Origin of the sequence: Priestia sp. JV24 (assembly GCF_025910025.1) — a bacterium.
In the GTDB taxonomy this organism is placed as follows: domain Bacteria; phylum Bacillota; class Bacilli; order Bacillales; family Bacillaceae_H; genus Priestia; species Priestia megaterium.
This window is the reverse complement of the sequence record NZ_JAPCIN010000011.1, coordinates 1-57,671: the sequence shown is the minus strand read 5'-3', so window position 1 is coordinate 57,671 and position 57,671 is coordinate 1. Positions and strand designations below refer to the sequence as shown.

The window sequence follows — 57,671 nt, the reverse complement described above, 5'->3', positions numbered from 1 at the left end:
ACTAGGCTTACGCCCGGATAGTAAAAGCTTAGTATATCCGTATATGATTTTCCTTGAGCAGCCATGGCATTTGCTCCGAATTGACTTAAGCCGACTCCATGTCCGTTTCCTTTTCCTTCAATGGTGATGATTTGAGCACTTGGATCTTGATATTGTTTAGTAACCATAAGGCTTTTAAAACGAGTTCCGTCAAGCATAAATCGAATGTTATCTGCTTTGTATCCGACTTTACTCCATGTTTTAACCGCGAGCTTATTGTCTTGGTCTACTTCACCTCTCATCACATAGGTTAGACTAATATCTCCTTTACTCATGCGCTGACCTGACGTTGGTTGATAAAGATTTACTTTAGAGATGCCTACAATTTTAATGTCTTTTCCTTTAAATTGGGGCTCCGTTTGCATTTGTGCTTTAATTTTGCCTGCGATTTTTTCATCTACTTCTTTTGTTTGACTCCACCAAGCGTCTGGGTTTTTCAAATCTTTTGCAGATAGGTCAATTTGCTGTTTGTGAATTGTTAATGACCACTTTGTTTGAGGGTCATACGGATCAGTTTTCACTTGAAAGTAAGAATGAGAAGCTTGTTGCCATGCATTATAGTCGGATTCAATGATCCCACCATTACTTGAAGAAAACACAGCGTTAATCAACGCACCGTTGTACTTTAATACTTTTCCGAACGTTTCATCGACCGCGCTGTTGGTGCTGTTATACCATTCATATCCTCCATATACTTGATACTTCGTCGTATCATCAATGGTGCTACTTGCATAGCTTAATGCGTATGTTCTCGCCGCAACAGCCTGAGATTTTAATGCGTTACTATGCCAAGACGTATACACTTCTTTTGGAACAACGCCTTTTAAATAGTCTTCCATTGGAATTGTATTGATGGGTCTGACGTATTTACTGCTTTCATTGGTAAACTGTACGTTCCCTAAGTAGTTTCGGTTATTAATAGAAAGGAAGGCTTCATATGTAGAAGGTTTAGCAGTGAAACTATCGAATTCACCAAGCACTTCTTGGTTATGCAGTAAGTTGACTTTGCTCCCCGCTACTTTTACTTCATACTCTGTATTAGCTTGAAGCGTTACTTTGCTGTCTGCAATCGTATAGGATTGCGATGGTTTAATTTTAATACTAGATTGATTGCCTAAATAATTTTTTAATTTCACCGATACCGTTGGCTCTGTTTCGGCTGCCTGTACAGACACTACTGCAGCACTATATAACACGATCAGTAAACTTAGCATCAGTAAAACAGGTAAAATCTTTTTCATTCTGTCTACTTGTCTCCTTGTCTAATTTTCTGTTTTCCTTCGTTATATCGGCAGACTTTCGACAATTTCCAATCTTTTTAGCAAATTTCGTTTAAAATATTTCTTTGAGCAGGACTAAATGAAAAAAGCATTGATATGTATCAATGCTTTTTTGTATTAAGCTATATCTCTTTCACTGTATTCATAACACTTGTTTTCACTTCTTTCAACCGCTCTTCGCTCTCCGGATACATTCCTTTCTTCACCCCAAAATAAAACTTCACTTTTGGCTCTGTGCCGGACGGACGAATGGCAAACCAAGAGCCGTCTTGCAGCCAAAATTTCAGTACGTTGGATGAAGGCAAGTTCATCCTTTCTTGCTGAGCGGTAAGCAAGTTAGTTCTTTTTCCGCTTTGATAGTCTTCTATTTTCTCGACTGCTACATCTGCTATTTCTGTCAGAGGGTGCTCACGGAATCTGTTCATAATATGGCTGATTTGTTCAGCTCCGTCTTTTCCTTTTAAAGTGAAAGACGTGAGAGACTCTTTGTAGTAGCCGTATTTTTCGTAAAGCTCTATTAGTCCATCATAAAGAGTCATTCTTTTCTGCTTGTAATAAGCAGCTGCTTCAGCAATCATCACCGCTGCCTGCACGGCATCTTTATCGCGAACAAAGTCACCGATTAAATAACCGTAGCTTTCTTCGTAGCCAAATTGAAATGTTTTTGTTCCTTTCTTTTTATACTCATCAATTTTTTCAGCAATGTATTTAAAACCAGTGAGCGTATCGACTGTTTGTACACCGTAATCTTCTGCGATTGCACGTCCTAATTCTGATGTCACAATTGTTTTAAGCATCACACTGTTATCTGGAAGTATCCCTTTTTCTTGTTTCTGTGACAGCATATAATACAGCAATAAAGCACCCGTTTGATTTCCTGTCAGCAAAATGTATTGACCATCGTTATTTCTTACAGCCACTCCTAACCGGTCAGCGTCTGAATCTGTAGCAAGCAGTAAATCCGCACCTGTTTCTTTTCCATATTTAATTGCCAGCTGAAAAGCCTGAGCTTCTTCCGGGTTAGGAGATGCAACGGTTGAAAAGTGAGGATCTGGGTTTCTTTGCTCGTCCACAATTGTGATGTGCTGAAACCCGGTGTTTTGAAGTGCTTGCGGCATTAGCGTTTGTCCCGTACCATGAAGCGGCGTATAAACAATATGTAGGTTAGCCACATCTTTGTTTAGCTGAAGACCTTTTACATAATCCAAATACACTTGATCCAAATTTTCTCCGATATAGCTTACTAGATTTTGACTCAAAAGTTCACGTTCATCTTTTATTTCCAGCAGCAGTTCGTTTTCAATTTCATTCATATGCGTGACGATCACATCAGCCGCTGCAGGAGGAAGCTGTGATCCGTCTTCTCCGTATACTTTATAGCCGTTGTATTCTAAAGGGTTATGGCTCGCTGTAATCATAATTCCAGCGTAAGCGCGAAGATAACGGACAGCAAATGATAATTCTGGCGTTGGCCGCAGCTCTTGAAATACATAGCTTTTAATTCCGTGCGCTCCCAGCATTTTGGCTGCTTCTAAAGCAAATTCTGCCGAGCCATGGCGGGAATCATAAGCAATCACGACTCCTCGTTTTTTGGCTTCTGTACCGTTTTCTTCGATGTATTTAGCAAGTCCAGCCGTGACTTTTCGAACGGTGTAGATATTCATACGATTGAGTCCCGCACCGAGCTCGACTCTCGTTCCGCATGTGCCAAATTCGAGCTGTTTATAAAAGGCATCTTCTCGTTCACTTTCGATCATTCATTCATTTGTTTTTTTAATTTACTTGATAACTCGCTGTGCATACTCCATTTCGTCCATTCAGTTTTCCATGTCATGTTCATCTCTCCCGTCTTATGTTTTTCTTACTTTTATTGTAAATGGTTTATATGAACTCTCTATGAATTTAGTTATATACTATATAGCGAAACGGTTATTTTATGTTTGTTTATAGTTCTTTATAAAGAACATAATTTAAAATTAAACCTACACAAAGAAGTTTATTATACGTTATAATGAACAAAACGATGAGAAGAGGATGAACTGAAGTGATAGGAGAAAAAATTAAGAATTTGCGGTTACAAAAAGGATATTCAATGACTCGCTTGGCTGAAAAAGCTCATATTTCAAAATCATATTTATGTCATTTAGAAAAAGGCCTTAACAGTAATCCTTCCTTAAAAATGCTTGATAAAATTGCTTCTTCTCTGCATACAACCATTGATTATTTAATTGAGCCAGAGATTAGCATTGAAACAGTGCCTCTAAAGCCAAATCTTAACAAAGAATGGCTTCAATTAATTGAACAAGCAATCCAAGATGGCATGACACGAGAAGATTTTATTGAATTTCAGTGTTATTTGAAGTTCCGTAAAAAGAACTAGCATCCTTAATTAACTAATTTTTCGATTTTTTTGTGACAACCGACTCATTTCGACATACTAGACAACTATTTTCTTGTAAAATAACTTTGAAATATATAATGAAATGAATATTACAAATTATCCAGATAAGGGCAAAACTATTGAAAAATAGTGACGCAAAGCTTCAGGTCTAAGGCCGCTTTCGGCTATGATGGCTGGGTTCCCTGGCAAAGGGCGGATGAATCGTAATGAAAAAAGAAAATGTACTGTCAATCGATCAAGAGTGGGTAAGTCTTATGGAAGTAGCTCGCACACTCGGACTTACCGCAGAAGAAGTCCGGAAATTTTTATCGGAGTTTAAGCGGAAGTGAATTTTAAAAGCACACTCTTGTTTGAGCGTGCTTTTTCCAGTTATCCTTATTCTTCTAACATTTTCTCATAGAAATGGGCGTTGTTATCGAGCTGCTCAAAAAACGCTTGAAGAGAGTCTGAGATACGTGTATCCATGAAGTACACTGGCGAAGCAGCCTCTGTGCCCCACCTCACTTCAAAATACAATCCTTCTACGACTTCAAAGAAAATAAAGCCTTCTCTTTCATCATACATATCTAAATCAGGATCATGCTCGTAAAAGTCTTCATGTAAATGCAAGTCTACTGCGCTGTCTGGATCTATAATTCGCTGAAAAGCAGTTGTTTCATTCCTATTTGCAAAGCCATATCCTATTTCCAAATAAAATTGACGGAGCTCTGCTGGGAATTTTGTTCCTAACCTTTGCTCCGCGGCTTCTATCTCTTTTGCTTCTAACGGATAAAATTTATGCTTTTCGTTATGAAGAAAGTGAAATACGCTCATATTAAATGCGAATTCCTTTTGCCTTACGCTGATCAAACGTATAAATCTCCTTAAACCCGCACTGTTTTGCCATTTCAACCGCTTCTTTCATATGTGCTCCTACCGTTTCGGCGAAGTGTGAATCAGAGCCAATCGTTAAGATTTCTCCGCCTAAATCACGGTACAGTCCAACAACTTCCAGTGCCGGCAGCGCTTCGCCCAGCTTCCCTCTCATACCTGAAGTGTTAATTTCAATTCCGATATTACGCTCAATTGCTTTTTTTAAGATTTCCCCAAGAATATCTTTGAATTGATGAAAGTCGTAAATGCCGTATTGTTCAAACGCATAACGCTTCATTAAATCTAAATGAGCCAAGACATCAATATCCGCTTCGCTTACTAGCTTATACATTTCGTTAAAATAAGCGCGGTAAATCGCTTCTTTGTCATTCAGCTCCAAATGTTTACGAAGCTTGATATTATTAATGTTATGAACAGACCCTAAAATAAAATCAAAGCTCTCTTGCTTCATCGTTTCTTGATACTTCTCTTTTAAATAGTGCGGCTCACAAATTTCAATTCCTTTTTTAATCACTAGCTGATTTTGAAACTGATCTCTGCATTCCGCTAGTTCTCGTTCATATTTATCAAAATCCATATGACCATACGTTGGCGCTAATGGATTTAATGAAAAGTGCTCGGTAAAACAAATTTCGTTTATGCCGTTTTTCAAAGCCTGCTCGCACACTTCTTTCATGACTGCCTGTGAGTCAAATGAATTGTTTGTGTGATGATGGTAGTCTACTAGATACATAATTTAGTCACCTCTAGGTTTATTATACATCTCTCTTACTCTTACTGCACATAGAGACACTTCTACCGCTTATCCCACCTTTTTTTGTTCATAAAAAGTATTTCCAATAAAAAAAGACATTTTTCCTCTTCCAGTAATCCTTGTTTTCTTATAAACTAACTTAATATAGCAGATGTTCTGACATACAACTTGACAAACAACTTTTACTTACAAAAGAGAAAGGAAAGAAGAAATGCAAATTGAAAAAAGTTTCTCTCAAACAAAAAGCCCCTTTCTGTCTTACTTAAGCTCTTATGCGAAAAAGATGAAAGGAGAACTAAAAGAAGAACCAAAAATCAATTATAGAGATGCAGTTGTTTCTTCTATCGGAGGCTTAATTGCGATTATTATCAGCAGCGCGATTGCACTAGCGCTTGGTTATCCAATGGCGCTTGCTCCGATTGGCGCAAGCTGCGTGCTTGTCTTTGGTGCTCATAAAGGTCCTTTATCACAGCCGCGTCACGTGCTTGGAGGGCACTTGCTCGCAACGGTTTCCGCACTTATTATCTGGAGTTTATTTCATCGAAGTCTAATCACTATCGCGATTGTGCTTGCCTTTGTTCTTATTTTAATGATTCTTACCAAAACCGTTCATCCTCCCGCTGCAGCTAGCGCGATTGTTGCAATTAATACTCAAGCCGGATGGGGTTATTTAGGTATTATTATGATTTGTGCATGTGTGGTTGTACTGATTTCTACCGTGTATAATAATTTATTTCAAGACCGGCAGTATCCCAGGTATTGGGTTTAGAAAAAGCTTTGGAATATAAAATTCCAAAGCTTTTTTCTTTTTCACTTATTTCACTAATCAAACTATTTTATGCCTTAAATATCTTGTTTTAATTTTCAGAATTGTTTATACTCAAGACGTCTTTGTTTTTTTAGAAAAGCAATGGAGGTGAATTTGCAGCACGATTTATACATACTGGAGGGGGATTTTTTTATGTTGAAATTAATTGGGGTTTTGCTAGTGGCAGTGGGCTTTTTATTTCGTTTAAACACGCTGCTTGTGGTTACTGTTGCAGGCATCGTAACGGGCCTTGTATCAGGCTTGTCACTGCATGAAGTAATCACGATGTTCGGCCAGTTTTTTGTAGATAACCGCTATATGTCTATGGCTATTTTACTTACTCTTCCTATCTTCGGCGTATTAGAAAAATACGGGTTAAAGGAACAAGCGGAAGTATTAATTAAAAAAGCCAAAAACGCTTCTTCTGGAAATGTTTTACTTATATATCTTTTTATCCGTGAAATCTCAGCCGCAGTCGGCTTAAATATCGGAGGGCATGCTCAATCCGTGCGTCCGTTAGTGGCACCTATGTCTGAAGGCGCAGCTCGCGCCAAGTACGGAGAGCTTCCTCCTAAAGTTAAAGAAGATATACGCGCCCACGCAGCCGCAGCTGAAAATACGGGCTGGTTTTTTGGAGAAGATATCTTTATCGCAACGGGTGGAATTCTTTTAATGAAAGGATTCTTTGACTCCGTAGGCATTCACGTTGACGTCTGGGATATGGCGCTTTGGGGTATTCCAACGGCCATCGCAGCGCTGCTGATCAGCGCCATTCGCTTTCGTCAGTTAGACCGAAGAATTCACAAAAAAATGACGAAGCACAAACCAACATCATCTTCAAAGACGGAGGCGAGTTAAATGAAAAGCATCCTGACGCTTGATACGATTTACTACTTACTCGGTATTATTGTTGCCTTTATCGCGCTTCGAATCGCACGCGATCACAACCATCCTAACCGTTTAGGATCTTCTCTATTCTGGGCGCTGTTTTCTATTACGTTTTTATTTGGCAAGGTCATTCCGCCTTTTTATGTAGGGTGTTTAGTCATTATTATGGTGCTGCTTGCTTCATTTAACCGTGTAACTAAATCGAATGAAGCCGAAACACCGGCTGAAGAACGTGTGGCTCACGCGCAGCGATTAAAAAACAAAATCTTTTTACCTGCTTTATTTATTCCTATTTTTACGATTATCGGTACCCTTCTTTTTGGCAAAATTAAATTTGGAAACTGGGCATTAATTGATCCAGAAAAAGTCACGTTAATTTCACTAGCAATCGCAGCTGTCATTGCGTTTATCGCTTCAATGGGCGTCACCAAAGCAAAAATGGACGTACCTGTTAAAGAAGGAAGCCGCTTGCTTCAAGCAGTTGGCTGGGCAGTTATTTTACCGCAAATGCTCGCAGCGCTTGGCGGTATTTTTTCAAAGTCAGGCGTTGGAACAGTTGTTTCAGATATTGTAAGTGACGTGCTTCCGACTAACTATGCATTTGTTGCTGTGCTTGCTTACTGCTTGGGGATGCTGCTATTTACAATCGTCATGGGAAATGCCTTTGCAGCGTTTGCCGTTATTACAGGAGGTATTGGACTTCCACTGATTGTACATATGCACGGCGGAAATCCGGCGATTATGGCAGCGCTCGGCATGTTTGCTGGGTATTGCGGCACGCTTCTTACGCCAATGGCAGCCAACTTTAACATCGTTCCTGCCATGCTGCTTGAATTGAAAGACAAAAACGCCGTGATTAAAGCTCAAGTACCGATTGCGCTATCTGTTTTTGTTGTTAATACGTTATTAATGTACTACCTTGTATATCACTTTTAAAGGAGACTAGTAGAATGACAACTGTATTACTAACTGGCTTTGAACCGTTTGAAGGTGAAAGTGTTAATCCGTCGTTAGAAGCTGTAAAAACTTTAGACGGTGTTGCTGTTGAAGACTACCGAATTATTGCTAAGCCTCTCCCTACTGTTTTTGGTGAATCACTCTCAAAGCTTCATACTTATATAGAAGAAATAAGCCCTTCCATCGTCATTTGCGTTGGACAAGCAGGCGGCCGAGAAGGAATTACGGTCGAACGCGTTGCGATTAACGTAGACGACGCGCGAATTCCTGACAACATCGGACAGCAGCCTATTGACCGCTCTATTATCGAAAACGGTCCTGCCGCATACTTTTCGACACTGCCCATCAAAGCAGCTGTCGAAAATCTGCGCCAAGCAGGCATTCCAGGCAGCGTTTCTCAAACCGCTGGAACGTTTGTCTGTAACCATGTATTTTACGGACTTATGAACATGATTCAAAACTGTTGTATTAAAGGCGGATTTGTTCATATTCCTTACCTTCCTGAACAGGCTGTGAATCATCCTGGGAAAGCGAGTATGTCGTTAGATTTGATTGTGCAAGGATTGCTTTCTATTGTAAAAACTACAATTGTAACAGAAGGTGACATTTTAGTTTCAGGTGGAGCTAATCATTAATACTAAAAACCAGTTCGTGTAGAGAACTGGTTTTTCTTTTTATACACGCACAAATTTTTTATTTAATAAATTAATGGAAAGTATAAACAACCTCTCTTCTCAGTCGATATATAGTATGAACATATTTACCAAAGACGTTCAATTAATTTTATCCCGTTTCAAAGCGGGACACTTCTTGCATACAAGGATGTAAATCAAGAAGTAAAACCATTATACGGAGGTAAGGGAAATGAGAATTAATCACAACATTACAGCTTTAAACACGTACCGCCAATACAACACAGCTAACAATGCTCAAGCAAAATCTATGGAGAAATTATCTTCAGGTCAACGTATTAACAATGCGGCTGATGACGCAGCAGGTCTTGCAATTTCTGAGAAAATGCGTGGACAGATTCGTGGATTAGACCAAGCTTCTCGTAATGCTCAAGACGGCGTGTCGTTAATTCAGACTGCTGAAGGCGCCCTAAATGAAACAACTGATATTCTTCAGCGTATGCGTGAATTATCTGTACAAGCATCAAGTGAAACAAATCAAACAGAAGATTTAACTGCAATACAAGATGAAATGAATCAACTAAAAACTGAAGTAACACGTATTGGTACTGCCACTGAATTTAATGGAAAAAAATTATTGGATGGTACTTTAGGAAGTAATACATCTTTAGGGGCTAACCTTACTGTCAACAATGGTATCAATAAAGTAACAACTAGTGGTACAAAAGCTGATACCTACACTTTAAATTTTGCTGCCAACGCCGGAAACACTGATATTACTATTACAAATAGCAGTGGAGTATCTCAAACAATTACTGGTGTAGCAGACCCAGCAGCCGGAGCTTCATCTAATGTTAACTTTGATGCTTTCGGTATAACATTAGAGGTAAACAGTGGATTGAATGCTGGCATTGCTAACACTGATGGAGAAAACCTTACTGTTGCTGCTGGTGGGGTTGATATTCAAATTGGAGCAAACAATAAGGGTGAACAAAAATTAAATATTGATATTGATAATATGAAAGCAGACGCTCTGGGAATTGGCGGTTCTGGTGCTCATGCAACCTGGTCATTGAATGACGTCAATGTGACTGGAGGTGCAGCTGATGCTAGAGCTTCAATCGATGTAATTGACAAAGCGATCAATCAAGTATCTGCACAACGTTCATCATTGGGTTCTAAACAGAACCGTTTAGAACATACTGTAAATAACTTAAGCACATCATCTGAAAACCTAACAGCTGCGGAATCACGTATCCGTGACGTAGATTATGCTTTAGCTGCCTAGGCAGTAACAAGCACAGTCGTCCTAGCTGGTAACGGCTAGCGAGTATAATTGGGTGAATTGCTGGAAACCCCTGAGAGCTTTTCTTACCACAGCGTAGTTGGAAACAACAGGCGTAACGGTTTGAAAAAAGAAAAGATTGGGCAATCAGCAGCTAAGCTCCTGTGAGGAAACTCTGGAGAAAGTTCAACGACTAGGATAGACCGTCTAAGGCAGTGTGCTAAGACGATGAAATCCGTAGGTAATTAATATGCTGTTCCGCATATCAATATCCGAAGTGCCCAACCCCTATTTTTTTAAGAGGGTGAAGATATAGTCTAGTCATTTGTGAAAGCAAATGTTCGCACGATGGCGAAAGAAATGATGGAACAAACAAAGAATTCAATTCTATCTCAAGCATCTCAAGCTATGTTAGGTCAAGCTAATCAGCAACCACAAAACGTACTTCAATTATTACGTTAATTGTTATTTTAAAAGAGTCTCCGTAACGGAGACTCTTTTTTGTCATGTAATTTCATTTATTTGTTCCTAACATATTAATGCGGTTAATTGCTTAGATATGCTCTTCTTAACAAAAACTTTCCTTCTCAGCAAATTCCCAAAACTTTTTCTGATAGTTTATAACGTTATCTATCGCTTCGAATAAAACAGGTGGTGTATTTCTTTGCGGCAAAACGTGCGGATCTTTCCAGTTTACATCTATACCGGTAAGTCCTTCAATAACTCCCATGGTGGCGATAGGAAGATATGCTAGGTTATATCCTCCTTCTTGTGCTACAATAAGCCTTCCTTTGCAATATGATTCTGCTAGTTCCCGCATTTTGTTTGCCATATATTTAAATCCTTCTCTTGTCACCATTAAACGAGAGATAGGATCCAAAGCATTTGCATCTTGACCCGCTGATATTATGATAAGCTCGGGCTGAAATTGTTTAATAACCGGTGCAATGATAGATTCAAATACATATTGATAGCCTTCATCTCCAGTCAGGGGAGGCACAGGTATATTTATATTATACCCTTTTCCTTTTCCTTGTCCGATTTCATGTACCTTTCCGGATTCTAATGGAAAATAATCTTCTTCATGAATCGAAATAACGAGTACGTCGTCACGTTCATAAAAGATGTCTTGCGTTCCGTTTCCGTGATGAACATCCCAATCCAAGATGACGACTCTTTTTAACCCGTAATGTTCAATTGCATAAGCAGCGCCTACAGCCACATTGTTATAAAAACAAAAGCCCATTGCTTGATCTGAAGACGCGTGATGCCCTGGCGGACGTATTTGAGCATAGACTTTTTTTGTCGTTTCACTTTCCATTACGGTATCTACTGCTTTCATGACAGCACCTGCGGATAGCCTCGCGATATGTTCTGTTTCAGCAGATGCATATGCCTCAGGTCCAATTTCCCTTATTCCTGCTTTACATGCTTTTTGAACACGCCCGATATGGTTTTTAGTATGAACCCGAAGTAAATCTTCATCCGATGCTTCATAAGGTGATTGTCTAACTAAGTGATGTGCTAAACCGCTTTTTTCAATCATTTCTTTGATTACGGTCATTCGATGCTTGTTTTCAAACTCGGCACAAGGCTCTACTGTTTCTCCACCTTCAAATACATACTGAATCTTGCCCGTGTCATGGCGTAAAAATCGTTCATCCCAAATCCAGCTTGTTTTATGTATCATTCTGTTTGGCTCCTTTCTTTTTATACTAGAAATTAGAAATCAAGCTTATACATTTGAAGGTGTGCGGAATGCTTCTTTTTTTAATAATAATTCGTACGTATCTGGTCTTCTGTCACGCATAAACTGAAGCAAATTACGTGTTGAATCAATTTCTTTTAAGTCAACTTCTTGAATCAAAATTCCTTCTTCATCCGTTAAAGATTGTAGAATTTCTCCCATTGGATTGCTTACAAAGCTTCCTCCGTAAAAGGTCATCTCTTTTTCAGTTCCTACCCGGTTCACTGCAGCAACAAAAACGCCATTTGAAATACCATGTGCTGAAATAGCTTTCTCCCATGCAGGACGAGTTGAAAGTTCAGGATGATCAGGCTCTGAACCAATCGCAGAAGGATAAAATAGGATATCCGCTCCTTGCAGCGATAAAATTCGTGCTACTTCTGGGAACCACTCATCCCAGCAAATTCCTACTCCGATTGTTCCATATTGCGTTTCATATACCGGATATCCCGTATTTCCTGGAACAAAATAATATTTCTCGTGATAGTTCGGCCCGTCAGGAATGTGGTTCTTTCTTGTAATTCCTAAGCAAGTTCCGTCTGCGTCGAATATGGCTGCACTATTAAAATAAACGCCTCTAGCTGCCTTTTCATAAAAAGGTACAATTAATACAACTTGCAAGTCTGCTGCAAGGTCTGCCATTTCTTTTAATACGGAGCTCTCTGCTGGTATAGCCAGCTCATATCCTGCCGGTGAAACACTTTGAGGAAAATACTGAGCATTAAATAGTTCTTGCAGACAAATAATTTGAGCTCCATTTGCTGCGGCTTCTTTAATTTTTGTGAATGTGTAGTTAATATTAGCTTCAACGCTTTCTTCACACTTAACTTGAATAAGACCAACTTTTACTGTTTCTTTCATTTTAACCTCTCCTCTTATATTAGAAATTTCAGATAATTATTAACGTACTTTATCAAGATATATGTTCGGTTTTGAGCTGGTTTGGCTCTGTTTTTTCATCAAAAGTAAATTGGGGCGGTGCTTTTGTAAAAAATGACGTCTTGTATACTAGATAAATAAAGCCTATAACAACCCAAACACTCCCTAACGAAATAGATTTTATATCTAAGCTTGTCCATAGCCAAATTGTAAAGCCTGCTCCAATAATGGGACTGATTAAATAACGGCATGTGCCTTTAACATCTCTTTGTTTTCCGCGGAGATAATAGTGAAAGATAACAGAGATATTTACAAATGTAAATGCAATTAGCGCTCCAAAATTGATAAAGGAAGCAGCTGTAACGACGTCCATTGCAAGTGCACTTAATGAAAGTACTCCAATAAAAATAACGTTTCGCGATGGTGTTTTATATTTGGGATGTATATATGCAAACAGTCTTTTAGGCAGCATTGATTCTCTGCCCATTGCATAAAGCAGCCGCGAAGCACTGGCGTGTGAAGAAATTCCTGATGCAATCGTTGAAGTAATAATTCCGGCAAGAAAGACGGATGAGAAGAGTGTTCCTCCAATATAAGCTGCTATTTCAAACGAAGCTGAATCTACAACTTTAAATGAATGGTAGTTTGGGTAAACAAGCTGGGTAATGTACGAAACGAGTATAAAAAGTATTCCTCCTATAAATGCTACAAGAAAAATAGCCTTTGGTACATTTTTCTTTGGATCAACTGTTTCTTCAGAAAGTGTAGTCACAGCATCAAACCCAAGGAAAGATAAACAAAGAATTGAAGCTCCTGCAAGAACAAAAGAAAAAGAATCCTCTGAGCCGAAAAGCTGTAAAGAAGAAAAGAACAAAAGATCACTTTCTCCTTCTATCATTTTCTTAATCGATAAGATAACAAATAGAGCTGTTACAAGAAATTGAAAAAGAACAAGTATTCCGTTCACTTTTGCTGTCATTTGAATACCAAACACGTTTATACAAGTGATGATAACAATAAAAAGTAGAATCCAAAGAGACGATGGAATAGATGGAAACGCAGCTGATAAAAAAGTTCCCGCCAACAAAAAATTAATCATTGGTAAAAAAAGATAATCTAAAAGCACAGACCAGCCGACAAGAAATCCTAGGTGAGGACTTATAGTTTTTTGAGTATACGTATAGGCAGAGCCTGATAAAGGATATTCTTTAGCCATATGTCCGTAGCTGTATGCGGTAAATAGCATCGCTACAAGAGCAAGGACATATGCCATAGAAACCATGCCATGTGTAGTTTGAGCTACAACTCCATATGTAGTAAAAACCGTCATTGGAGCCATATATGCAAGACCTAAAATGACGAGTGATCGAAGCGTTAGCGTACGAACAAATGTAGCACTTGGCTTACTTTCCATCCTGTTTCCTCCATTCAACTAATATAATTCTCGTACACGCCCCCTTCTATTTTGATGCACATAAATGAATGACTATCATTCATTTATGTTTAATGTAATAAAAATTCATAAACAGCAACAAGAATAATGAATGACTATCATTCATTATTCTTCTATTATAATCGATAACTTTTTCTTTGTCTTCACTTTTGTCAGAATTTTTAACATATTACACTTAACTATATATTCCGTTTTATAACCTCCAAAGGCTATCATTTATCACCAATCACCCTCACACCACGTCTATTAACAATTCTATAGAGCTAATAGCTTAGCATCAATTACGGCCTTCCGCTTTGCCACTCTAATGAACATAAATAAAACTGTGTACATCATTAACAGCTTTCCTATTTTACTTTTATCGAATTTTGTCGAATCTTTTTTAGGGTAATTCAACCTATTTTTATGGTAAAATTTAAAAAAGATATTCGTTATATAGTATCATTATGTGTATTTTGTTCTTTAAAAGGAACGAAGATAGTAAACTTAACTTGTTCAGTTAAAGGCAAACCAGTCGAAAGGCTGGGACGCAAAACTTCAGGTCTAAGGTCTTTAGGACTAGGATAGCTGGGTTTCCTGATATATCAGGGGGTAAAGGAAAACATGAACAATCAGCGTGTCGTTACTGGAAGTATTGGAGCTTCGTATATGAGGCCGCGCATTGTGGCATTCATTCCGGCGCACAATGAAGAGAAATCAATTCGCGACTGCTTGGCGGGGTTAGGCGATCAGCTTCTTCCGAATAACGTGGAGCTCGATGTATTTGTGATTGCAGATAACTGTACGGACCGTACAAAAGAAAAAGCGGAGCTGGCCGGAGATGAATTTGATTTAAATGTAAAAGTACTGGTCACTGAAGGCAATAAACAACGAAAAGTCGGCGCATTAAATACGGCTTGGAAAAAGATATATGGAGATACGCTGGATTTATATAATACGACGCTGACGAAATATCAGCAGCTGTATAAAGAGTCGATTAAAGCGATTTTAGGGATGGATGCAGACAGCCGCTTGGCTCCAAAAGCACTCATTAATTTATGGGAAGATTTGATGACGTCGCGAAACATCGGCGGCGTGATGGCAAAATATACGATGAGAATGCCTAAAAAGAAAAGCTCGCTTTCAAAAGATGATGTGCACTATGAGGAAAAGCTCGCAAGCGGCGAGTACGGCGGACCGATAGCCCGGTGGTGGACGCATCAACAGAAACAGGATATGGCAAGCTGGCTGCTGGATCTTCAGTATCACGGCGGAAGCACGTACGTACTCGGCGGTCAGGCTACGCTGTTTCGCCCTGAAGCGCTTCAAAATATAGTGGAAGAAAATAAACTTGACGGTCCTTGGCAAAATGACAGCGACGTTGAAGATATGCTGCTGACGTGGCAGCTGCAAAAATCCAATTGGAAAACGTTAATCAGTCCAGGCGCTCGCTGCTTTGTGGACTCGATGAGAAGCTATCACACGTATCGTGAACAGCGTAATAAATGGAAGTCCGGGACCGTTGATTTACTGACAAACGGAAACTTGGACGTCAGAACCAAGCATAAAGGAAAGCTTTGGCGTTCACAGATTAAAACGCTGTGTGATTTACTTATTCGCCTGCTGTTTATTTTATTGTTATCTGCTGCGCTTGCGACCGATCAATTTTACTGGTCGTGGCTTTGGGTCATTCCAATCGCGTTAGCTTCTGTGTTAAATATTATGCTCGCTGTCAAAACGCCGATGCACAGGCCGATTGATGTAATACTGGCCGGTCTTTTGATTAGTCCGGAGATTTATTTATGGGTGAATTTAATTACGTTTGGTCAAGTATGGATGGAAAGGCTTGCCGCTAATAAAAAAGACGGCTGGGCGAATCAATACAACGCAGAAAACGGGAAAACGCGGAGTAAATTAGGGCAAGGGATTTTAACAGGCTTTGCGTTTACAGGCATGATTGTTGTCCTGTGTATTTATTTCCGTGACTACTTAACGAGTCCTTCTGTACAGCAAGCCATTTATCCGTACTTAATGAACGGGTGGATCTTGCTGACGTATTTAACAATCTATCAGTCTCTTTATATGTTTTACCAAATTTGGACGCTTCGAAAACCTATTCAAGCGTAAAAAAAAGTGATGTCTCCGTGGAGACATCACTTTTTTTATAGAAATCGTTTCTTTAAATAGTCGGCGATTTTTTGAGGCGCAGCCGGCTTACTGACAATATAGCCTTGGATAAAGGAACATTCATGCTTTTGTAAAAAGGCTAGCTGTTCTTTTGTTTCAACGCCTTCTGCGATCACTTTCATGTTAAGAGCATGAGCTAAGTACAAAATGCTTTTTGTAATCGCCTGCTGCTTTCCTTTATCGGTCGCGTGTTGAATAAACGTTTTATCGATTTTAAGCGTATTAAATTCGAAGTCTTTTAAATGTGATAACGAAGAAAAGCCGGTGCCAAAATCATCTAAAGCAAACGTTACGCCGATTTTCTTTAATTCGTCCATGACTTTTTTTACGTGTTCTTCATACTGAATAATAGAGCTTTCCGTTACTTCAAATTCTATAAATGAAGGGTCGATATTGTAATGAGCTAACGTTTGTTGAACGTGCTCTACAAATCCTCGTTTCAGCAAATGTTTAGACGAGACGTTAATTGAAACGGGCACGGTTTGTAATCCTTTATTCTTCCACTGCTGCAGCTGCTTGCACACATGATCAATTACCCAGTCGCCGAGTTCAATAATTAAATGAGTTTCTTCCGCTAATGGAATAAAGTCTTCAGGTGATACGCGTCCCCACTCCGGATGATTCCAGCGAATTAATGCTTCGATACTATCAATCTCTCTGCTGTTTGTATGAACCTTTGGCTGATATTCAATAAAAAATTCATTTTGAAGAAGTGCGTTGCGCAGTCCTTTTTCCAGATGATAGCTTTTATACGTCTCGCTGTCCATTAACGGCGAATACAGCTGCCAGTCGCTTCGCCCGATTTCTTTTGCACGGCGCATAGCAAGGTTGGCATTCGTTAATAAGGTTTTCACATCTTCACCGTCATGCGGGTAGATGCTGATTCCTATACTGGCCGTGACGTACAGTGAAAAGTCATCAATGGTAATTTCTTTTTCGATTTCTTGAAAAAGTGCTGCAGCTAGCTTTTGACATTCATTGATATGTGCAAGAGATAAAAAACAAATCGCAAGCTCGTCTTCTCCTACTCTAGCTAGCATTACATCTGGCGTTACGAACTTTTTTAACCGACTGGCAATATGCTGCAGCAGGCGATCGCCTATGTCGTAGCCTAATGTGTCGTTAATATGTTTGAAGCGATTCAGTCCTAGATAAAAGACCGCTAATGAATTTTTCTCTTTTTTCATTTGTCGAATGAAATTTTTTAATTCTTTTTCAAACTTTCTTCGATTCGGTAAGTTTGTTACATGATCATGAGTCGCAAGATATTCAACTTGATCCATGTACTTTTTTTCTGCGGTGATATCTTCAATAATGCCGTCTATGCGTACTAGCTTACCGTTCTCATCAAGTGTTGGAATGCATCGATCTTTTACCCACTTCATCTCTCCTGTTTTTGTATAAATCCGATACTGCTGGCGAATCGTTTTTCCTTTTTGCAGCTGATGCTGCGCTTTTTCCACAGCTGGTTTATCGTCAGGGTGAATAAAGCTTTCCCATAGATCTCTATCTTCTAAAAATTTAATCGCATCTTCTCCGTAAATGTTGCTAACACCGTTTGAACATACAATCATTTTATTGCGCTGCACATCAACGGACCATATTCCTGCATCCAGATTATTATAAATCGTTTGAAACTGCTGTTCTTTTTGCTTTAATTCATTCGTAATCACTTTCGATTCGGTAATATCATGAACTACGCCAATCAGCTGTATGACGTTTCCTTGCTCATCTACTAGTGCATCCGCTTGCTCAAACACCGTACGTTCTTCACCGCTCGGCCGCATTAGCGCGTATTCAATTTTATAGCTTTCTCCCGTTGAAAGTGCCTCTGCAACTGCTTTTTCTAACCTTTTTTGATCACACTCGTTGATAAATTGAAGAACGTCTTTAAAAGAAGGAGTAAAGAGCTGATGAGGTTTTAGTCCGTAAATATTATGCAGCTGAGGCGACCAATAGCTTTTATCTTCCATCACGTCATAATACCAGCTTCCTACATTCGCAAGCTTTTGTTCCATTTTCAAATGCGTTTCTAATTGAGAAATGTGATTGGAGCGCTCCTGTTCTTTTGAATCATCTCGGCATACGGCATAAACACCCGCTACTTGCTCATTTACGATAATAGGAATAAGCGTAATATATAAATGAAGTTCTTTTTTTGTTTTGTGATTGATTGTCGTTGAAAAATGAACTTTTTCCCCTTTTAAAGCACGTTGAAAAAGCTCTTGTGCCTGCTGTTGTTTCGACTTATGTATAACAGCTGTCAGCTGCTGGCTTTTTTGTTTGTGCTCGTTTCCTGTTAGCTTGAAGGCTGCTTCGTTGCTAAACATGATATCCCCTTCACAGTTGATAAAAAAAATACCTTCACTGTATTCTTTTAAAAGCTGTGTATTCAAACGATCAAGATGTTTCATGATTATGATCGACTGCTCCTTCTCCGTATTTTTATCTAGCAAGGTCTCATGCTGCCTCCTTTTATCTATTTCTTCTATACTAGTAGAATAAGTTACATTTGACATATATTTTACCCTACTTTCCCCAAATGAGGAACATCTCAGGTAAAGATAGCCGAAAAGGTTTTTAAAGTCTTTTTCATTTGGTAAAATAAAACATATAAAGGAGGGATAACGTGACTCAAAGTGTTAAAAAACATGATTTATTTTCTAGAGGTTCCTTTCAAACCGCTACTTTTCTGCTTCTTTTCTCGCCTCTTTTTACTCATTTGTTTCAGCAGAACGTCTGGGCGTATATAACGTTCGCTACTATCATCGTTCTTTTTAATTTCATTACCGAGTGTATTTTAGTAAAAAGAATCAGCGCCGCTCCGAAAAACTACACTGCTTTTTTCCAAACGATTTGTCTGCCTGTGAACGTACTTCTGCTATGTTTCTTTTACTATGTTACGTAAAAAAGCATCTATCAATTTGATAGATGCTTTTTGATATTATCACTTTTTCAAAAGGCTCGATAACTGTTTAGCTACAATCGCTCCTTGACCGGCCGAAGAGCTGATACTAGAAAACAAGGGAGTCGTGCACGCGTCTCCAATAGCATAAATAGCTGGATTGCTGCTTTGATGCACTTCATTGATGACGATGAGCCCGCTTTGCGTAGTGGTGACTTTTTCTTTAATAAGTTCAACATTGGGCGCTATGCCTAGTCTAATCAGCACTGCGTCTACTGATAAATTCTCGCATTCACTGTTTTTACTTTTTAAATCGATCGATGTGACGTGATTTTCCCCGTGGATAGCCGTCACTTCGGTATCTGTCATCACTTTAACACCGGGGTCGGAAAGAACTTTTTCAACGTATTGCTCTCTTGCTTTAAAATGCGTAGAACGATGAATCAGATATACTTCTTTTGCTTTTGATGCTAAAAGATGTGCTCCTTCAAACGCCCGGTCTCCCCCGCCAATGAGAGCAACCCTTTTACCTTTTAGCCGTTCTCCGTCTGCTGAAGCTGAATACACTTCTCCTCGGTCAATCATTTGCTGCTCACCCGGCACTCCGAGCTTTCGCTGACTAGAGCCCGTTGCTAAAATAAGATACGTATAGCCAATTTCTTTTTCTGTTTCTTGCTGCTTTACTTTTACTGTTTTAGAACGTTCATCAATGGAAAGTACTTTTGTATTCGCTTCATATAAGCAGTCCATATCGATAAAATGCTGAACCATTTTACGTTGCATTTCGATTCCATTTTCCGCTTGTATTCCGGGATAATCAATAATTTCATTATAAATCTTAAATAGCTGTCCGCCTAACTGTGCCTGTTCTTCAAGAAGCAAGCACTCAACGCCTAGCCTTTTACACCACACGGCAGCAGAGATGCCAGCGGGCCCTCCGCCAATAATCAGTACGTCAACGTGTTGCATACAGCTCACCTCGCTTCTGCTTCTCAGCTTATATGGCTTTTTGTTTCTTTACATTTGTCGCTGTAAAAGAGATAAAAATTCTCCTCGAACCTCTGGTTTTTCCATAAATGTTCCTCGAACAGATGAAGTGGCTGTAGAAGCTGAAGATTTTTTAATTCCTCTTCCGCACATGCACATATGCTTTGCTTCAATAATCACCATGACTCCTTTTGGCTCTAACACTTCTTCGATTGCATCTGCAATTTCATTTGTTAGACGTTCTTGAACTTGAAATCTTTTTGCATATCCTTCTACCGTACGAGCAATTTTAGATAGACCTGTAATTTTTTTATCCGGTATATACCCAACGTGCGCAACGCCAAAGAACGGCGCAAAGTGATGTTCACACATTGAATGAAACTCAATGTCTCGTATTAACACCAGTTCGTTGTGATTTACATCGAATGTTTTTTCCAAATGAGCTTTCGGGTCTTCCCGGTAGCCTTCCGTGTATTCTAAAAACGCCTTTAACACGCGGTACGGCGTCTCTTCAAGGCCGTCTCTTTCCGGATTATCTCCGCATAAATCAATCAGTTCTTTCACCGCATTCATAAATGTGTCAGCTTGACCGATTTTTTTATCTATTTCAGTTGAATTTGTTCCTAGTGTTTCTAAAAATTTTTGAGCAATTAAATTTTGTGTACTAAGTGCCATCTCTTTATGTCCTCTTCCCTTTTCTTAGTAAGTATATTTTCAAATGATGGTTTTGTTTCAGCTATTTAAAAACGCTGCTTCAAAATCTTTTGCAGCAAGAGGCTTGCTAAACAAGTATCCCTGCATATGATCACAGCCATTTTCCATTAAAAACGCTTTTTGATATTCTTCTTCCACACCTTCTGCGATTACCTGCAGCTTTAAGCTTTGAGATAAGCTGATAATCGCCTGCGCAATTTCACTATTGCTGTAATCTTCTTGAATATCCTGGATAAAAGACCGGTCGATTTTCAAACAATCGATTGGTAATTTTTTTAAATAGCTCAATGAAGAATATCCGGTTCCAAAATCATCGATAGAAATTGATATACCACATTTCTTTAGCAGATGTAAAGCTTTAATCGTTTCTTCCGCGTTCATCAGCAATGTACTTTCCGTAATTTCCATTTCAAACCATGTGGAATCAAATCTATGGAGCGAAAGAAAGTGCTGTATTTCATTAACCAATACAATCGGATCTTGAAATTGCCGCGGAGAAAAGTTAACCGCTAGCGTCATTTTTTCGTTTCGGTCCTTGTTCCATTTGCTGACTTGAGAACAAGCTTTTCTCATGACCACTTCCCATAGAGACTGAATCAAACCAGTTTCTTCTGCTATAGGGATAAATACTTCCGGAGAAACAAATCCAAGCTCTGCGTCATTCCAGCGAACTAATGCTTCTACGCCGGTGATTACATTGCGATGCGCTTCTATTTTCGGCTGATAGTAAACGTCAATGTCACCTTTTTGAATTGCTTTTCGCAAGCGCGTTTCGATGTGAACTTTTTCAGCTTGTTTTTGATTTAATGAATCATGATAAATACTTACTTTGCTGCCGCCTTGTCTTTTTGAAGCATACATGGCGACATCTGCATACGTAATAAGCGTGTCCAAATTCGCAGAGTGCTCCGGATAAAAGCTTAATCCGCTGCTGATACTGACGAACACTTCATCACTGTCAATATAGCAGGGCTGTTGAACATACGCAATGATCTTCTCGGTGATACCTTTAACTTCTTCCGGTGTAAAATCACTGAATAAAATAACAAACTCGTCTCCTCCTTGCCTTGTAAGAAAGCTGTTAGCAGGAGGCAGACATTCTTTAATACGGTTGGCTATCAGCTGTATAAGCTGATCTCCTTTTGAATGCCCTAGCGTGTCATTAATATCTTTAAACCGGTCTATATCCATAAATAACACGGCTACGTGACGAATGGACTTTTCCTTCGACTCAACTAAGCGCCTGTTTAATTCTTCTTTAAAATATCTTCTGTTTGGCAACCCTGTCAAAAAGTCGTGGTAGGCATGGTACTCACTTTCTTCCTGACTTTTCTTTAAATCGTCCACATATGTTTTTAAAAAGTGAGAAAGGTGGTTGATGTTTGCTACAAGTCCTCCCAGCTCATCTTTTCTTCTTACATTCAGCACCTTGCCAAAATTGCCTTTGGCGATTTGATTTACGTGTTCCATAATATGTTTAATCGGCCGTGTAATGGATGTAGAGAAGACAAAGCTGATAATAAGGACAATAAAGATAAACGGAAGAGACAGCAGTAAATGTTTGATTAATTCTTGCTTCAGCTCTTTTTCAATAAGCCCGTAGTCATACACTACGCCTATCACGTAAGCTGGAGAGTTTTTTTCTTTAATCGGTACCAATGTTTTTAATACTTTTTTATGGTTGATTTCAGCAGTATAGCTTTGTGATTTCCCCGTTTTTAAGGCCTTTTGAATAGACTTTTTATCACGTTCGGTATTTCGATACGTGTAGGTACCGTACCAAATTGGCTGATCTTTTATTCTAATATATTTATTGCCGTTTAAATATACGTTTTGATTTCTTTTTCCGAAATTTTTCGGGTTAAAAGCCGTTAGTTCAAGAACGCCTTCAAGATTTTCCGTAAAACGGTCCATCACGTTCGTAGGGCCAAACCTTTTTTCAAAATCGAGGACGTGCTGATCCCGGAAATAAGGATCAATAATATAATTAGTAGACCCATCGTAATAATAACCCCATTTATCAATGTGATTAGGATTACTAGAAGCTACCTCAATCGGCCCGCTCCAATAGTGAGGTAAAGTCAATCCTTTTGTTGTCGTGACCGGCTGCTGAGAAAGCAGCTGCTGAAAAGATGTATACCAATAGCCCCACTCTTTTGTAGACATATTGATTTCTTTAGGGTCAGAAGATTTTACCCCTATAATATCACCTGCTACGGGTGCTAATAATGTAATATGAGATACCATCAGTTTTTTAGCCAGTTGTTTTAACTGGTCGTTGCTGATGTCATGATAATCAGCAGGCAAAGACTGTTGAATCGCAATTGAAGCCGTTCGTAATTCTTGTCCCATTCGATCTTCCATATAGGAAGCACTATTTTTGGAATTTTCGACTTCGTACGCAATTTCTTCTGTGACCAGCGTGATTTCCCTTTGGTTAAACTCTGTTAGTCTATTTTTTGATCGAATGTAGTGCAAGGTGTTATTCGCTAGTAGAATACACAATACCAGCAAAGTAAAGAATACGGACAACTTTTTCTTTATCGACACTAGTGATGGCCTCCTGTTTAAAGAACTGATCCGACAGTTTTAAAACTCGCCTGTATGCTCTAGCTTTACATCGGATACTATTCTTCAATTTCCACAAAAAGAGAATGAACTCATACAAAAAACCAACCGCTTTGGTTGGCTCTATTCATAGCTAGTATAAAACATATTAAATAAATACTTTTATTTACATGGATAGGGCAAATTTGTATTACTATAATATTTTAACTTCTTTTGTCAAAATATCAATGCCTGATACTCCACACGGCTGAAGCCGAGGGGTTCTAACTCTCTTACCTTCTTCTTTGCCCGGCAGCCACAGTTCATACAAGGGTATGCTCGGCATTTAGGGTACAAGGCACTGGGTAGGCTTTCGTTAGAACATTTACAGCCAAAGCAACCTCTGTTGCCATTGACGACTGTATCTTTAGCTTTCACAAGCTCGGTGGTATCACACCGCCATCTGTACTATTTTTTATTACGTAGAATAAACGATTCCCGAATTTAGAATGAGCTTTTTCTGACTTAAAATCGTTTTAATAAATTGATCGTGCTGTGTCTTAAACTGTTCAAAAGTTATATTACATCTTTCTCGATTGGCTTGTTGCCCTGCATCATCTGCATTCATCAATAAAAAAGCAGAATATAAATCTCGTTGAACCTTTATCTCTTCACCGGCAATATGCCAACGTTGAGAGAGAGGTTTTTTTATATATTCATTCCGAATATGACAGTATTGACTTGCTTTAAACGTATAGGTATTTACTTTACGGAAACATCCGTTATAACGCTTTACTTTCTCTTCTAAAATGTTTAAAAACATCGATGGAGCACGATGCCCTAATGTTTTACCAAATCGCTTTTTTCGTTTGAATTTACCGGTCTTTTCGGATATTTCCGTTTCCTTTTTCCGTTTTTGAAGTGCTTTAAAATTCATTGTTTCGCAATAAAAGGTATCACCTATTTCAAGCAAGGAGTTAGCTAAGGTGCGATGTGACCATTTACGAATATCCGATTGTTTACGATGAAGCTCTGTAAGCTTCGCCTTTAGTCGCTGATATCGTTTGGAATACGTCCACGTTTTCTTGCCTTTTTTAATCGTGCCATTCTCTAGAAAATGAGCAGGATTCGTTGAACGTTTGGAACGGTCCATTTTCCGTTGAAGAAGACGAATTTCTCTAGCTAAATGTTTAACAGGTTCAGCTAAATTAAAGAGAGCTACTTTCTTTAAAGAAGAAACGGCTACAGTAGATGTACCAATATCTAATCCCACGTCCCCTTTTCCTATTTTTCGTTCTTTGAAAGGGGGATATCCTGCAATGACAATGTTTACAAAATAACGGGATTTCCCACGAATGGTTTTCTTCACAATCCGCACATATTTCACGTGACATGTACCTTTAACTACAGTCGTTTTACCTTTGATAGTGACTGAATAAGAAAACTCTGTTTTCTGTTGAATATTTCTTAAGACTTCGTTCGCATAGGTATCTTTTTTCTTTGTTTTTAAACGTGTGTATACATTTTTATAAACAATAAACCCATCTACGAAACGCCATCCTGTTTTGTTCGTTTTGCCCTCAAAGCTGGAGAACTCCCCTTTACGCACGAAGAAAACATGTTTAGCTTGGCCAAACAACTTCTTTTCAAAAGCCCCCCACGCACGGGAAGCTACTTTTTGCGCAACGGCAGAATTAACTTGATTACCGAAGTGTTTCCGAATGGCTTTTACCCAGTGATGTGAAGCATATTCGTTCAATTCATACTGATCACGAAGTGATTTAAATGCTTGTTGCAATGCTCTCTTTTCCTCTGTCAATTGCTTATTTTTCGTATCTTTTTCTAACTTCTTCTGCACACCTTTGTACTGACGCATTAGCCTTTTGAATTGTTTTTCACGTTTCATTTGTTTTTCTAACTTTAAATAGTTGCCTAAAACGGCATTGTACATAACTCGACAAATCTCTAACTCTTTTTCAATGACAGAAAACAATAGTGGATGCTCTTTTAACTCTTGCGTTAATACAAATGTAGGGGACTGCTTTTTAGCCATTCATTGCACCCCCAAACCGAACATACGTTTCTATTATTATACATTCCTGGAAACAAAAAAAGCAAGAGAATTTTCTCTTACCGTTTCCAATACTTAAGATACTATCACCCTTTGGTTATAAAACGACACAATGTATTTGACCTCACTTTTATCCCACATCTAAAGGAGTGGGCATTCTTGTTCGAAAAATCTGTAAGTGTTCCATGCTAAGTCTTGACCTGAAACGCGTTTCATACTTTATGCTGTATTTATTCCCATCAGCCGGCGTGACACGAACGGTGGCGTTACGGCTGATACGTTATCCAAAAAAAATCCGGTATGTTCACCGGATTTTTTGTATGCTTACATATTCATTTCTTTTTTATACGCCAAGTATGAATACAGATAAGGAATCGCCACGCACAGAACGATACTACCCCACATAATAACTGACTTGTATCCATCAGGTAAAAAAGCGCTAATAAGAATCAGCAGTCCGCCGATAAAAAAGAGCTTTCCAGATAAACGATGCGTCTTTTTCCATACGGTTTCATTGCTCAATGTCCACGGTGTACGAATGCCCATAAAATAGTTCGAGCGCACGCGCTGCAAGTAGTTTCCAATAATGATAAAAACGAGTCCAGCCATAATCGGAGCAATGTACGCCATCGGCACGTTATAGCCCAGCCCCTGTAAAATAGTACTCATATTTACAAAAAAGAATAATAGCAGTACAGCGTTTAACACGATGTTATACGTTTTTGAAAAGTACTTATAATTTTCTTTGCGCGGGTCAATTCGCGGAACAAATGCGATGATAAAATAAATTAGTACCATGATGCCTACTGTTAAGATCATTGCGTTGATCTTCGTTGCAAATCCGTCTGCTTCTCCATTTGCTCCCCAGTGAATGGGCATTGTAGCTGGAAGGTGCGGCAGTGCAATCAGCCATGCAACTAGGGTTAAAAGGGTAATACCTAAAGGAAATACGTGTTTTTTCATTTAACTCTCTCCTTTCTGAAAGCTGAAAAACCAGCCGATTAAATCTTGAAAAACGGTTGTATTTAACGAATAAATCACAAACTGCCCTCTTTTTTCATCTTGAACGAGGTCCGCTTGCTTCAAGATTTTTAAATGATTTGAGATGCTTGGTTTGGTCATATTAAAATACTCGGAAATTTCTCCTGCGGTTAAATCCCGCTCTTTTAGCAGCTCTAAAATCTTTCTGCGAGTAGGATCCGCTAAGGCTTTAAACGTTTCATTCAATTGAAGTTCATCTCCATCGTATTTAAGTATTTAGATAATTATCTAAATATTAAACTATAAAATATACTATGTCAATATTTTGAAAAGAGAACATGTGCATTTGACTCTTTTTTTTTTTTTCAAAACAGTCCATGCATACAAACTGCGCCTCTTGATGTAGAAAAGCTTTAATTTCGGTCATGCCTCTTTTACTTGGATACTTCATCCGCATCCATACTTCTTCATTCGGCTGAATTTCTTTTTGACAAACAGAACACTGCTCTTTTGTTCCAAACATATTATCCCCTCCATTTCTTTATCTAACTATACGTTTTACTAGCCAAAAGTTTCATAAAAAAGAGGCTGGAACGTACCCAAATCAATTCCAGCTAAAGACAAACAAATGAGAGAATGAGCTGAGCCGCTTGTGACACCGCTGGTGATTTCCATGCAAGACTTCGCTTTCCGCGGGCGGACGGTGAGCCTCCTCGTCGCTTGTGCTCCTGCGGGGTCTCACCTGTTCCGCTTTTCCCGCAGGAGTCTTCGTCTTGCCCTCCAATCACCAGCTAAAAGCAACTAGAGACATGAAACCTACGTTCACTTTACCAATAAAAAATCCGAACGAGTCGGATTCTCTCTCAAGAATCTCAATTCATCGTTCGGATTTTTCTTCAACTAAAATACTTATGTCCTAACCTCTTTTAAACATTATAGCGGCGTTACGTCTTCCTGTTGTTTTTGCTGTATTCTTTGCTTTTTCGATTTTCTGAAATGAAGCAGTTCATATACAACCGGAATGACTACAAGCGTAAGAAGAGTCGCAACGGCCAATCCTCCGATTACAACGACTGCTAGACTTTGAGAAACGAGGCTTCCGCTTTCGCTTTGTTTAAATAAAAGCGGCAGCATCGCACAAATCGTAGCAGCAGACGTCATGACGATTGGACGCATACGCGTAGCGGCTGCTTCGACAATCGCATCGCGCATAATCATTTTCTTTTCATTTTGCTTCACGCGGTCTAATAGTACAATGGCATTCGTTACAACAATACCAATCAGCATCAGTGCTCCAAGTAGAGCTGTTACGTCTACTGGAATGCGGCTGATTAATAACCCTAAAACGGCACCGATTGCTGCAAGCGGAAGTGAGAATAAAATCGCAAACGGCGTGCGGATTGTTTTAAACGTAATCACCATAATTAAGAACACAATACCAATTGACACGAGCATCGTAATGAACAAGTCAGAGAAATCTTCTCCTTGCTGCGTGCTTGCTCCTCCAATTACAACGTCAACATCTTTTGAAATGGAGAGTCCTTTACTCTTACCGTCTCCAAAAATCGCTGTTTGGATGTTTTTATTAATCTCTGAAAGCTTTTCTGGATTGACATCTGCTGTTACTTGAATATATGGGTCTCCATTTTTATGAAACTGATTGGTCGGCTTTTCAGCTTGCGTTAGTGAAGCCACTTTTGAAACAGGCGACGGTCCTGTCTCTGTCATAATAGAAATATCTTTTAGCTCTTTTGGTGACGTCGGATTTAAGACAGATTCAAGAAGTACGTTTGCTTGCTTGCCTTCTAAATCTATCGCTCCAATCGGCGTTTTGTTCAGCATAACGCCAAGCTGCTGCGCTACTTGCTGCGTATTCGCTTTTGTTGGATCTACGTCTAAAGAGTAAATCGTTTTCTTTTCGTCTTGGTTCGTAGAAACTTTGTCTACTCCTTTTATATCGCTGATTTCTTTCTTAATGCTGCTTGCCGTTTTTTCTAACTTGTTCATGTCGTTTCCAATTACATCAACGGTAATGGAAGTAGTGGAAGCTCCCATTAGTGAAGCAGCACTTACGCTAAGATCCCCTCCGTCATAAAGTTTCTTTTGATTTTGGATTCGTTTCATTAGCGAATCAGTATTTCCACTGTCTTTTACGATAATCGTATACGTAGCTTCAGTAGGCGAACCAACGTCTCCCCACTTGGCTCCTTCATCCGTATTACCAAGCTGCATGTATACCTCTTTTACTTCTTTTTGAGCTAAAATATAGCGTTCAAGCTGCAGTGATTTTTCTTCTACGGTCTTAATTGGCGTGTTGTTTGGATAGCTTAACGTTGTGCTTACAAAGTCAGATGAAGAGTTATCAACCGCTCCTTTAGGCATCATTGTGTACGCGCCAATAGATCCGACAAATAAAAGAAGCGAAAGCAGCAGCACAACCCATTTATGATTAAGCGACCACGTAATGACCTTTGTAAAACGAACCGGCTGCTTGTGCTTGCGAAGTTTTTCATTTTTTAATAACCCCGCACTCATTAACGGTACAACAGTAAGCGCCACAATTAATGAAGACAGCAGGGAATACGTCAGCGTCAGAGCAAACGGAAGCATAAAGTCCTGAAGCCCTCCGTTTACAAGACCGATTGGTAAAAAAACGGCTACTGTCGTTAACGTAGAAGCGGTGATAGCAGAGCCCACTTCTTTTGTTGCGTCAATAATGAGCCCAAGCGAAAACTCTTCTTTTTGCATTTTTCGGAAGATGTTTTCAATTACAACGATGCTATCATCTACCAATCTCCCAATCGCTACGGCTACTCCTCCAAGCGTTAAAATATTGAGCGTTACGCCTGATTTAGACAGTAAGAACAGCGTAAAGCAAAGCGATAACGGAATGGATACAATTGTGATAAACGTAGAGCGAACGCTGCGTAAAAACAGCATGATGACAACGGTCGCAAAAAGTGCGCCCAGCAACACTTCTTTCATCATGGAATGAACAGAGTTTTGTACGCTGTCCCCTGTTGCAAAAAATACAGAAGCATTCACATTGTTATAGTCTTTGTTAATTTGCTGAGACAGTTTTTTTACTTCTTTTGTAATGCTAACGGCGTTTGAGTGACTGTCTTTTGTCACAATAAGTAAAAGTGCATCTTTTCCGTTAATATGCGTCACGACGCCTTCAGGCTTTTTGACCTCTACTTTTGCAAGGTCCCCTAGCGTTACATTCGGTGCAACCGGCAGCTTTTTCACTTTGTCCAAGCTGTCAATTTTACCTGTTACGTTGATGTTGCTCGACTTGTTATTAATGACTTTTTCTCCAACTGCAAGCGACGTGTTTTTTCCTTCTAACACGCTGATGACTTTATCAATCGTCACGTTCTTTTGTGACAATTTTTTATTATCAACTTTAATAGACACGTAGGAATCCGCTGTTCCATACGTTTGAACACTCGCAATGCCTTTAACGTCTTTATATTTAGGGATCAGTTTTTTCTCTGCAAGATCCAGATTGTCTCTTGTTAATCCTTCTTTAAATGTGAGTGAAATATCTGCGATAGGAATCATAGAGGTATTTAATTGAATAACATTAGGCTTTGATACGCTGGCTGGAAGCTGCACCGAAGACAGCGCTTCTTGGACGTTTGTTTTTGCTTCTTTCATATCCGTTTTGGATTCAAATGAAATATCGATTTTGGAATAGCCGTCTCCCGTCGTCGAATACACGTTACTTTTTCCTTTAACACCAGCTACCGCTTCTTCAATCGGTGACGTCACTTGTTTTTCCATGGAGTCTGCATCCGTTCCTTGCCCCATAACCACTACTGACACTTGAGGCTGATCAGCGGTCGGCAGGAACTCCATTGGAAGTGTAAAATAACTAATGACTCCTAAAGCTAAAATTAAAATAGACATAATGGTAATAGCCGCTTTGTTTTTGAACGACCATTTGGTGAGCCATGACATGAAATATCCCCTTTCACTTTTTCGTACAAACTCAGTCAAACATTTCTAAAATATGCTAAATGACTACTAAATTATACCTAATGTTTTTTGCCATTTAAAGACTTATTTTTGTAAAAAGTCCCATTATTTAAATTTAACATTCTTTACATATTCGTTTTGTTATATAACCTGCGTATAACCACGCAAAAAAAGACGCCGATACCCGGCGTCCCACATGTAGTAAGTGAAAGAAGAAGAAGAATATGCCTACGATTTATCAGGCAATTGTATGACCTTATTTGGTTTCTTCCCGTTTTTTTATGAAATAAACATATTTAGCATAAATTCCCTCAACTAGCAGCTCGATTGTGCTTTGCTTCCGTATCGTTTTGAATTTTTAAGGAAGTTAATAACGCCACGATGCTTCCGGCAAAGCCAAATAAAAACAAGTGATGAATGCCCGCCATAAAGCTTCCGCCTGAAGTCAGCAAAGCACCCATAATGGTAACGCCGATTGCTGTTCCCATGTTTCTGCAAAACATAAAAAATGACGTTGAAATACCTCTTTCATGTCCGCCTACTAATTGCTGTACACCAATGACGCCAACCGTAGAAAGCAGTCCAAACGATAGTCCTTGTACAATCATGACGCAAAACACATAAAAGAAACCGTGACTTTCATTTAGCATAAGCAGCAGTGTTCCTGAGCCAACCAGCAGCACATTTCCAATTAACAACAGCTTTCTGTAGCCGTGTTTTAAAATCCATTTCCCCGCCGGCACGGACACAGACATCCATCCGACCGCTGTTCCTAACAGGGCTACTCCGCTCATAAACAGTGACAGATGCGCTACTCGCTGTAAAAATAACGGAATGTAGCTTGACGTTCCGAATAAAGCTACTGTCCCAATAAACGCATTGATATTAATCCATGACAGCGTTTTGTTTTGGAACATAGACAGCGGGACAATCGGAGAAGCATGTTTTCGTTCATGGAGATAAAAAATCACTAATAAAATAAGTCCCGCTACTGCATACACGACGCGGTTTTGTTCCACTACCGTAACGAGCAGCAGCGACGTAACGCCCGCTCCAAACAAAATGGCACCGATGTAATCGACTTTTGCTCTTTTCGGCTTATAGCTTTCTTGATATGGCATTAACGTCAGAAATGAAACAATACATACGGGTAAATTAATAAAGAAAATCCATCTCCACGTTAAATAATCCACAAAAAAAGCGCCTAAAAGCGGAGCTAACACAGCTGATAATCCCCACATCGTTGTAAAGAGCGCCTGAATTTTCCCTCTTTTCTCTACAGGAAATAAGTCTCCGGCAATAATAGCGGGAAAGGCCACCATAAACCCGGCTCCTATTCCTTGAACCGCACGGAAAAGAACAAGCTGAATCATCGTATTCGCCACGCCGCAAAGCATCGAACCAATTAAAAAAGCAATAATTCCAAACCCAAATACTTTTTTGCGGCCAAATAAATCCGATAATCTCCCCGCTACCGGAGATAAAATCGTACTTGCAATCATGTACGAAGCAAACGACCACGCGTACAAATCAAACCTTCCAAGCTCTTTTGCAATAACAGGCATCGTCGTATTCATTATCGTTGAATCAAGCGAAGCCACTAGCATTGCCAGCACAATACTAACCATTACGGACGTTCTGCTTTTCATGTAACAATCTCCTTATCTGTATAATCTGAGCATTTAGTTTACTCCTGCTTGATAGATGTTGTCTAGATTTGTGCATAAAAAAGCAGATAAAAAGCTGAACTATAGCTTTTTATCTGCTTTTTTGACAAGGCCAGCTAACCCCCTGATTGTCAGCAATGTAAAACTAACACTTGCAAATGTATGAAAGATGGTCCACTTTTTCCATTTAAACAGATTGCTATTTCTCTCTAAATACCACTGGCTGATACTCATCGGAACGCTCCACATCAAGCTTTTTAGTAAGATTGCAGGAAGCTTGTCTTCATAAGATTGTCTAACCCAAACCATACTTAGCAAAGGAAAAAACAGCAGATCATATAAAATATTAGTTGAAAAAATGCGAGGATACGGCCGAACAGGATATTTGATTCGATTCGTGTTTACAGCATAAGCATCAATAAGCGTGGCCAAAATCCCTTTTGCAAAAAAGACAATCAGCATTTCTTTAAATTTCGGTTTTTTTACAACAAAAGGAAAAAGAACTGCACACAACACAGTTAGCCCTTTTAGCAGTGTTCGTTCCATTTGTAACACTCTTTTCTTTGGGAATATCCATTAGTATGTACGATTACTGGCTAAAATAATAAGCAGGAATATAAAAAGCTTCTCACCGTAAAGGAGAAGCCTTTCTTTTCTTATTTTACATCTTCGCTTACCGGCTCTTGGTCAGACAGTTCTTTGTTTCGAGCCATAACCGCAAATCCAGCCATTATAATAATGCTGCTTGAAATTCCGTACAGGATTGGCGTGGTAGAAGAAAGTCCTTCAATCAATAGACCTCCAAGTACTACTAGTGTACTAACAACAATCGCTGAAACTCCTGCTTTTGGATGAATGTCTTTCCAAAACAGCGACACAACAAACGGAACAAAAATCGCTCCTGATAAAATGGCATACGCAACGTCTAAAGCAACAAGCACGTCTTGAATCCAAAGAGCAAAAATAATAGCAAGCACGCCGACAATAAGTGTATTCACACGGGTTAAAATTAAATAATTTTTCTCTGAAATATTTTTAAGCCACACTTTTTTAATAATATCGTTACTAATCAGCGTAGAAGACGCAAGCAGTGTTCCTGAAGCAGTTGACATCAGCGCCGAACAAACGCCTGCCAGCACGAGACCTAATAACCCTTGAGGCAGAATTTGAACTGCAAGCGTCGCAAATATGCTTTGACTGCTTTCTGCGTTTGGCAGCAGCAAATACGCACACATTCCAATTACACTTCCCGCAATCGCGTAGGCAATGCTGTACACACCTGCAAAAATGGAGCCGTTTCGCGCAATTTTTTCTGTTCGTGCCGTAAATACCCGCTGCCAAATATCTTGAGATACTGCCATACCAAGCGTATACAAGAGGAAATACTGAAAGATTTGACCGTATCCAATCGATGAAAAATCAAAATAAGATGATGGCAAATCTCCGGCAAGCGCTTTGAAACCTCCTGCTTCTGATACGCTCATTGGAAGCATAAATCCAAAAATCGCGACCGTCATCACAACAAACTGAATAATATCAGTGACCGTTACGCTCCACATTCCGCCTAAAATCGTGTAGAACAAAACAATCGAACCGCCAATTAGCATTGATGCCGTCATGTTCCAGCCAAGCAACGCATGAATGATCGTTCCCATTCCAATCACTTGAGTGACTGATACCATGAGTGTATAAATAGCGGCAACAACGGCGCTGATAATTTGCGCTTGAGCGTTATATCTTTTTCCTAGCAGCTCACTGATAGTGGTCACTTTCAACGACGAAATCCGCTTAATAAAAATCGTGCCAAGCGTAATGATTCCAAGTCCAATCATCGTCACGAACCAAATGCCAGACAGCCCGTGCTCGTAGCCAAGCTGAGCCGTTCCAATCGTTGACGCTCCTCCTAGAATAACGGCAGACAAACATCCTAAATACATGAACATCCCTAAGTTTCGCCCGGCTAAAATAAAATCTTCTGATGACTTTGCTTTTAACGAGCCAATGATACCAGCTACAACCAATACGCCAAAATAGACAAACATAACCGTCATATCCAGTCCGTTCATAACAGATTCCTCCTTATTATGGGTCAATCTATCTTTCATTGAAACAAAGAGCTTTCTAAAGCTTTAGATCACGTGAAGACTTGTGATTTCTGTCAATGCCTCGTCTAACACGCGAAGCCCGGCATCAATTTCTTCTTTTGTAATCGTTAAAGGAGGAATCATTCGAATTACTTCTCCGCTATTTCCGCAAAGGTAAAACAGCACCCCTTTTTCCAAACATTTGTCTAAAATCTCAAGAAGAAGGCTTCCGTCACCTTGCTTTGTTTTCGGATTAATAATTTCAATTCCAATCATTAATCCTACTGAACGAATACTTCCGATAACTTCATGCTTCGCTTTCAAATGCTGAAGCTGATCCGCTGCATATTTCCCCATTTCTTTTGAGTTTTCAATCAGCTTTTCTTCTTTTAGTACGTCCAATGTCGCAAGCGCTGCTGAACAAGCGATTGGATTGCCTCCAAAAGTGGTTCCGTGTGTACCAATCGGCCACTTTTCCATTAGCTGCTTGGAAGCTACGGTAGCACTTAACGGAAGTCCTGATGCTATGCCTTTTGCGATTGCCATAATGTCAGGCGTCACGTCAAACGTCTGAGCTGCAAACCACTCGCCGGTGCGTCCAAAGCCAGTTTGCACTTCGTCAAAAATAAGCAGAATGCCGTGTCTGTCACACACTTCTCTTATTTTTTGCAGCCACGCTTTCGGAGGGATCACGTAGCCGCCTTCTCCAAGAACCGGCTCTACAATCATGCACGCTACTTCTTCCGGAGTTACTTGATGCTTAAACAAAGTGTCAAAATCTCTTTCCAGCTTTTCCACGCAGTAGATTTCCGGATCTTCTCCTTTTGGACACTGAGTCGCGTCTGCATAAGGCACTTGATACGTTAAGCCCGATGGCTGAAGAAATTTCCGGTATTTGCTTTTTGATGTCGTCACACTAAGCGCTCCGAGAGAACGACCGTGAAAGCAGCCCGTAAACGAAACCGTATAAGGTCTTTGCGTAACGTACTTTGCCAGTTTTAACGCTCCTTCTATTGCTTCGGTTCCGCTGTTGGCAAAGAAAAAGCAGTCCAATCCTCTTGGCAATACTGTTTTTAATTCTTCAGCAAGCTGTAAAATAGATTCATACATAATCACACCTGACGGGCCGTGCATAAGATGATCAACGCTTTCTTTAATCGCTTGTACAACTTTAGGGTGACGATGACCTGTATTCGCTGTTGCAATACCTGATGTAAAATCTAAATACGTTTTTCCGTTCACTCCGTAGTAGTAGCAGCCCTCTGCTTTTACCACGGGTAAATTAGGGTGATCTTTCGCCATGCTTGGTGCTAGTAAATCTGGTAAACTGTTCATTAACTGTGTAAGTGATGCCTGCGTCATCTGACTTCCTCCTCGCAATCTATCAAGTAATGTGTTTGTACTTGTTTTACATGCAAAGAGCGTGCCAAAGACGTTAAAAAACGGAATGTTTTTTTAATTTTCTAACAACTGAAGGCTGACTGATTCCAAGTGCTTCCCCTATTTCTGTTGTCGTTTTATACTGTTTTTTTGCTTTTACTAATATCTCTTTTTCCAGCTCGTTTAACGCGTCGTTAAGCTTCATTTCCCCATGTTCTTCAACGTGTTGAATCCGTTTTTTTCTATGCAGAGAATGCGGCAAATGCTCCATTGTAATCAGCGTTTGTGAAGACACAACCACGGCGTGTTCAATCACATTGATTAACTCTCGTACGTTTCCTTTCCACTCATGTGCAAGCAGTGCGTGAATAACCGCATTATCAAACGTTCTTTTTCGGTTGTATTTCTTTTCAAACTGCTCGGCAAAATGTGTGAGCAGCGGAAAAATATCTTCAGGGCGCTCGTTCAAAGATGGAATGGTAATCGGTACGACGCTTAAACGAAAGTATAAATCTTCTCGAAATTCTTTTTCAGCAACGGCTTTTTCTAAATCTTTGTTCGTCGCTGCAATTAGGCGAAAGTCCACGGTTTTAGGCTTTCTTCCGCCAACGGAATAAAACTGTTTTTCTTGAATGAGCTTTAAGATTTTTACTTGATGCGCCGGTGACAGTTCTCCGACTTCATCTAAAAAAAGCGTACCTCCATCTGCTAATTCGGCCAGTCCCACCTTTCCATTTTTAGATGCACCGGTAAAAGCACCCGCTTCGTAGCCAAACAGTTCGGCCTCAAATAAATGATCTGGAATGGCCCCGCAGTTCACTTCAATAAACGGCCCTTTGCTTCTTGTACTTTTGTTATGTATCAGCTTGGCTACGTGCGTTTTTCCTACTCCTGACTGCCCTAAAAGTAAAATATTTACGTCTACGTTCGAAACGTGAACAGCCGTACGAAGAACGTGCTGCATCTTTTCGCTGTTGCATACAATTCCTTCTGTTGATAGATTTTGGTTCCGCAGCAGCATAAGCTCGCTCTTTACGCGCTGCATTTCGCCTTCCATCGCATCAAGATATGTTTTCATTTCCATAAGCTCCGTCACATCATGAGAATAGCTGACGATTCTTTTAATCTCTCCTTTTTCATCTTTGACAGGAATGCCTGTAACGAGCACTTGCTTGCCTTGTTTAGTTGTTTGTACAAGCGTAATTTTCTTCTTTGTTTCAAGCACAATTGGCGTAACGATTGGCGTAAACAACCCTTGTTTTTCAAGTTCATAAACAGACTTTCCCAGCAGTTTTTCAGCTTTTACGTCGTAAATATTTCCCGTTCCTTCATGTATTCGGACAATGATGCCTTTTTCATCCGTCACAAGCAAATCATCTTTTAATGAATGAAGGATCCACTGATTTTCATTCCATTCTGAATTCATGTATGCTCCCCGCTTTCTATTCATTTTTGAATAAAACACAATTCGTTTTTGAATAATGGCATTTATTTTTGAATAATCAATTTATTATATCACGAGGGCTTCTTTTTATTTTGAAACAGCAATTGAAATGAAGTTAAAAATGCATTAATATATTTTTATGAAGTTATAACTTCTTTTTAGGAGGCTATATGAATCCATCATTTCAAGAATTAATTAAACATAAATTTCCTGACCTTTCTCGCGGTCAAAAAAAAGTGGCGGAGTTTCTCGTTAATTTTACGGAAAAAGGCTCGCTGTACACGGCTGGGCAAATTGGCAAAGAAGCAGGTGTCAGTGAAACAACCGTTATTCGTCTAGCTTACGCACTTGGGTTAAATGGTTTTTCCGATTTACAGGAGCTAATGCGAAAAGAATGGCTTTCTTCTGCCGAATCAAAAGAAGCAGCTAGCAAGCATGCAGCTGATTCTGCAGCAGAAGAAAAGAAACCTTTTAGTGAATGGCTTTCCCCTGTTGACGAAAAGGAATTATCTCAAGCTGCAGATGCGCTTATCAAAAGTGATCAAGTGTATATTGCAGGTTTCCGCGAATCTCATACGGCAGCTTACTGGCTGTATTATAAAATGAATCAGCTTCGCAATCATGTTCTTTTATCTTTTCCAACAGGATTTTTGCTTGAAACGCTATGCAATCTTACTAGTGAATCTGCTGTTGTTGTATTTTCACTGCCGCGCTATACAAAAGAAGCGCTTGAAGTAGCTCAGCAAGCTAAAAAACAAGGAGCGAAAGTAATTGCCATTACAGACCGCCGTCTGTCTCCGGTAGGTCAAATCGCTGATATCACGCTTTTAGCCGGCACAACCGAACATATTTTATCGCTTCTTGCCCTATCTCAAATTGTCATTAGCAGCATGCAAAAAAGAGATGAAAAAACGGCTGGAAAAAGACAGGAACACTTGGAAAAGCTATATGCTGAGCAAAACATCTTTTTAGAATAGATAATAGAAAGGAAGTAAACATATGACTGAAGCTTTAACGATTCGTTCACTTACCACAACCGCTGAACTAGAAGACGTACGCGCATTAGAAAGCCGCGTCTGGGGAGAAAAAGAAGCAACGCCCGTTCATCAAACCTTGACCGCTGTTAAAAACGGAGGTCTTGTTCTCGGTGCGTTTCTACATGAAAAGCTGATTGGCTTTCAGTATAGTTTTCCAGGGTTTGACGGAAATTGCGTCTACTTATGTTCTCATATATTAGCAGTTGACCCTGCCTATCGCAGCATGGGTATCGGAGCTAAGCTTAAGCATGCGCAGCGGCAAGAAAGTAAAAAAATAGGGTATTCATATATCAGCTGGACGTATGATCCTCTAGAAAGCGCCAACGGGTATTTAAATATTGGAAAGCTTGGAGCCGTTTGTTCTACCTATATTGAAAACTGCTACGGAGACATGAATGATCCGTTAAATGCTGATTTGCCTTCTGATCGATTCGTTGTAGAATGGGCATCTTTAGAGGATACGAAACGAGCTCAGCCTCTCTATACGCCAGATCAAATGATGGAGGCATCGCTTACTCAATGGACGTTAACGGATAAAGGATTTCCTTCTGTTATAGGTATTGATGAAAGATGGTTGAATGGTGACGTCGTGTCTGTAGCTATTCCGTCTGCTTTTCAGCAAATGAAAGAAGTCTCTCCTTCTCTAGCATTAGACTGGCGTATGCGTACAAGACGCGTATTTCAAACGTGTTTTGCAAAAGGATTCCAAGTAACAGGTTTTATGAAGCATCCAGAGAGCAGCGCACCCGTTCATTTTTATATTTTAACGAAAAAAGAGGTGCAAAAATGAAGATCAAACGCGGTATTTTACGTCATTTAAAAATGGATTTACTTCATCCGTTTACGACAAGCCTTGGAAAAGAAGTGGATCGAGATTTTATTTTAGTAGAAATTCAAGACGAAGACGGACGATCCGGCTGGGCTGAATCCGTAGCGTGCGCGGATCCTTTTTATAAAGAAGAAACGCTCAAAACAAACTGGCACATTATGGAGGATTTTTTAATTCCTTTGCTTCAACAGAAAGAAATTCAGCATCCTGACGAAGTATCCCAACGCTTTGCTCATATTCGCGGCAATTACATGGCAAAAGCGGCGTTAGAAGGTGCAGTTTGGGATTTGTATGCGCGCAGGCAAAACCTCTCTCTATCTAAAGCGCTAGGAGGCAGTAAAAGTCAAATTGAAGTTGGTCTCAGCGTTGGCATTCAGCCTACAATTGACGAAACGCTTCGCAAAATTGAAGCCGGCTTGAATGAAGGATATAAGCGGATCAAAATTAAAATTAAGCCGGGCTGGGATCTTAACTTGACGCGCGCCGTTCGAAACGAGTTCCCTTCTACCCCGCTGATGGTTGATGCGAACTCTGCTTATACGCTTGCAGATGCTGATCACCTTGCTCAGCTTGATGAGTTTGATTTAATGATGATTGAACAGCCGTTGGCTCATGATGATTTAATTGATCACGCTGAACTGCAGGTCCGCATGCGCACGCCCATTTGCTTAGATGAAAGCATTCATTCAGCTGAAGACGTTCGAAAAGCTATTAAACTTGGAAGCACACAAATTATTAACATTAAAATTGGACGAGTAGGCGGACTAACAGAAGCCAAAAAAATTCATGACCTTTGTCAAACTCACGGTATGCCCGTATGGTGCGGCGGTATGCTGGAATCAGGTATCGGACGAGCACATAATATTGCCATTACCACACTTGCCAATTTTACGCTTCCCGGAGATACAGCTGCATCCTCTAAATACTGGCGGCGTGATATCATTCATCCGGAAATAACGGTCGACAACGGTATTATTTCCGTTCCTGATACACCAGGCATCGGCTACGAACCTGACCACGATCAGATAAAAGCGCTAACTTTACACGAAAAAGTCTATACTTGCTAATCTTGAACAGGCTGGAACAAAAGTATGTCAGCTGAAGGAAAATCCGAACGATGAATGGTTCGGATTTTTTTATTGATATGGTGAGCGTAGGTTTCATGTATATAGCGGCTTCTATCTGTACAAGACGAAGACTCCTGCGGGACAAGCAGAAAGCAAAGGCTGGCATGGAAATCAACAGCACTTTAAAAAGCAATGCCTACTAGCTCCTTTATCCGATTGATTTCTCTTTAGATTGGATGGGTTTAGTTATGTCCCAGCCTCTTTTTTATAGGCTCCTCTCCCGAGGTGATACGTGCCTTGGCAAGATAAACAAACATATTAGCAAAAATGGTCTTATGCACAATCCTTCTAGTAATAAATGAATATAAATAGAGTGTAAGGGACATGCAAGGGTATATTCATTACAAATTTTAGAAGAAAGGAGCATACTGATGAATATTGAAATTGGAATTGCCATTTTCGTGTTTACAATGACAATGCTCGTCATTTTTTGGAGGCCAAACGGCATCAACGAAGCATGGCCGGCAGCCATAGGAGCAGCCATTATCCTGCTTACAGGAATTGTATCCAAATCAGACATCGTTGATATTTTCGGAAAGATAAGCGGCGCTTCTATCACCATTATTGCCACCATTGTCATGGCCGTCATATTAGAAAGTTTTGGATTCTTCCACTGGGCAGCTGCACGACTAGTGAGTTTATCCAAAGGCTCAGGGTACCGATTATATTGGTACATTCAACTGCTGTGCTTTTTAATGACTTTACTATTTAATAATGACGGCAGTATTTTAATTACCACTCCAATTTTAATTCTACTTTTGAAAAACCTTCAGCTAAAACCCCACCAGCAGATCCCCTACCTTTTAAGTGGAGCGCTTATTGCTACCGCTTCCAGCGCGCCTATAGGTGTAAGTAATATTGTCAATTTGATTGCCTTAAAAATTGTTCATATGTCGCTTTATATGCACACGGCGATGATGTTTGTACCGGCGACACTTGGTTTATTATTTATGTCTTGGCTCATGTATACGGTCGTAAAACGCCATTTGCCAAAAAAACTGCCGCATGCTTCAAAAGATATAGAAGAGAGTTTCTTTACGAAACAGTTTCACCCCTTAAAAGGAAGCATTTCTGTTGAAACAAAACGTAAACGCACACAATTTATGCTGAAAGTTTTATTATTTGTGTTTGTTATGCGCTGTCTCCTATTTGTCGCCTCTTATTTCGGCATACCAATCGAATTGGTTGCTGTACTAGGCTCATTGATCTTACTTATTTGGAGATGGTATCACTTACGTACAAACCCGATTGATATTTTAAAGAAAACGCCGTGGCACATTTTCGTTTTTGCATTTTCAATGTACGTTATTATTTACGGATTGCATAACGTAGGATTGACAGATCTACTTGTAAAAATTTGCGAACCAATTGTGAATCGAGGGCTTTTTGAAGCAAGCTTTATCATGGGAGGACTTGTTTCCATTCTCTCTAACTTGTTTAACAATCACCCTGCCTTAATGGTCGGAACCATTACCTTGACTGAAATGGGGCTCGATCCTATTACTCTTAAAACTATTTACCTTGCTAATATTATTGGAAGTGATATGGGCTCGCTTTTATTACCGATTGGAACACTGGCCTCTCTTATTTGGATGCATATTTTAAAAGAAAATCATATCAAGGTAAAATGGAAAGATTATTTAAAAGTATCACTTATCGTTATCCCGCTTACCACCATCGTTACACTTTTCCTCCTATTCTACTGGGTTCAGCTCATTTTTTCTTAATACTGATTTACAGGACGGATTGTACTCTTTTGAAGCTTACAGTCCGTCAGAAATAAACAAATGTCTCTCATAAAAACTCACTATTTTTTTCTATTGTTTTTTTATAGATACACATTCACCTAATAAAAACATTTTTTTACATTCACTAATTATTTAGAACAATTTAAAAAGAAAATCAATAAATATATTGAATCGAATTTCCTTCATGTGATAAGATATGGTTATATTGTTACTTTAACAATACATAGAGCGAATGAATTAGAAAATATGCAGTTGCATAGAACTTTCTAAACCCCACACGCAACATTTAGAGAGTGACATTCATTTTCTCAGTAACACCCATACCTTTCTGAAAAGAGTGAGTACATTAGACTTGCTCTTTTTGTCTGTTAACTGATAAGGTTCATTTCTTATGTAAGGTCTTCCTTTATAATAAGACAACAAAAAAACAGGTAACTAAGCATGCCGCTTCTTACCTGTTTTTATATGCTAAAATGATAAAATCAAATTCTATCGCGTGAACGCTCTTTACGAAATTGATTTTAATTCTTCAATTAATTGAAAAAATTTCTCTTTGTTTCTTTCTTCTAATGTTTGATCGACTTCACGTAAAATTTGATCTCTTCTAAAATCTCGGATAGCCTTATTTAATACCATTTTAGCAAATATAGAATCGAGGATATCCATACGGATGGGCTGCGAGTCTGTTGGGTGCTTTTCGATATAAATCAACTCCTATCCTTTCCTCTATTATAACAAATTCTAGCAATGTATCAAAATTTCATTGAGATATGCGCTGTTGTGCAACGGCTTCGTATTCTGATTCTAGTTCTTGAAGCGTAAGCTCATATAGCTGCTTATTTCCTTTTTTATAAACCCCTGCATCCAGCAATAAATCAATCATTGATGTTTTTTTACATTGTATGTGAGAGTAAGCTTGTTTTGTCATCGTTACACCGCCTATTTTACACTTAAAAATGAAATGATTTCTCTATCTTTCACGACCTTTCTTTATCATACGGCCCGTCCTTTAGCTTACTGTGAAGAAAATGTTAAATTTATGTAATAATGCATAAAAAGAGGCCGGGACATAACTAAATGAATCCAACCTAAAGACGAACAAATGAGATACATGAGCTGAACCGCTTATGACACCGCCGTTGATTTCCATGCAAGGCTTCGCCTTGCCCTTCAATCAACAGCTGGAAGGACGAAACAGATGAAGCTGTATTCACCCTAAAAAAAACGAACCACTCATCAAACTAGTTGATCAATGGTTCGTTTTTCACTTGGGCTAAAATACTTTTGTCCCAGCCTATTAGTTCTTCTATTAAAAATCAAAATTGTCCGGATCTGGACCTACTCGGTGATTTTGATTTAATCCATCAATTTTGCTTACATCTTCAGCATCCAATTCAAAATCAAACACAGATGAATTTTCAACAATACGGTGCTCTTTTGTTGATTTTGGAATCGTTACAACTCCGTTTTGCAGATCCCATCGCAGAATGATTTGAGCAACTGATTTACCGTGTTTTTCAGCAATTTCTTTTAACACATCGTTATCTAGCAATTCTCCTTGCATAAGCGGAGACCATGCTTCTAGCTGAATATCGTGTTTTTGACAAAAAGCATGCAGCTCTTTTTGCGTCAAACGAGGATGATACTCAACTTGGTTAATAACAGGCTTAACGTCTGTATCTTTCATTAAGTCTTCTAAATGATGAATTTGAAAATTACTTACACCTACAGCTCTTACTTTTTCTTCTTTATAAAGCGTTTCTAATGCTTTCCACGCTGCTTTATACTTACCTTCTACCGGCCAGTGAATTAAGTATAGATCCAAATATTCTAAGCCAAGCTTTTGTAAGCTTGTTTCGTAAGCAGCCAGCGTCTCTTCATAGCCTAAATCTGCGTTCCAAACTTTTGATGTAACAAAAATGTCTTCGCGTGAAAGACCTGCTTCTTTTAGACCTTGGCGAATTCCTTCCCCTACACCTTCTTCGTTTCCATAAATAGCTGCCGTATCGATGCTGCGGTAGCCTTTGACGATAGCTGTTTTCACCGCGTTCACTAATTCAGGCCCTTCTTCTACTTTAAATACACCTAATCCAAACCACGGCATTTTGACTCCGTTATGAAGTGTTACTGTATCTTGCAAATGATTACTCATTATAAAAAACCCCCTGCTAATTTCTTTACATTTGTTATTATGAAACAGAAAAAAAGAAAAAGATAGAACCCACTTTAAAGTAAGTTAGGCACTTCAAAGTTCTAAGGTAACTTTTTAGTAACCTTCTATCCCACTTAAAAATCCCTAAAAAAAGAATCCTCCGCAGAGAATTCTTTTTTGTTTTTATTTAACGTTTATATTGACTGCTGAACTTGTATTTCCAGCGGCATCTTTTGCCGTCACAGCCAGCTTTACGCCTGCTTTTTGTTTTGGAATAGTGACTTTAAACTGTCCTTTGCTATCTGCTTTGCCCGATGCGATCAGCTTTGTACCACTTTTAATCGTAACCACGGCATTCGCTTCCGTTTTTCCAGAGATAAAGGTGGACAAAGACGTAACGGCATTCACTGCCGGAGGTGCCGGCGGGGTTGTGTCTTGCACTTTTACAATTTTATACGGGCTGTACCCTACTTTATTTTGCAGCACGGCCGTTACTTCTGTTCCTGCTTTTTGAGCAGGAATTTTCACGCTGAACTTGCCGTTTCCATCAATTTTTCCACTCGCAATAATTTTTCCGCCTACTTTAATATAAATAGACGCATTTTTTTCTCCTGTTCCCGTTACCGCTGTACTTTTTTCAGTAAGCGTATTAACGGTTGGAAGTGCTGGTTTTGTCTGCGCGGCACTAACTGTTACAAACGCATTGGAGCTGTAGTTATTGGCTGCATCTTTTGCAATAACAGCTAATTTTGTAGCAGCAGGCTGCTTTGGAATGGTGATGCTGAACGTTCCATCCGATTTTGCATTTCCTTTGCCAATTACTTTTTTGTCAATTTTCACATGCACTTCTGCGCCCGCTTCTGTGCTTCCTATTACGACTGTATCTTGATTGCTTACAGCGTTTACTTTTGGTGTAACGGGTGCTGTTTTATCCTGCACGATTACGGTTACAGCTGGACTTACCCCCGCTGTGTTTCCAGCCGTTACAGACAGTTTGCTTCCTGCTTTTTGTTTTGCAATCGAGATGCTGTATGTTCCTTTAGCATCCGCTTTACCAGCTGCAAGCTGAAGACTTCCGTTTTTAATGATAACCGTCGCGTTTGCTTCTGCTGTACCCGTAACGGCTGTACTTCGATCACTCACTTCATTAACTGTCGGTTTTACCGGAGCTTTTTGCTTTGCTGTAACGGTTATAGTCGATACAGTACTGCTATTTCCTGCTACATCTTTTGCTTGTACGCTTAGCTTTGTATTCGCTTTTTGCAGAGAAATGGCAACAGAAAACGCTCCGTTTGCACCTGCTTTAGTCGTTCCCACAGTTGTTGTTCCCACTTTTACAGTAACCGTCGCATTTGCTTCTGCTGTACCTGTAACTTTTGTATCTTGATCACTTACTGCGTTTACTTTTGGCGCAGCTGGTGCCGTTTTATCCTGTACGGTTACCGCAGTGACTGAACTTGTTCCCCCTGCATTTTGAGCCGTTACAGACAGCGTGCTTCCTGCTTTTTGTTTTGCAATTGAGATGCTGTAATTTCCTTTGGCATCTGCATTGCCTGCTGCAAGCTGAAGACTTCCGTTTTTAATGATAACCGTCGCATTTGCTTCAGCCGTTCCTTTGATCATTGTGTCTTGATCACTTACTGCATTTACTTTTGGTGCAAGCGGTGCTTTTAACGTAGATTTAACCGCAAAAGAAGGAGCTTGACTTTCGTTTCCTGCTTTATCTTTTGCACTTACCGCTATTGTTGTTCCACCTATTTGCACTGGAATTGAAACAGTAAATGTACCGTTACCATCCGCTACTGCAGAGAACGTTGCATCGCCTGCTTTTACCGTCACGGCGGCGTTTGCTTCTGTTACGCCTGTTACGGTCGTATCTTGGTCACTTACTTCATTTACAATTGGAACAGAAGGCGGCGTTTGATCGGTTACGGTCACTACTGTGGCCGTGCTTTCATTTTCAGCTGCATCTTTAGACGTTACCGATACTTTTGTATCTGCTGGCTGCTTGGCAATCGTAATTGCAAATTTTCCAGCTTCGTCAGCAAGACCTGTTCCAATTACTTCATTTTCCACTTTTGCAATAACAGAAGCATTTGGTTCTGTCACGCCCGTAAGCGATGTTTGATTGTCTCCTAGTGCATTAACTGAAGGTGCATCAGGCGCAACCGTATCTTTTGGTGCTTCTTGCTCCTGCTCTTTTCGCGGATATTTAGTTGTATAAAAACTTAAAAGAGTAGTGGTTGGATAATAAAAATCTAAAATTTCACGATAGTCTTTTCCTATGCTTGCCATTTTTTGAGCACCGTATTGACTCATTCCAACACCGTGTCCATTTCCTTTACCATTAAAAGTTGTTGATGTGCTTGTTTCATTTGTTTCCGTTACAAGCAGACTAAGCATCGCACGGCTGTTTAACATCGATTTTAGCTTCGTCGATGTTAAATCCTTTAATTCCAAATGATGAACCACTAGTTTTTGCGAACTGTCTACATCTCCTTTAACGAGGTAGTCCACTGTAATTGCACCTTTCGTCACACGGCCTCCTGATGAAGGAGCATAAAAGCTCACCTTTGGAATAGACGTAATTTTAATGGTTTTACCAGGATGCTTATTGGCTACTAACCATGACTTCAAATTATCCGTAACGGTTTTATCTTTTTCAGAAACCGTATTCCACCAAGCGCTATAGTTAGCTAAATCTTTTCCTGTTAAATCAATTTGCGTTTTTTGAATAGCTAACGTCCACGGTGTCTGCTTATCGTATGGATCTTCTTTCACCGGGAAATAAGAAAGCTGAGTTCCTCCCCAAGCGTTGCTGTTTGATTCGGTTCTTCCGCCGTTGCTTGATGAGAACACGGCGTTGATTAATTTATTGTTGTAGGTGACTACTTGTCCGAATGTCTGATCTACTGCTTGGTTTGTACTGTCGTACCACGTATAGCCACCGTACACTTGATAGCTTACCGTGTCATTGATTACTTTTCCTGCATAGCTCATTGCGTATGTTCTTGCTGCTACCGCCTGAGTTTTTAAGGCTTGCAGATTCCAAGATGTATAGACTTCATTTGGCACAACGCCTTTTAAATAGTCTTCAATCGGGAGCGTATTAACAGGTCTGACGTACGTTCCTTTTTCATTTGTAAACGCAACGTCCCCTAAGTACTGTCTGCCGTTAATAGATACGGGATTTTTATAAAGAGACGGTGTAATTTCAAAGCTTGTAAATTCACCTAAGACAGTGCTTCCTTGTTTTAAAGTGACACCTTGAGTTGTTGCTGTTACCGTATACTCTGTATTTGCATTTAAGACCAAATCCGAGTTTTTAATAGTGTATAAATAAGACGGCTTAATTGTAATTGCATGATGATCTCCTAAATAGTTTACTAATTTTACAGACACAACTGGTTCTACCGTTTCAGCTTTCACGCTAGCAAGCGGCGTGAATTGAAACAGCAGTACGCTTAGTACTAAAGCAAATGCCGTTAACTTTCTCATCTTGTTCCCCCATTTTCATATACTGCCTAACGCATTTTAATATCACTTTCTATATCGACACAGTTCTATAAAAATTAAAGCATTTTACCTAGTTTTCTTTTCTGCTCGTCCATTTTTTTGTCGAAAAAACGCTTCTTTATATCATATGAACGACAAAAAAACGTGTGACATAAATCAAATGATTTAGTCACACGTTTTTATAGGTCTTTTCACCTTTTATTTTTTCATTTCTTCATATGCCACGATACCGTCTGCAACATGATTCATCAGCTTTGTAAGGTAAGCCTGATCAGACAGGTTCCGGTCTTCTTCTGGATTCGTCATATACCCCAGTTCAACTAGCGTTACGGGTACAGTCGACCAGTTAAATCCTGAAAGATCACTGCGATAGCGAATGCCGTCTGCTTCGACAAACTGATCTTTTTTCACCTCTGTCAGAATAGCTTGAGATGCTTGTAAACTGCTTTGGTAAATAGACTTTGTATAGGAATTATCTTCTGCAGGAGTAAGCACAGAAAATCCTTTTACAGAAGCATTTTCAGAACCATCTGCATGTATACGTACGTGCAGATCAGCTTTTGAATTATTCGCAAGCTCCGCTCGTTCCCGGTTGCTGATATCTACATTATCAGAACTTCGAGTAAGCTTTACGGTTATTCCTTTTTCTTCGAGCAGCTGTTTTAATATCATAGAAGCTTCCAACGTCAGCTTGTATTCCGGCTTCTTGGTCACTACGCCTGATGTGCCTTCGGAAACCTTTATTTTTGTTTCTGCTGATCCCGGTCCGATTGGCTCTTTCTCCAGGTTAGCCTGAGATTGATGACCAGGGTCAATGTAGACTAAAAAAGAAGGAGGATCCGCTTTTTCAGGCATGTTGTTTTTTACATTTTTCACTTCATTACCTGCTTCATGAGGCTGTACTGCTTGGAACTGTGAGATCGGCTGCTTCACTCTTTCTCCCTGCGCATGAGCTTTTGGTACATTTCCGCTAACGACGGCTTTCTCTGTTTGACCTTTCATCATAAAGAAAAATGAGAGTACTGCTACTATTGCAACAATACCTATTCCATAACTCCATACTAAGCGCTTCATCTTCGCTCACCAGACTTTCGAATAGAGTGGGATATTCCTTATGTTAAAGTACAAAATGTGTTAACGTTATTATCTCATAGAATATGGATTTTTTTGTATAAAACGTTAAAAATAATATCGGCAATATGTTATGTATATGCAAACAAAAACAACACTACATAATGTAGTGTTGTTTTCCAAAAAAATGACGGATGGTTAAATCCGTTTTGCACCAATATAACGTGCTTTCCAGTAGCTGTTGCTAAGAGATGTAATCGTCACGCCTTTAGATGTAGAAGCTTGAAGAAACTGATTATTTCCTAAGTACACGCCTACATGTGAAGGACCTTTTTTATACGTTTGAAAGAAAACTAAATCTCCTTTTTGAAGCTTTGCTTTTGAAACGCTTGTCCCTACTCGATACATTTGTTCCGTTGTGCGCGGAAGTGTTTTTCCAGCTTTTTTGAAAATGTATTGAATAAATCCCGAGCAGTCAAAACCTTTTGTTGTTGTGCCTCCCCATTTATAAGGAACACCCATTAATTTTTTACCAGTAGCAATAGCCGTGTCCTTGTATGAATATGACGCTGCTTCTACTGTTTGAGCAGGTGCAATAAACGGACTGGCTCCGCTAAATAAGACTGCCGCTGCCGTTATAGACCCAATGATGGCTTTTTTCATTTTTCTCCTCCATTATGTAACCGAACGTTACGTTTCTATGAACTTATTTTTCAATATGTTCGGTTTAATTATAATGAAAAAAGCCTCAAAAACTATTACGCTATGATTAAATAATGTTACAAAATGGTTACTTAGGAATTTTTATCTTTAGATATGTATAAAAGAGGTTGAGACATACCTAAGTCAATCCAATTTACAGACGAATAAATGAGCTAGTATGAATCGCTTGTTACTCGGCAGTTGATTTCCGTGCAAGACTTCGCTTTCCGCGGGCGGGCGCTGAGCCTCCTCGTCGCGTACGCTCCTGTGGGGTCTCACCTATTCCGCTTTTCCCGCAGGAGTCTTCGTCTTGCCCTTCAATCAACCACTAGAAGCAACTACATAAACGAAAACTACGTTCACAATCACAATGAAAAAATCCGAACGAGTTGGGTTCTCCATTCATCGTTCGGATTTTCCTTCGATTAAAACACTTTTGTCCAAGCTCTTTTTCTTTTACTTTTCTTTTTGCTGTTTCAAAATTAAGTCCTGTTTCGCTTTAGCATCATGATGCTGCGCTAATTCACGTGAAAATTCTTCATTTGCTTGATCTGGAGCAATTTTTAACTCTTTTGGTGTTTGAGGCAGTGACCCTTTGTTGTTATGTGATGATTTGTGATTATTTGCTCTTCCCATGTTGAGACCTCCTTGTATCAATCATTTGTTTTTCATCTTTAGTTACTATTCCCAATTTCCCAAAGCAAATTCAACCGAAAAAAGATTAAGACATAACTAAATAAATCCCATCTAAAGCCGGATAAATTGGATAAATGAGCTGATATGGACCACTTGTTGCATGGGCTTTGATTTCCATACAAAATTTCGCTTTCCGCGGGAATCTTCGCCTTGTTCTCCAATCAACAACTAGAAGCAACTGCACAGATAAAATCTACATCAATATAAAAAAATCCGAACGAATAATCGTTCGGATCTTTCTTCAACTACAATGCTTTTGTCCCAGACTCTTTGTTGTTACGATACTTTTTTTGTTACTTCGTTAATATAAGCTTCCTTGTCTTTATCATTAAATTGACCTTCCCACTTCGAAATGACAATCGCACCAAGTGAGTTTCCAATTACGTTTACCGCTGTACGTCCCATATCTAACAAACGATCGATTCCAGCGATAAATGCAAGCCCTTCTACCGGAAGTCCTACAGATCCAAGCGTTGCAAGCAGTACAACAAACGATACGCCCGGAACTCCTGCAATTCCTTTAGATGTAACCATTAAAATTAATATCAGTGAAATTTGCTGTGTGATGCTCATATCAATACCGTACATTTGCGCGATAAAAATCGCAGCAAGCGCTTGATAAAGAGTAGATCCGTCTAAGTTAAATGAATATCCCGTCGGAATAACAAAAGATGTAATGGCTTTAGGACATCCGAACTTTTCCATTTTCGCAATAATACGCGGTAATACTGTTTCTGAACTTGCAGTTGAAAATGCTAATAGCAATTCATCTTTTAGCACTTTTAATAAGTGGAAGATGTTAACGCCAGCCCATTTAGCTACAAGTCCTAGCACAACTAATACAAAGAAAATCATTGTGCCGTAAGCAACAATTACAAGCTTACTAAGCGGAATCAGAGACGCTAGTCCAAATTTTGATACCGTTACACCGATTAATGCAAATACGCCAAACGGTGCAAACTTCATAACTAAATTCGTTACCCAAAACATCGCTTCTGCCGTGCCTTCAAAAAATCTTAAAACCGGCTTGCCTTTTTCACCGATTGATGCAATTCCAAGTCCAAATAGGACCGAGAAGAAAATAATTGGCAGCATGTCGCCTGCAGCAATTGACTCAAATACATTCGTTGGAACGATGTGAACAAATGTTTCTACAAATCCTTTTTGCTCTGTAGCTTCTGCCGTTGATGTGTAGCTGCTGATATCTGATTTTTCAAGACCGCTGCGGTCCACACCAGTACCAGGGTGAAGCAAGTTAGCTGCTAATAAGCCTACAACAATAGCAACCGTTGTAATGATTTCAAAGTAAAGAATTGTTTTTCCGCCTAATTTACCAAGCTTCTTAATATCACCAACACCCGCAACGCCCACAATGATACTAGATATAACAATCGGCACCACGATCATTTTAATTAAATGAATGAATACGTCTCCAATTGGCTGCAGCACTTCAACTGCTTTAGGATTTCCGTAAAAAATAGCCCCTACAATAATACCTGCAATCAAACCAATTAAAATTTGTCCTGCTAATCCAAGCTTTTTGAACATATCTTTGCACCTTCCTTCTTTTTTCTAACAGCTCAAAGCTGTTTATTTGCACTTAATGTATTCAACAGATACAATTCCATTAAGAACTGTTTATTAAGTAGTTCTTTTATTCATAAGATTACATTATCATAGGCATCACAAAATCTAACAAAAACCTACTGAAACTAACAAAAAAGTTTTTAGAAAATTACAAAATGAAAACGCTGTAGTTTTTTTACTACAGCGTTTGTTTAACTTCATAATAGAGCATTTGGATAAATTTTTTTACGTTTATACGACTCGGAGTGCTGCTTTTTCCCGTGCCTTTTTCTATATCTCTCATGCGCTGATGCACCATTGAAAAATCGAAAAACTTAGAAGCATAATTTTCAAATTTAGGATTAAAGAAGTCAACCATGCCAAGAGAGGTCAAATGATTTAAAGACTGATAAATAGCTCTTCTTACTCGCTGCTCAGCTGCTTTCATTTCTTTTTGCAACACGTCTTCTGAAAAAGATGAACCAAGCTTTCTCACGGTAATTTTCTCAAAAATTTCTTTGAGAGAAGGAAAATGCTGTTCATACATCGTGCTTTTTTCCGTTTGATGCAGGTAATTGATAATTTCAATCAAATCTTTACTTCCGCTTTCTCCTAAAATCCCAAGTTCTCTTAAAAGAAACCTGCACGCCTCTGCCGGATCGCTTTCTTTTTTACCAAAAGAAGGCGTTTTTTGCTGATTTCCTACATTAAGTACGGTATTTAACGATTCTTGAATTTTCTCTATTGATTGTTGAACATGAATTCGTTCAATTACTTTTTGAATGACCATGAGCACTTCCATACGATTAAGCGGCTTCGTGATATAGTATTCAATGCCAAGCGAGTAGGCTTTTCCAATCAAATCTTTCGTTTCTACCTGTGACATCATAATAATTTTCCCTTTAAAACTATCCTTTATTTTGCGCACGGTTTCGATTCCGTCTTGAATCGGCATTAATAGATCAATAAATAAAATATCGATTTGCTGCAATAAAGAAAATTGATCATTTAACACGATCCCGTCTTCTGCTTCTCCTATAACCTCCCCTAGATCATTATCTTCAATAATTTCGGCTAACATTGAACGAAAGACTTCGTCATCATCTATGATATAAAATCGCATATTAGTCCTTATCCCCCATTAACGTAGAAATAGGTAAATCTATAGCAAATTGAACACCGGGGCTTGGAGACAGATTAACAAATTGAATATTCCCTCCCAGCTGCTCGGTCATTTGCTTAACGTAGACAAGCCCAAGACCCGTAGAAGGCGTTCCGTCCTTTGCATATTTGGATGTAAATCCCGCTTTAAAAATAAGACGTTCATGCCTTTTTTTCACTCCGGGACCGCTGTCTCTTACATACAATAAAATGCGGTCTTCTTCTCGACATACGTCGATAATAATCGCGCCTTCTTTTTCAATCGCTTCGACCGCATTCGTTACTAGGTTATTAATTAATGATAAAAACAAGTACACATGATAGCGAGGATGCTCTCCTAAAATCGAATATGAAAAATGAATATCTTTTGCTAACATCGCCGCATATTTTTCGTTGCTGCGCATCACGATTTGAAGCAGACTTTCGATTTCCATATACTCAGAAAATTCTTCTTTTGTAATGACCTTGGACAGCCCTGCTGATATCCGCTGGTTGTCTTTTTTAATATCATGTACTTCTCCTGCAATTTGTAATGCTTTTTGGCTAAAATCGTGCAGTGAAGTAAGCTGGTGGGTATCCGCTTCGTGTAATTCTTCATACAAATCATACGACTTTTTCGTAATTCTCTCAGCGTCCTGCAGCGTTTTTTTCAAATGAATGGATTCCTCATATAAATTTGAAAGCACAACAAGCAGCTGATCATTTTTTTGAGAGATTTGTCGTTCTCTCAGCTGCCCCTCGTAAAGTTTGATCATGCTAAATAGGCATAAAACAAAGAAACTTCGAAAGACGCCTACAATAAAAATCTGCATGAACTCCGGAAACACAATATGATGATGAACCATTACATACATAAAAAACAATTCCATCCCGCCTGAAACCGTTTCGATGATGATGCTCCATATGCCAATAATCCACGGCTTTGAATGAAAATCGTTAATTTTAAACCAAGAAAAAGCAATGGCATAAACAAGATAATAAATCCCCGCTGAACACCTAATCTGCAAAGAATGCAGAAAATCAAATGATTCGTAGCTATACCAGTCAAGCCACATCCGAAAGCCCACTATAGCACTCGCAACTAAAATACCTGGTATAACAGGAGATACCTTTCTTAAAAGCAGCAGTAAAAAGAAAAAAATGGGCACAGCAAAGCTAACTCTATACGTATCATGAAAAGGATAATATTTAAGCTCTCCTGCTAGCGGCACAACGACTATCATCACCAGAATAAGGAAAACATCTTTTTTTACTACCGTATCAACTTTCATCGTTCACTTCCTGCACTTTTTGAACATAAGTATATAGTTTAGCAATCTAAAAGACAATCGCTCTTCCCCATATTTTTTACATTCCTACTTCCATTTATAAATATAGCCCATATATAAACAGTTATTTATTCTCTTTCATTATTCTCTGTAGTTTTTTAGATTTTCTTGTTTTATTTTGTAATTTTTGTTGTATAGTAGAAGTACCTTTTAAAATGTGAGGCTGTATCACAACTATTCAATTATTATTACATCACCTGATAGCTACACTAAAAAGGAAAACTATTATTTATAGGGGGAGCTTATTTTACAATGTGGATCATTACCGTTTACTCGAAAAACCAAAGTCCGACTATGTTTGAATTTGAATCAGAGGTAGAGGCGAAAAAGACATTTCAGGAGATTAAAGGGTGTAAGATCCTATCGGAAGTTATTTACTATAACGACCGAGTTCCCGCTTTAGCGTAAATCAGTTGATGTAGGAAATTTTACAAATTATCGGTTAAAAGCCACGTAAAGGGCCAAAGGATGATTCTATTCCTTTGGCTCTTTGCTGTTTGATTAGAAAAAATGAGACTGAAACATAATGAGATGAATCCAATCGAAAGACGAACAAACGGGAGACATGAGCTGAACTGCTTGTGACACCGCAGTTGATTTCCGTGCAAGACTTCGCTTTCCGCGGGCGGCCGCTGAGCCTCCTCGTCGCTTGAGCTCCTGTGGGGTCTCACCTGTTCCGCTTTTCCCGCAGGAGTCTTCGTCTTGCCCTCCAATCAACTGCTAGAAGGGTCTAACGTTGACCTAACAAAAAAACGAACCCCAATCAAACGTGTTGATTAATGGTTCGTTTTTCACTTCGTCTAACATACTTTTGTCCCAGCTTCGTTTTGCTTTGTGAGCATACTGACTGCCCACATTACGATAAAGTTGACAAGCAGCGCAATAAATCCGACATTGATATCCTTCATTTGCTGAGGCAGTGACGGAAATAACGTCCCAATAGTAGATCCGCTGATTGTAATATAGGCTACTACAATAATTCCAGCAACAATCCCCCACGCTGCTCCTTGTTTCGTTACAAAGTTATTTTTCTTCAAACTGAAAAGCAGAGATGGAAACAGCTGTGTCATTAGGCTATAGCCCATTAAAATAATTGTTGACAGCGTCGTTCCTCCGTTTAGCGTAAAGTAAACAGAAATGAGAGCCACAACGGGTACAAAGCTTTTCGCTAAACGAGCAATACGCGCTTCGCTTGCTTGAGGAGCAAACGGTTTGTATATGTTTTTAGCCAGCAACGTTGATGCACTCATTAACAGCATCGATCCCGGCACAAGCGCTGTCAGCAAACCCGCTCCTCCTATAATTCCAATAAACCAAGGATCAAAGGTTTGGATTGAGATCCGTAATAGGGCAAGATCTACGTCTCCTCCGCTTAAACCAGGAACTTTTAAAATAGCTGCAAATCCAACAAAAAATACAAAGAGCAGCATCAGCGTATAAAGAGGACTAATGATTGCATTTTTACGAAATACCTTTGCATTTTTCGCTGTATAGCTTGAACTAAACACCTGCGGCCACATATAAAACCCAAGTACTAGTAAAATAACGGTCGAAATAAACCACGAGACGCTTAATCCTTGCTCAGGAAACTTTAAAAATCCCGGCTTCGCTGTATTCACCGCTTCAAACATTGGCCCGTATCCTCCGTAATAATGAAAAGGTAAATAAATGCCTAAAAATCCAATTACAGCAAGCATCATAATGTCTTTAATAACGGCCGTCCATGCAGAACCGTGGATACCGGATATCATAACATATAGCGTTAAACTGATAGCTCCCATCCAAATGGCTGCCGGCATTGAAATGGCACCGTAGGATGCTTGTGATACAATAATCCCCAATCCTTTTAACTGCACAACGATAACAGGAATGACAGCAATCACTCCTACAGCAGCTACAAGCACACCAAGGTAAGGGCTTTTATATTTGCTTACAAAAAAATCAGGCTGCGAGACGAGCTTATGATCTCTTGCATACTTCCAAATAACAGGAAGAAGCCAGTATGATAAGACATATGATAAGCTAATATAAATTAACACATAAAGTGCAGGAGCTCCTTTTCCATAAGCCCATCCGCTTCCGCCTAGAAACGAAAATGTTGTATAGATTTCTCCGGCCATCAGCACAAACACTAAAACAGCCCCGAAACCGCGTCCGCCTACCGTCCACTGCTCCAAGTTCATATCCTTGCCTTTGGTTGATCGTATGCCAAGAAAAATAGCTGCCACTAAAAATAGTAAAATAATAATAAGTGCACTATTCATTCTTCTTCCCCTTCCCGATTTCTGGGATCAAGCTTGTACATAACCCCTAAAATAATGGACGTAAGCACCACCCATATCACCATCCAAAACATATTGAACGGCATACCGAGAACAAACGGAGTGACTCGGTTAACAAAAGGGAGAAAACCTAATATGCCTACGAACGGAAGGACAGACAAAATATAGATAAATTTCATGACTAAACTCCTCCGACTTTCTAAAACTAACTTCTTTATATTATCACATATTCCGTGTATTCAATGAAGGAATGCTTGCGTTTAAGCTGAAATAATCTCCAAAAGATAAAATATTCTGTACTATTTTACAAAAATACTGTTTTAATTTTTCTGAATAAATAGTATAATTTCTTCTTATAGTTCGCAGGAGGTATCGTACAGATGAAAACAATAGAGAAAATCAGTACATTTGCAGGAAAAACATTTACGCTTTGGGTTATTTTAATTTCCGTTATTGCCTACTCATTCCCAGAGCATTTTGTATGGATTGGAAAGTACATCGTTCCGCTCTTAGGAATTGTCATGTTTGGAATGGGATTAACGCTGTCAGCGTCTGATTTCAGCGAAGTATTTCGAAGACCGAAAGAAGTAGCACTAGGCGTGGTGGGACATTTTATCATTATGCCGCTTCTCGCATTTGGTTTGGCGATTGGCTTAGATTTACCAAAAGAAATAGCAGTGGGCGTTATTTTAGTAGGCTGCTGTCCAAGCGGCACATCATCAAACGTAATGGTCTTTTTGGCTCGAGGAAACGTTGCGCTCGCAGTTGCTATCGCTTCTGTTTCAACCATTTTAGCACCGATTGTTACACCGCTTCTTATTTTATTATTTGCAAGCAAGTGGGTGGATATTGATATCATGTCTCTTATTATTTCCATTATACAAGTTGTCATCATTCCCCTTGCTCTTGGATTTACAATCAAAAAGTTTTTTGGAAAAGCTGCAGAAGCAAGTTCCAAAGCTCTTCCCCTTGTTTCAGTAGTCGCGATTGTCTTGATTGTATCTGCCGTTGTGGCAGGAAGCCAAGCACAGCTTGCTAAAACAGGCGGTATCATTTTTGCCGTAGTTGTTCTTCACAACATTCTTGGTTTCACAATCGGCTTCTTCTTTGCCCGCTTATGCGGAATGGATCTAGCCAAACAAAAAGCAGTGGCAATGGAAGTTGGCATGCAAAACTCAGGGCTCGGCGTCACCATTGCTTCCACTCACTTTTCGCCGCTAGCCGCTGTCCCAAGCGCCATCTTCAGCGTCTGGCACAACATCTCAGGCTCAGTTCTTGCCTTTATCTTTAGCAAACTAAAAGACAAAAACCAGCCTTCGTCTGATAAAAAAATGGCTGGGTAATACAATAAACCTATAAGGGAAGCACAAAAAGCTTTTACCTAGGCGAATGCCACCAACCCCGCAAGGGGGGCGGCATTCGCTTAGGTATAGAAAAAAGAGACATGGCGCTTTTGCCATGTCTCTTTTTTCCACATCGATTAAAAACTATTAGCCTCTTCCTGCTTGGAAAGAAGGGTATTTCGTCATACCA

At 39.4% G+C, this 57,671-nt stretch carries 50 protein-coding genes, 1 pseudogene and 2 riboswitches (1 of these 53 running past the window's edge); of the genes and pseudogenes, 15 read left to right on the top strand and 36 right to left on the bottom strand.

Annotated features, from left to right (window positions below; translation table 11 throughout):
• Positions 1-1,280, bottom strand: the 5' portion of a protein-coding gene (locus OK414_RS05435) for a SpoIID/LytB domain-containing protein (protein ID WP_263045486.1). The gene continues 766 nt to the left of window position 1, outside the view; 1,280 of the gene's 2,046 nt are visible here — the first part of the coding sequence; it begins with the start codon at positions 1,278-1,280; its stop codon lies beyond the left edge, outside the window.
• 161 nt (positions 1,281-1,441) lie between these two features.
• A pseudogene (locus OK414_RS05430) lies at positions 1,442-3,153 on the bottom strand (phospho-sugar mutase).
• Between the two features lie 210 nt (positions 3,154-3,363).
• Here OK414_RS05430 and OK414_RS05425 point away from each other — a divergent pair.
• Both OK414_RS05425 and sinI read left to right on the top strand, forming a co-directional pair.
• Positions 3,364-3,699 carry a helix-turn-helix domain-containing protein gene (locus tag OK414_RS05425; protein WP_047931702.1) on the top strand — a complete coding sequence of 112 codons (336 nt, stop codon included), beginning with the start codon at positions 3,364-3,366 and terminating at the stop codon, positions 3,697-3,699.
• Positions 3,700-3,819: 120 nt separating this feature from the next.
• Positions 3,820-3,906, top strand: a riboswitch (cyclic di-GMP riboswitch).
• A gap of 20 nt (positions 3,907-3,926) precedes the next feature.
• Entirely contained in the window at positions 3,927-4,049 is a 123-nt protein-coding gene (gene sinI, locus OK414_RS05420; protein ID WP_074894135.1) for a DNA-binding anti-repressor SinI, read from the top strand.
• Positions 4,050-4,095: 46 nt separating this feature from the next.
• Here the strand turns inward: sinI and OK414_RS05415 are convergent, their stop codons facing one another.
• Together OK414_RS05415 and OK414_RS05410 are read right to left on the bottom strand one after the other, a co-directional pair.
• On the bottom strand, positions 4,096-4,569 hold the full coding sequence (locus OK414_RS05415) for an SMI1/KNR4 family protein (protein ID WP_263045487.1): 474 nt from the start codon (positions 4,567-4,569) through the stop codon (positions 4,096-4,098).
• Entirely contained in the window at positions 4,535-5,326 is a 792-nt protein-coding gene (locus OK414_RS05410; RefSeq protein WP_263045488.1) for a histidinol-phosphatase HisJ family protein, read from the bottom strand. The genes OK414_RS05415 and OK414_RS05410 overlap by 35 nt, the downstream gene beginning before the upstream one ends.
• A gap of 232 nt (positions 5,327-5,558) precedes the next feature.
• Between OK414_RS05410 and OK414_RS05405 the strand changes: the two genes are divergently transcribed.
• The 6 genes from OK414_RS05405 (at position 5,559) to OK414_RS05375 (ending at position 10,379) form a co-directional block, all read left to right on the top strand.
• Entirely contained in the window at positions 5,559-6,116 is a 558-nt protein-coding gene (locus OK414_RS05405; RefSeq protein WP_074894131.1) for an HPP family protein, read from the top strand.
• Positions 6,117-6,308: 192 nt separating this feature from the next.
• Positions 6,309-7,013, top strand: a complete 705-nt coding sequence (locus tag OK414_RS05400; RefSeq protein ID WP_016766474.1) for a DUF969 domain-containing protein — start codon at positions 6,309-6,311, stop codon at positions 7,011-7,013.
• Positions 7,014-7,979: a DUF979 domain-containing protein gene (locus OK414_RS05395; RefSeq protein ID WP_263045489.1), complete on the top strand. Its 966-nt coding sequence runs from the start codon at positions 7,014-7,016 to the stop codon at positions 7,977-7,979.
• A gap of 14 nt (positions 7,980-7,993) precedes the next feature.
• The gene (gene pcp, locus OK414_RS05390) at positions 7,994-8,635 is read left to right on the top strand and encodes a pyroglutamyl-peptidase I (RefSeq protein WP_263045490.1); all 642 of its coding nucleotides are present in this window, start codon (positions 7,994-7,996) and stop codon (positions 8,633-8,635) included.
• A 229-nt stretch (positions 8,636-8,864) separates the two neighbouring features.
• Positions 8,865-9,920: a flagellin gene (locus OK414_RS29895; RefSeq protein WP_317620589.1), complete on the top strand. Its 1,056-nt coding sequence runs from the start codon at positions 8,865-8,867 to the stop codon at positions 9,918-9,920.
• 345 nt (positions 9,921-10,265) lie between these two features.
• A complete protein-coding gene (locus tag OK414_RS05375; RefSeq protein ID WP_033579481.1) occupies positions 10,266-10,379 on the top strand; it encodes a flagellin in 114 nt (37 codons plus the stop codon).
• Positions 10,380-10,485: 106 nt separating this feature from the next.
• Here OK414_RS05375 and OK414_RS05370 read toward each other — a convergent pair whose 3' ends face one another.
• From OK414_RS05370 to OK414_RS05360, 3 genes are read right to left on the bottom strand one after another with little or no spacing between them, the layout of a single operon-like run.
• Positions 10,486-11,607 carry a class II histone deacetylase gene (locus tag OK414_RS05370; protein WP_263045491.1) on the bottom strand — a complete coding sequence of 374 codons (1,122 nt, stop codon included), beginning with the start codon at positions 11,605-11,607 and terminating at the stop codon, positions 10,486-10,488.
• Between the two features lie 45 nt (positions 11,608-11,652).
• Positions 11,653-12,525 (bottom strand): carbon-nitrogen hydrolase, encoded by an 873-nt coding sequence (locus OK414_RS05365; protein WP_263045492.1) that lies wholly within the window; start codon positions 12,523-12,525, stop codon positions 11,653-11,655.
• A gap of 52 nt (positions 12,526-12,577) precedes the next feature.
• Positions 12,578-13,957: an APC family permease gene (locus tag OK414_RS05360; RefSeq protein WP_263045493.1), complete on the bottom strand. Its 1,380-nt coding sequence runs from the start codon at positions 13,955-13,957 to the stop codon at positions 12,578-12,580.
• A 533-nt stretch (positions 13,958-14,490) separates the two neighbouring features.
• A riboswitch (cyclic di-GMP riboswitch) is annotated at positions 14,491-14,576 on the top strand.
• A 23-nt stretch (positions 14,577-14,599) separates the two neighbouring features.
• Here OK414_RS05360 and OK414_RS05355 point away from each other — a divergent pair.
• Positions 14,600-16,102: a glycosyltransferase family 2 protein gene (locus tag OK414_RS05355; RefSeq protein ID WP_263045494.1), complete on the top strand. Its 1,503-nt coding sequence runs from the start codon at positions 14,600-14,602 to the stop codon at positions 16,100-16,102.
• 35 nt (positions 16,103-16,137) lie between these two features.
• Here the strand turns inward: OK414_RS05355 and OK414_RS05350 are convergent, their stop codons facing one another.
• Positions 16,138-18,576, bottom strand: coding sequence for an EAL domain-containing protein (locus tag OK414_RS05350; protein ID WP_263045495.1), 2,439 nt, complete (start codon positions 18,574-18,576; stop codon positions 16,138-16,140).
• Positions 18,577-18,791: 215 nt separating this feature from the next.
• On the opposite strand from OK414_RS05350, the gene OK414_RS05345 reads away from it, so the two are divergent.
• A complete protein-coding gene (locus OK414_RS05345; RefSeq protein ID WP_263045496.1) occupies positions 18,792-19,070 on the top strand; it encodes a hypothetical protein in 279 nt (92 codons plus the stop codon).
• 39 nt (positions 19,071-19,109) lie between these two features.
• Here the strand turns inward: OK414_RS05345 and OK414_RS05340 are convergent, their stop codons facing one another.
• The 14 genes from OK414_RS05340 to OK414_RS05275 all read right to left on the bottom strand — a co-directional run bounded on the left by OK414_RS05340 (position 19,110) and on the right by OK414_RS05275 (position 36,905).
• Positions 19,110-20,036: an NAD(P)/FAD-dependent oxidoreductase gene (locus tag OK414_RS05340; protein WP_263045497.1), complete on the bottom strand. Its 927-nt coding sequence runs from the start codon at positions 20,034-20,036 to the stop codon at positions 19,110-19,112.
• 48 nt (positions 20,037-20,084) lie between these two features.
• A complete protein-coding gene (gene folE / locus OK414_RS05335) occupies positions 20,085-20,729 on the bottom strand; it encodes a GTP cyclohydrolase I FolE (RefSeq protein ID WP_013055793.1) in 645 nt (214 codons plus the stop codon).
• Between the two features lie 57 nt (positions 20,730-20,786).
• Positions 20,787-23,318, bottom strand: coding sequence for an EAL domain-containing protein (locus OK414_RS05330; protein ID WP_263045498.1), 2,532 nt, complete (start codon positions 23,316-23,318; stop codon positions 20,787-20,789).
• Between the two features lie 475 nt (positions 23,319-23,793).
• Positions 23,794-25,368: a transposase gene (locus tag OK414_RS05325; protein WP_263045499.1), complete on the bottom strand. Its 1,575-nt coding sequence runs from the start codon at positions 25,366-25,368 to the stop codon at positions 23,794-23,796.
• Positions 25,369-25,710: 342 nt separating this feature from the next.
• The gene (locus OK414_RS05320; RefSeq protein ID WP_095380020.1) at positions 25,711-26,349 is read right to left on the bottom strand and encodes an SdpI family protein; all 639 of its coding nucleotides are present in this window, start codon (positions 26,347-26,349) and stop codon (positions 25,711-25,713) included.
• The gene (locus tag OK414_RS05315) at positions 26,350-26,613 is read right to left on the bottom strand and encodes an autorepressor SdpR family transcription factor (RefSeq protein WP_013082079.1); all 264 of its coding nucleotides are present in this window, start codon (positions 26,611-26,613) and stop codon (positions 26,350-26,352) included.
• Positions 26,614-26,662: 49 nt separating this feature from the next.
• A complete protein-coding gene (locus tag OK414_RS05310; protein ID WP_263045500.1) occupies positions 26,663-26,890 on the bottom strand; it encodes a Fe3+ hydroxamate ABC transporter substrate-binding protein in 228 nt (75 codons plus the stop codon).
• Between the two features lie 91 nt (positions 26,891-26,981).
• Entirely contained in the window at positions 26,982-27,155 is a 174-nt protein-coding gene (locus tag OK414_RS05305) for a hypothetical protein (RefSeq protein ID WP_216873966.1), read from the bottom strand.
• Between the two features lie 145 nt (positions 27,156-27,300).
• Positions 27,301-30,330 (bottom strand): efflux RND transporter permease subunit, encoded by a 3,030-nt coding sequence (locus tag OK414_RS05300; protein WP_263045501.1) that lies wholly within the window; start codon positions 30,328-30,330, stop codon positions 27,301-27,303.
• Between the two features lie 329 nt (positions 30,331-30,659).
• Positions 30,660-31,997, bottom strand: coding sequence for an MFS transporter (locus OK414_RS05295; protein WP_034653888.1), 1,338 nt, complete (start codon positions 31,995-31,997; stop codon positions 30,660-30,662).
• 99 nt (positions 31,998-32,096) lie between these two features.
• Positions 32,097-32,561 (bottom strand): CBO0543 family protein, encoded by a 465-nt coding sequence (locus OK414_RS05290; protein WP_016766452.1) that lies wholly within the window; start codon positions 32,559-32,561, stop codon positions 32,097-32,099.
• Between the two features lie 110 nt (positions 32,562-32,671).
• The gene (locus OK414_RS05285; RefSeq protein WP_026106757.1) at positions 32,672-34,081 is read right to left on the bottom strand and encodes a sodium:solute symporter; all 1,410 of its coding nucleotides are present in this window, start codon (positions 34,079-34,081) and stop codon (positions 32,672-32,674) included.
• Between the two features lie 63 nt (positions 34,082-34,144).
• Positions 34,145-35,461 (bottom strand): aspartate aminotransferase family protein, encoded by a 1,317-nt coding sequence (locus OK414_RS05280; RefSeq protein ID WP_263045502.1) that lies wholly within the window; start codon positions 35,459-35,461, stop codon positions 34,145-34,147.
• Between the two features lie 73 nt (positions 35,462-35,534).
• On the bottom strand, positions 35,535-36,905 hold the full coding sequence (locus OK414_RS05275; RefSeq protein WP_254176792.1) for a sigma-54 interaction domain-containing protein: 1,371 nt from the start codon (positions 36,903-36,905) through the stop codon (positions 35,535-35,537).
• A 188-nt stretch (positions 36,906-37,093) separates the two neighbouring features.
• On the opposite strand from OK414_RS05275, the gene OK414_RS05270 reads away from it, so the two are divergent.
• The 4 genes from OK414_RS05270 to OK414_RS05255 all read left to right on the top strand — a co-directional run bounded on the left by OK414_RS05270 (position 37,094) and on the right by OK414_RS05255 (position 41,643).
• A complete protein-coding gene (locus OK414_RS05270) occupies positions 37,094-37,900 on the top strand; it encodes a MurR/RpiR family transcriptional regulator (protein WP_034653895.1) in 807 nt (268 codons plus the stop codon).
• Between the two features lie 22 nt (positions 37,901-37,922).
• Positions 37,923-38,750: a GNAT family N-acetyltransferase gene (locus OK414_RS05265; protein ID WP_263045503.1), complete on the top strand. Its 828-nt coding sequence runs from the start codon at positions 37,923-37,925 to the stop codon at positions 38,748-38,750.
• Complete coding sequence (gene menC / locus OK414_RS05260) at positions 38,747-39,856, top strand: o-succinylbenzoate synthase (protein ID WP_263045504.1); 1,110 nt, start codon at positions 38,747-38,749, stop codon at positions 39,854-39,856. Before OK414_RS05265 ends, menC begins: the two co-directional genes overlap by 4 nt.
• Positions 39,857-40,287: 431 nt before the next feature.
• A complete protein-coding gene (locus OK414_RS05255) occupies positions 40,288-41,643 on the top strand; it encodes an arsenic transporter (protein ID WP_034653903.1) in 1,356 nt (451 codons plus the stop codon).
• Between the two features lie 528 nt (positions 41,644-42,171).
• On the opposite strand, the gene OK414_RS05250 is transcribed toward OK414_RS05255, so the two are convergent.
• The 14 genes from OK414_RS05250 to OK414_RS05185 form a co-directional block, all read right to left on the bottom strand.
• Entirely contained in the window at positions 42,172-42,375 is a 204-nt protein-coding gene (locus OK414_RS05250; RefSeq protein ID WP_016766443.1) for an IDEAL domain-containing protein, read from the bottom strand.
• A gap of 49 nt (positions 42,376-42,424) precedes the next feature.
• Positions 42,425-42,592 (bottom strand): Fur-regulated basic protein FbpA, encoded by a 168-nt coding sequence (locus tag OK414_RS05245; RefSeq protein WP_016766442.1) that lies wholly within the window; start codon positions 42,590-42,592, stop codon positions 42,425-42,427.
• Between the two features lie 381 nt (positions 42,593-42,973).
• The gene (locus OK414_RS05240) at positions 42,974-43,816 is read right to left on the bottom strand and encodes an aldo/keto reductase (protein ID WP_016766441.1); all 843 of its coding nucleotides are present in this window, start codon (positions 43,814-43,816) and stop codon (positions 42,974-42,976) included.
• 183 nt (positions 43,817-43,999) lie between these two features.
• Positions 44,000-47,314, bottom strand: a complete 3,315-nt coding sequence (locus tag OK414_RS05235; protein WP_263045505.1) for an Ig-like domain-containing protein — start codon at positions 47,312-47,314, stop codon at positions 44,000-44,002.
• Between the two features lie 216 nt (positions 47,315-47,530).
• The gene (locus tag OK414_RS05230; RefSeq protein WP_263045506.1) at positions 47,531-48,406 is read right to left on the bottom strand and encodes an N-acetylmuramoyl-L-alanine amidase family protein; all 876 of its coding nucleotides are present in this window, start codon (positions 48,404-48,406) and stop codon (positions 47,531-47,533) included.
• Positions 48,407-48,601: 195 nt separating this feature from the next.
• Positions 48,602-49,066: a C40 family peptidase gene (locus OK414_RS05225; RefSeq protein ID WP_016766438.1), complete on the bottom strand. Its 465-nt coding sequence runs from the start codon at positions 49,064-49,066 to the stop codon at positions 48,602-48,604.
• A 229-nt stretch (positions 49,067-49,295) separates the two neighbouring features.
• The gene (locus OK414_RS05220; RefSeq protein WP_260511273.1) at positions 49,296-49,430 is read right to left on the bottom strand and encodes a hypothetical protein; all 135 of its coding nucleotides are present in this window, start codon (positions 49,428-49,430) and stop codon (positions 49,296-49,298) included.
• Between the two features lie 131 nt (positions 49,431-49,561).
• Positions 49,562-49,741, bottom strand: a complete 180-nt coding sequence (locus tag OK414_RS05215; RefSeq protein WP_013055768.1) for a YfhD family protein — start codon at positions 49,739-49,741, stop codon at positions 49,562-49,564.
• A 336-nt stretch (positions 49,742-50,077) separates the two neighbouring features.
• Positions 50,078-51,349: a cation:dicarboxylate symporter family transporter gene (locus OK414_RS05210; RefSeq protein ID WP_028407730.1), complete on the bottom strand. Its 1,272-nt coding sequence runs from the start codon at positions 51,347-51,349 to the stop codon at positions 50,078-50,080.
• 217 nt (positions 51,350-51,566) lie between these two features.
• Complete coding sequence (locus OK414_RS05205) at positions 51,567-52,490, bottom strand: response regulator (RefSeq protein ID WP_263045507.1); 924 nt, start codon at positions 52,488-52,490, stop codon at positions 51,567-51,569.
• A 1-nt stretch (position 52,491) separates the two neighbouring features.
• Positions 52,492-53,799 (bottom strand): sensor histidine kinase, encoded by a 1,308-nt coding sequence (locus OK414_RS05200; RefSeq protein WP_263045508.1) that lies wholly within the window; start codon positions 53,797-53,799, stop codon positions 52,492-52,494.
• Positions 53,800-54,357: 558 nt separating this feature from the next.
• On the bottom strand, positions 54,358-54,573 hold the full coding sequence (locus tag OK414_RS05195) for a hypothetical protein (protein WP_080621529.1): 216 nt from the start codon (positions 54,571-54,573) through the stop codon (positions 54,358-54,360).
• Between the two features lie 83 nt (positions 54,574-54,656).
• On the bottom strand, positions 54,657-56,120 hold the full coding sequence (locus OK414_RS05190; RefSeq protein ID WP_047931766.1) for a sodium:solute symporter family protein: 1,464 nt from the start codon (positions 56,118-56,120) through the stop codon (positions 54,657-54,659).
• Positions 56,117-56,317: a DUF3311 domain-containing protein gene (locus tag OK414_RS05185; protein WP_013055761.1), complete on the bottom strand. Its 201-nt coding sequence runs from the start codon at positions 56,315-56,317 to the stop codon at positions 56,117-56,119. The genes OK414_RS05190 and OK414_RS05185 overlap by 4 nt, the downstream gene beginning before the upstream one ends.
• Positions 56,318-56,518: 201 nt before the next feature.
• On the opposite strand from OK414_RS05185, the gene OK414_RS05180 reads away from it, so the two are divergent.
• Positions 56,519-57,481, top strand: coding sequence for a bile acid:sodium symporter family protein (locus OK414_RS05180; protein ID WP_013082056.1), 963 nt, complete (start codon positions 56,519-56,521; stop codon positions 57,479-57,481).
• Positions 57,482-57,671: the final 190 nt, after the last annotated feature.

Excerpts from the sequence above, each read along its gene's own strand:
- OK414_RS05395 (WP_263045489.1), top strand. The coding sequence starts at position 7,014 with ATGAAAAGCATCCTGACGCTTGATACGATTTACTACTTACTCGGTATT.
- OK414_RS05300 (WP_263045501.1), bottom strand. The coding sequence starts at position 30,330 with ATGTCATGGCTCACCAAATGGTCGTTCAAAAACAAAGCGGCTATTACC.
- OK414_RS05295 (WP_034653888.1), bottom strand. The coding sequence starts at position 31,997 with ATGAAAAGCAGAACGTCCGTAATGGTTAGTATTGTGCTGGCAATGCTA.
- OK414_RS05215 (WP_013055768.1), bottom strand. The coding sequence starts at position 49,741 with ATGGGAAGAGCAAATAATCACAAATCATCACATAACAACAAAGGGTCA.
- OK414_RS05275 (WP_254176792.1), bottom strand. The coding sequence starts at position 36,905 with ATGAATTCAGAATGGAATGAAAATCAGTGGATCCTTCATTCATTAAAA.
- OK414_RS05230 (WP_263045506.1), bottom strand. The coding sequence starts at position 48,406 with ATGAAGCGCTTAGTATGGAGTTATGGAATAGGTATTGTTGCAATAGTA.
- OK414_RS05400 (WP_016766474.1), top strand. The coding sequence starts at position 6,309 with ATGTTGAAATTAATTGGGGTTTTGCTAGTGGCAGTGGGCTTTTTATTT.
- OK414_RS05200 (WP_263045508.1), bottom strand. The coding sequence starts at position 53,799 with ATGAAAGTTGATACGGTAGTAAAAAAAGATGTTTTCCTTATTCTGGTG.
- OK414_RS05190 (WP_047931766.1), bottom strand. The coding sequence starts at position 56,120 with ATGAATAGTGCACTTATTATTATTTTACTATTTTTAGTGGCAGCTATT.
- OK414_RS29895 (WP_317620589.1), top strand. The coding sequence starts at position 8,865 with ATGAGAATTAATCACAACATTACAGCTTTAAACACGTACCGCCAATAC.
- pcp (WP_263045490.1), top strand. The coding sequence starts at position 7,994 with ATGACAACTGTATTACTAACTGGCTTTGAACCGTTTGAAGGTGAAAGT.
- OK414_RS05210 (WP_028407730.1), bottom strand. The coding sequence starts at position 51,349 with ATGTTCAAAAAGCTTGGATTAGCAGGACAAATTTTAATTGGTTTGATT.
- OK414_RS05240 (WP_016766441.1), bottom strand. The coding sequence starts at position 43,816 with ATGAGTAATCATTTGCAAGATACAGTAACACTTCATAACGGAGTCAAA.
- OK414_RS05325 (WP_263045499.1), bottom strand. The coding sequence starts at position 25,368 with ATGGCTAAAAAGCAGTCCCCTACATTTGTATTAACGCAAGAGTTAAAA.
- OK414_RS05340 (WP_263045497.1), bottom strand. The coding sequence starts at position 20,036 with ATGCAACACGTTGACGTACTGATTATTGGCGGAGGGCCCGCTGGCATC.
- OK414_RS05205 (WP_263045507.1), bottom strand. The coding sequence starts at position 52,490 with ATGCGATTTTATATCATAGATGATGACGAAGTCTTTCGTTCAATGTTA.
- folE (WP_013055793.1), bottom strand. The coding sequence starts at position 20,729 with ATGGCACTTAGTACACAAAATTTAATTGCTCAAAAATTTTTAGAAACA.
- OK414_RS05185 (WP_013055761.1), bottom strand. The coding sequence starts at position 56,317 with ATGAAATTTATCTATATTTTGTCTGTCCTTCCGTTCGTAGGCATATTA.
- OK414_RS05265 (WP_263045503.1), top strand. The coding sequence starts at position 37,923 with ATGACTGAAGCTTTAACGATTCGTTCACTTACCACAACCGCTGAACTA.
- OK414_RS05310 (WP_263045500.1), bottom strand. The coding sequence starts at position 26,890 with ATGTTTGGAACAAAAGAGCAGTGTTCTGTTTGTCAAAAAGAAATTCAG.
- OK414_RS05375 (WP_033579481.1), top strand. The coding sequence starts at position 10,266 with ATGGCGAAAGAAATGATGGAACAAACAAAGAATTCAATTCTATCTCAA.
- OK414_RS05365 (WP_263045492.1), bottom strand. The coding sequence starts at position 12,525 with ATGAAAGAAACAGTAAAAGTTGGTCTTATTCAAGTTAAGTGTGAAGAA.
- OK414_RS05285 (WP_026106757.1), bottom strand. The coding sequence starts at position 34,081 with ATGAACGGACTGGATATGACGGTTATGTTTGTCTATTTTGGCGTATTG.
- OK414_RS05355 (WP_263045494.1), top strand. The coding sequence starts at position 14,600 with ATGAACAATCAGCGTGTCGTTACTGGAAGTATTGGAGCTTCGTATATG.
- OK414_RS05410 (WP_263045488.1), bottom strand. The coding sequence starts at position 5,326 with ATGTATCTAGTAGACTACCATCATCACACAAACAATTCATTTGACTCA.
- OK414_RS05280 (WP_263045502.1), bottom strand. The coding sequence starts at position 35,461 with ATGACGCAGGCATCACTTACACAGTTAATGAACAGTTTACCAGATTTA.
- OK414_RS05290 (WP_016766452.1), bottom strand. The coding sequence starts at position 32,561 with ATGGAACGAACACTGCTAAAAGGGCTAACTGTGTTGTGTGCAGTTCTT.
- OK414_RS05370 (WP_263045491.1), bottom strand. The coding sequence starts at position 11,607 with ATGATACATAAAACAAGCTGGATTTGGGATGAACGATTTTTACGCCAT.
- OK414_RS05235 (WP_263045505.1), bottom strand. The coding sequence starts at position 47,314 with ATGAGAAAGTTAACGGCATTTGCTTTAGTACTAAGCGTACTGCTGTTT.
- OK414_RS05320 (WP_095380020.1), bottom strand. The coding sequence starts at position 26,349 with ATGAAAAAACACGTATTTCCTTTAGGTATTACCCTTTTAACCCTAGTT.
- OK414_RS05245 (WP_016766442.1), bottom strand. The coding sequence starts at position 42,592 with ATGACAAAACAAGCTTACTCTCACATACAATGTAAAAAAACATCAATG.
- OK414_RS05225 (WP_016766438.1), bottom strand. The coding sequence starts at position 49,066 with ATGAAAAAAGCCATCATTGGGTCTATAACGGCAGCGGCAGTCTTATTT.
- sinI (WP_074894135.1), top strand. The coding sequence starts at position 3,927 with ATGAAAAAAGAAAATGTACTGTCAATCGATCAAGAGTGGGTAAGTCTT.
- OK414_RS05360 (WP_263045493.1), bottom strand. The coding sequence starts at position 13,957 with ATGGAAAGTAAGCCAAGTGCTACATTTGTTCGTACGCTAACGCTTCGA.
- OK414_RS05255 (WP_034653903.1), top strand. The coding sequence starts at position 40,288 with ATGAATATTGAAATTGGAATTGCCATTTTCGTGTTTACAATGACAATG.
- OK414_RS05405 (WP_074894131.1), top strand. The coding sequence starts at position 5,559 with ATGCAAATTGAAAAAAGTTTCTCTCAAACAAAAAGCCCCTTTCTGTCT.
- OK414_RS05350 (WP_263045495.1), bottom strand. The coding sequence starts at position 18,576 with ATGAAACATCTTGATCGTTTGAATACACAGCTTTTAAAAGAATACAGT.
- OK414_RS05180 (WP_013082056.1), top strand. The coding sequence starts at position 56,519 with ATGAAAACAATAGAGAAAATCAGTACATTTGCAGGAAAAACATTTACG.
- OK414_RS05270 (WP_034653895.1), top strand. The coding sequence starts at position 37,094 with ATGAATCCATCATTTCAAGAATTAATTAAACATAAATTTCCTGACCTT.
- menC (WP_263045504.1), top strand. The coding sequence starts at position 38,747 with ATGAAGATCAAACGCGGTATTTTACGTCATTTAAAAATGGATTTACTT.